Origin of the sequence: Burkholderia sp. Bp9015, from assembly GCF_003853505.1 — a bacterium.
Classification (GTDB): Bacteria; Pseudomonadota; Gammaproteobacteria; order Burkholderiales; family Burkholderiaceae; genus Burkholderia.
Genome location: NZ_QTPZ01000020.1, coordinates 1 through 57,231, shown reverse-complemented (window position 1 = coordinate 57,231; position 57,231 = coordinate 1). Strand labels below are relative to the sequence as shown.

General features: G+C 68.4%; 49 protein-coding genes and 1 other RNA gene (1 of these 50 only partly in view). 33 read left to right on the top strand and 17 right to left on the bottom strand.

What is annotated here, in order from left to right; genetic code table 11:
* Both DIE12_RS21560 and recG read right to left on the bottom strand, forming a co-directional pair.
* Nucleotides 1-875 carry the 5' portion of a hydrogen peroxide-inducible genes activator gene (locus DIE12_RS21560; RefSeq protein WP_044844025.1) on the bottom strand. It extends 85 nt beyond the left edge of the window, so the window shows 875 of its 960 coding nt (coding positions 1-875); it begins with the start codon at nt 873-875; the stop codon falls past the left edge of the window.
* A gap of 137 nt (nt 876-1,012) precedes the next feature.
* Entirely contained in the window at nt 1,013-3,352 is a 2,340-nt protein-coding gene (gene recG, locus DIE12_RS21555; protein ID WP_124551335.1) for an ATP-dependent DNA helicase RecG, read from the bottom strand.
* 167 nt (nt 3,353-3,519) lie between these two features.
* Here recG and queA point away from each other — a divergent pair, with 167 nt between their 5' ends.
* From queA to DIE12_RS21520, 7 genes are all read left to right on the top strand, one after another.
* On the top strand, nt 3,520-4,587 hold the full coding sequence (gene queA, locus DIE12_RS21550) for a tRNA preQ1(34) S-adenosylmethionine ribosyltransferase-isomerase QueA (protein WP_124551334.1): 1,068 nt from the start codon (nt 3,520-3,522) through the stop codon (nt 4,585-4,587).
* A 207-nt stretch (nt 4,588-4,794) separates the two neighbouring features.
* A complete protein-coding gene (tgt, locus tag DIE12_RS21545) occupies nt 4,795-5,994 on the top strand; it encodes a tRNA guanosine(34) transglycosylase Tgt (RefSeq protein WP_124529740.1) in 1,200 nt (399 codons plus the stop codon).
* A 231-nt stretch (nt 5,995-6,225) separates the two neighbouring features.
* Nucleotides 6,226-6,549 carry a preprotein translocase subunit YajC gene (gene yajC / locus DIE12_RS21540; RefSeq protein ID WP_006476868.1) on the top strand — a complete coding sequence of 108 codons (324 nt, stop codon included), beginning with the start codon at nt 6,226-6,228 and terminating at the stop codon, nt 6,547-6,549.
* 106 nt (nt 6,550-6,655) lie between these two features.
* Nucleotides 6,656-8,686, top strand: coding sequence for a protein translocase subunit SecD (gene secD / locus DIE12_RS21535; RefSeq protein ID WP_124529742.1), 2,031 nt, complete (start codon nt 6,656-6,658; stop codon nt 8,684-8,686).
* 18 nt (nt 8,687-8,704) lie between these two features.
* Complete coding sequence (gene secF / locus DIE12_RS21530) at nt 8,705-9,655, top strand: protein translocase subunit SecF (RefSeq protein ID WP_044844020.1); 951 nt, start codon at nt 8,705-8,707, stop codon at nt 9,653-9,655.
* 160 nt (nt 9,656-9,815) lie between these two features.
* A complete protein-coding gene (locus tag DIE12_RS21525; protein ID WP_185641246.1) occupies nt 9,816-11,399 on the top strand; it encodes a S41 family peptidase in 1,584 nt (527 codons plus the stop codon).
* A gap of 70 nt (nt 11,400-11,469) precedes the next feature.
* Nucleotides 11,470-11,958, top strand: coding sequence for a hypothetical protein (locus DIE12_RS21520; RefSeq protein ID WP_124487977.1), 489 nt, complete (start codon nt 11,470-11,472; stop codon nt 11,956-11,958).
* A gap of 20 nt (nt 11,959-11,978) precedes the next feature.
* Here the strand turns inward: DIE12_RS21520 and DIE12_RS21515 are convergent, their stop codons facing one another.
* From DIE12_RS21515 to DIE12_RS21500, 4 genes are all read right to left on the bottom strand, one after another.
* On the bottom strand, nt 11,979-13,256 hold the full coding sequence (locus DIE12_RS21515; protein ID WP_124487978.1) for an MFS transporter: 1,278 nt from the start codon (nt 13,254-13,256) through the stop codon (nt 11,979-11,981).
* 175 nt (nt 13,257-13,431) lie between these two features.
* Nucleotides 13,432-14,013, bottom strand: coding sequence for a YceI family protein (locus DIE12_RS21510; protein WP_044844018.1), 582 nt, complete (start codon nt 14,011-14,013; stop codon nt 13,432-13,434).
* A 66-nt stretch (nt 14,014-14,079) separates the two neighbouring features.
* Nucleotides 14,080-14,640: a YceI family protein gene (locus DIE12_RS21505; protein ID WP_124520275.1), complete on the bottom strand. Its 561-nt coding sequence runs from the start codon at nt 14,638-14,640 to the stop codon at nt 14,080-14,082.
* Between the two features lie 8 nt (nt 14,641-14,648).
* Nucleotides 14,649-15,209, bottom strand: coding sequence for a cytochrome b (locus DIE12_RS21500; RefSeq protein ID WP_044844017.1), 561 nt, complete (start codon nt 15,207-15,209; stop codon nt 14,649-14,651).
* A gap of 258 nt (nt 15,210-15,467) precedes the next feature.
* On the opposite strand from DIE12_RS21500, the gene DIE12_RS21495 reads away from it, so the two are divergent.
* The 8 genes from DIE12_RS21495 (at nt 15,468) to DIE12_RS21455 (ending at nt 24,657) form a co-directional block, all read left to right on the top strand.
* Entirely contained in the window at nt 15,468-16,133 is a 666-nt protein-coding gene (locus DIE12_RS21495; protein WP_124551333.1) for a paraquat-inducible protein A, read from the top strand.
* Nucleotides 16,130-16,759 carry a paraquat-inducible protein A gene (locus DIE12_RS21490; RefSeq protein WP_124487981.1) on the top strand — a complete coding sequence of 210 codons (630 nt, stop codon included), beginning with the start codon at nt 16,130-16,132 and terminating at the stop codon, nt 16,757-16,759. Before DIE12_RS21495 ends, DIE12_RS21490 begins: the two co-directional genes overlap by 4 nt.
* The gene (locus DIE12_RS21485) at nt 16,752-18,368 is read left to right on the top strand and encodes an intermembrane transport protein PqiB (protein ID WP_044844014.1); all 1,617 of its coding nucleotides are present in this window, start codon (nt 16,752-16,754) and stop codon (nt 18,366-18,368) included. Before DIE12_RS21490 ends, DIE12_RS21485 begins: the two co-directional genes overlap by 8 nt.
* Nucleotides 18,368-19,105, top strand: a complete 738-nt coding sequence (locus DIE12_RS21480; RefSeq protein WP_044844013.1) for a membrane integrity-associated transporter subunit PqiC — start codon at nt 18,368-18,370, stop codon at nt 19,103-19,105. Before DIE12_RS21485 ends, DIE12_RS21480 begins: the two co-directional genes overlap by 1 nt.
* A 513-nt stretch (nt 19,106-19,618) precedes the next feature.
* Nucleotides 19,619-21,742, top strand: a complete 2,124-nt coding sequence (locus DIE12_RS21470) for a site-specific recombinase (protein WP_124520274.1) — start codon at nt 19,619-19,621, stop codon at nt 21,740-21,742.
* 166 nt (nt 21,743-21,908) lie between these two features.
* A complete protein-coding gene (locus DIE12_RS21465; protein ID WP_044848269.1) occupies nt 21,909-23,207 on the top strand; it encodes a class I SAM-dependent RNA methyltransferase in 1,299 nt (432 codons plus the stop codon).
* A 279-nt stretch (nt 23,208-23,486) separates the two neighbouring features.
* Nucleotides 23,487-23,897, top strand: coding sequence for a VOC family protein (locus DIE12_RS21460; RefSeq protein ID WP_044848270.1), 411 nt, complete (start codon nt 23,487-23,489; stop codon nt 23,895-23,897).
* A gap of 73 nt (nt 23,898-23,970) precedes the next feature.
* A complete protein-coding gene (locus DIE12_RS21455; RefSeq protein ID WP_044848271.1) occupies nt 23,971-24,657 on the top strand; it encodes a YafY family protein in 687 nt (228 codons plus the stop codon).
* Nucleotides 24,658-24,812: 155 nt separating this feature from the next.
* On the opposite strand, the gene DIE12_RS21450 is transcribed toward DIE12_RS21455, so the two are convergent.
* Entirely contained in the window at nt 24,813-25,736 is a 924-nt protein-coding gene (locus DIE12_RS21450) for a carbon-nitrogen hydrolase family protein (protein ID WP_124520273.1), read from the bottom strand.
* Between the two features lie 80 nt (nt 25,737-25,816).
* On the opposite strand from DIE12_RS21450, the gene DIE12_RS21445 reads away from it, so the two are divergent.
* The 4 genes from DIE12_RS21445 (at nt 25,817) to DIE12_RS21425 (ending at nt 30,542) form a co-directional block, all read left to right on the top strand.
* Nucleotides 25,817-26,737, top strand: coding sequence for a LysR family transcriptional regulator (locus tag DIE12_RS21445; protein ID WP_124520272.1), 921 nt, complete (start codon nt 25,817-25,819; stop codon nt 26,735-26,737).
* Between the two features lie 109 nt (nt 26,738-26,846).
* A complete protein-coding gene (locus DIE12_RS21440; protein ID WP_124487985.1) occupies nt 26,847-27,356 on the top strand; it encodes an NUDIX hydrolase in 510 nt (169 codons plus the stop codon).
* Nucleotides 27,353-28,522, top strand: a complete 1,170-nt coding sequence (mnmA, locus tag DIE12_RS21435; RefSeq protein WP_124487986.1) for a tRNA 2-thiouridine(34) synthase MnmA — start codon at nt 27,353-27,355, stop codon at nt 28,520-28,522. The genes DIE12_RS21440 and mnmA overlap by 4 nt, the downstream gene beginning before the upstream one ends.
* Nucleotides 28,523-28,922: 400 nt before the next feature.
* Nucleotides 28,923-30,542 carry an FMN-binding glutamate synthase family protein gene (locus tag DIE12_RS21425; protein WP_124551332.1) on the top strand — a complete coding sequence of 540 codons (1,620 nt, stop codon included), beginning with the start codon at nt 28,923-28,925 and terminating at the stop codon, nt 30,540-30,542.
* A gap of 94 nt (nt 30,543-30,636) precedes the next feature.
* Here DIE12_RS21425 and DIE12_RS21420 read toward each other — a convergent pair whose 3' ends face one another.
* On the bottom strand, nt 30,637-31,248 hold the full coding sequence (locus DIE12_RS21420; RefSeq protein ID WP_044848297.1) for a glutathione S-transferase family protein: 612 nt from the start codon (nt 31,246-31,248) through the stop codon (nt 30,637-30,639).
* Between the two features lie 187 nt (nt 31,249-31,435).
* On the opposite strand from DIE12_RS21420, the gene DIE12_RS21415 reads away from it, so the two are divergent.
* The 9 genes from DIE12_RS21415 to DIE12_RS21375 all read left to right on the top strand — a co-directional run bounded on the left by DIE12_RS21415 (nt 31,436) and on the right by DIE12_RS21375 (nt 40,785).
* Nucleotides 31,436-32,833, top strand: a complete 1,398-nt coding sequence (locus DIE12_RS21415; protein ID WP_124487987.1) for an aminopeptidase P N-terminal domain-containing protein — start codon at nt 31,436-31,438, stop codon at nt 32,831-32,833.
* Nucleotides 32,834-32,946: 113 nt separating this feature from the next.
* Nucleotides 32,947-34,125: a UbiH/UbiF/VisC/COQ6 family ubiquinone biosynthesis hydroxylase gene (locus DIE12_RS21410; protein WP_124551331.1), complete on the top strand. Its 1,179-nt coding sequence runs from the start codon at nt 32,947-32,949 to the stop codon at nt 34,123-34,125.
* A gap of 136 nt (nt 34,126-34,261) precedes the next feature.
* Complete coding sequence (dusB, locus tag DIE12_RS21405; protein WP_006751898.1) at nt 34,262-35,329, top strand: tRNA dihydrouridine synthase DusB; 1,068 nt, start codon at nt 34,262-34,264, stop codon at nt 35,327-35,329.
* Nucleotides 35,326-35,559: a Fis family transcriptional regulator gene (locus DIE12_RS21400; RefSeq protein WP_006476892.1), complete on the top strand. Its 234-nt coding sequence runs from the start codon at nt 35,326-35,328 to the stop codon at nt 35,557-35,559. The genes dusB and DIE12_RS21400 overlap by 4 nt, the downstream gene beginning before the upstream one ends.
* 44 nt (nt 35,560-35,603) lie before the next feature.
* Nucleotides 35,604-37,169, top strand: a complete 1,566-nt coding sequence (purH, locus tag DIE12_RS21395) for a bifunctional phosphoribosylaminoimidazolecarboxamide formyltransferase/IMP cyclohydrolase (protein ID WP_044848279.1) — start codon at nt 35,604-35,606, stop codon at nt 37,167-37,169.
* 151 nt (nt 37,170-37,320) lie between these two features.
* Complete coding sequence (gene ruvC, locus DIE12_RS21390) at nt 37,321-37,863, top strand: crossover junction endodeoxyribonuclease RuvC (RefSeq protein ID WP_044848280.1); 543 nt, start codon at nt 37,321-37,323, stop codon at nt 37,861-37,863.
* Between the two features lie 186 nt (nt 37,864-38,049).
* On the top strand, nt 38,050-38,631 hold the full coding sequence (ruvA, locus tag DIE12_RS21385; protein ID WP_044848281.1) for a Holliday junction branch migration protein RuvA: 582 nt from the start codon (nt 38,050-38,052) through the stop codon (nt 38,629-38,631).
* Between the two features lie 108 nt (nt 38,632-38,739).
* Nucleotides 38,740-39,786, top strand: coding sequence for a Holliday junction branch migration DNA helicase RuvB (gene ruvB / locus DIE12_RS21380; protein ID WP_124520270.1), 1,047 nt, complete (start codon nt 38,740-38,742; stop codon nt 39,784-39,786).
* 45 nt (nt 39,787-39,831) lie between these two features.
* The gene (locus tag DIE12_RS21375; RefSeq protein WP_044848283.1) at nt 39,832-40,785 is read left to right on the top strand and encodes an oxygenase MpaB family protein; all 954 of its coding nucleotides are present in this window, start codon (nt 39,832-39,834) and stop codon (nt 40,783-40,785) included.
* A 40-nt stretch (nt 40,786-40,825) separates the two neighbouring features.
* On the opposite strand, the gene DIE12_RS21370 is transcribed toward DIE12_RS21375, so the two are convergent.
* The 3 genes from DIE12_RS21370 to tyrS are packed head-to-tail and all read right to left on the bottom strand — an operon-like array spanning nt 40,826 to nt 43,208.
* Nucleotides 40,826-41,488 carry a histidine phosphatase family protein gene (locus DIE12_RS21370; protein ID WP_124487989.1) on the bottom strand — a complete coding sequence of 221 codons (663 nt, stop codon included), beginning with the start codon at nt 41,486-41,488 and terminating at the stop codon, nt 40,826-40,828.
* Between the two features lie 23 nt (nt 41,489-41,511).
* On the bottom strand, nt 41,512-41,970 hold the full coding sequence (dtd, locus tag DIE12_RS21365; RefSeq protein WP_124551330.1) for a D-aminoacyl-tRNA deacylase: 459 nt from the start codon (nt 41,968-41,970) through the stop codon (nt 41,512-41,514).
* On the bottom strand, nt 41,967-43,208 hold the full coding sequence (gene tyrS / locus DIE12_RS21360; RefSeq protein ID WP_044848285.1) for a tyrosine--tRNA ligase: 1,242 nt from the start codon (nt 43,206-43,208) through the stop codon (nt 41,967-41,969). The genes dtd and tyrS overlap by 4 nt, the downstream gene beginning before the upstream one ends.
* A 142-nt stretch (nt 43,209-43,350) precedes the next feature.
* On the opposite strand from tyrS, the gene DIE12_RS21355 reads away from it, so the two are divergent.
* Nucleotides 43,351-44,499: an anhydro-N-acetylmuramic acid kinase gene (locus DIE12_RS21355; protein ID WP_124487991.1), complete on the top strand. Its 1,149-nt coding sequence runs from the start codon at nt 43,351-43,353 to the stop codon at nt 44,497-44,499.
* A 158-nt stretch (nt 44,500-44,657) separates the two neighbouring features.
* Here DIE12_RS21355 and erpA read toward each other — a convergent pair whose 3' ends face one another.
* The 3 genes from erpA to rplM form a co-directional block, all read right to left on the bottom strand.
* A complete protein-coding gene (gene erpA / locus DIE12_RS21350; protein ID WP_006401687.1) occupies nt 44,658-45,029 on the bottom strand; it encodes an iron-sulfur cluster insertion protein ErpA in 372 nt (123 codons plus the stop codon).
* 207 nt (nt 45,030-45,236) lie between these two features.
* On the bottom strand, nt 45,237-45,629 hold the full coding sequence (rpsI, locus tag DIE12_RS21345) for a 30S ribosomal protein S9 (protein WP_011883283.1): 393 nt from the start codon (nt 45,627-45,629) through the stop codon (nt 45,237-45,239).
* A gap of 11 nt (nt 45,630-45,640) precedes the next feature.
* Nucleotides 45,641-46,069 (bottom strand): 50S ribosomal protein L13, encoded by a 429-nt coding sequence (gene rplM / locus DIE12_RS21340; protein WP_009687896.1) that lies wholly within the window; start codon nt 46,067-46,069, stop codon nt 45,641-45,643.
* A gap of 311 nt (nt 46,070-46,380) precedes the next feature.
* Between rplM and DIE12_RS21335 the strand changes: the two genes are divergently transcribed.
* Both DIE12_RS21335 and DIE12_RS21325 read left to right on the top strand, forming a co-directional pair.
* Nucleotides 46,381-46,686, top strand: coding sequence for a DUF1090 family protein (locus tag DIE12_RS21335; protein ID WP_124487992.1), 306 nt, complete (start codon nt 46,381-46,383; stop codon nt 46,684-46,686).
* Between the two features lie 436 nt (nt 46,687-47,122).
* Entirely contained in the window at nt 47,123-47,587 is a 465-nt protein-coding gene (locus tag DIE12_RS21325; protein ID WP_072465471.1) for an OsmC family protein, read from the top strand.
* Between the two features lie 70 nt (nt 47,588-47,657).
* Here the strand turns inward: DIE12_RS21325 and rnpB are convergent.
* The 3 genes from rnpB to pyrC all read right to left on the bottom strand — a co-directional run bounded on the left by rnpB (nt 47,658) and on the right by pyrC (nt 50,021).
* An RNA gene (gene rnpB / locus DIE12_RS21320) (RNase P RNA component class A) lies at nt 47,658-48,069 on the bottom strand.
* 12 nt (nt 48,070-48,081) lie between these two features.
* A complete protein-coding gene (locus DIE12_RS21315) occupies nt 48,082-48,960 on the bottom strand; it encodes a DUF3025 domain-containing protein (RefSeq protein ID WP_124551329.1) in 879 nt (292 codons plus the stop codon).
* Complete coding sequence (gene pyrC, locus DIE12_RS21310) at nt 48,957-50,021, bottom strand: dihydroorotase (RefSeq protein ID WP_044848289.1); 1,065 nt, start codon at nt 50,019-50,021, stop codon at nt 48,957-48,959. The genes DIE12_RS21315 and pyrC overlap by 4 nt, the downstream gene beginning before the upstream one ends.
* A gap of 202 nt (nt 50,022-50,223) precedes the next feature.
* Here pyrC and DIE12_RS21305 point away from each other — a divergent pair, with 202 nt between their 5' ends.
* On the top strand, nt 50,224-51,138 hold the full coding sequence (locus DIE12_RS21305) for a class II glutamine amidotransferase (RefSeq protein ID WP_124551328.1): 915 nt from the start codon (nt 50,224-50,226) through the stop codon (nt 51,136-51,138).
* Nucleotides 51,139-51,783: 645 nt separating this feature from the next.
* Nucleotides 51,784-57,030 carry an autotransporter outer membrane beta-barrel domain-containing protein gene (locus DIE12_RS21300; RefSeq protein ID WP_124551327.1) on the top strand — a complete coding sequence of 1,749 codons (5,247 nt, stop codon included), beginning with the start codon at nt 51,784-51,786 and terminating at the stop codon, nt 57,028-57,030.
* The last annotated feature ends 201 nt before the right edge of the window (nt 57,031-57,231 follow it).

Sequence of the window (57,231 nt, the reverse complement as noted above, 5' to 3'; positions counted from 1 at the left end):
GGCATCCGCGTGAAGCTCTTGCGCCACACCAGCACGACGCGGCGATCCGGCACCGGTTCGTTGAACGGCACGTACGACAGCAACTCGGCGTCGGGGCCGTTCGCGCGCGGACCAACCTCGGCGACCGACATCCGCGGCAGCACCGTGATGCCGACGCCGCTCGCGACCATATGGCGAATCGTTTCGAGCGATGAGCCCTCGAAGGTCTTCTGGATGCCGTCGGCCGTCTGCGAGAAGCGCATCAGCTCCGGGCACACGCCGAGCACGTGATCGCGGAAGCAATGGCCGTTGCCGAGCAGCAGCATGGTTTCCTGCTTCAGGTCCTCGGCGTCGATTTCCTCGCGCTTCTCCCACGGATGGCCAGCCGGCAGCGCGACGACGAACGGCTCGTCGTACAGCGGCCGCACCATCAGGCCGGTTTCGGGGAACGGCAGCGCCATGATCGCGGCGTCGATCTCGCCCTGCTTCAGCAGTTCGAGCAGCTTCAGCGTGTAGTTTTCCTGCAGCATCAGCGGCATCTGCGGCACGCGCTGGATCATCTGCTTGACGAGCGTCGGCAGCAGGTACGGCCCGATCGTGTAGATCACGCCGAGCCGGAACGGGCCGACGAGCGGGTCCTTGCCCTGCTTCGCGATCTCCTTGATCGCGAAGGTCTGCTCGAGCACGCGCTGCGCCTGCGTGACGATCTGGTCGCCGATCGGGGTCACGCTCACCTCGCTCGCGCCGCGCTCGAAAATCTGCACGTTGAGCTCGTCTTCGAGCTTCTTGATCGCCACCGACAGCGTCGGCTGGCTCACGAAGCACGCTTCGGCCGCGCGACCGAAGTGCCGTTCGCGCGCGACCGCGACGATGTATTTCAATTCAGTCAGGGTCATTGTGGGTCAATCAGGGATATACAGGCGATAGGTTTAATTTATACACCCGTTGGCACCGGTTCGCCAAGTTTCTCTGTATCGCAACACGCCGAATCAGCGCTGCATGGCGGTTTTAAATCCGACCCTGAATGCGCGAATCAGGCCTTCAGATATTGCTCGCGCGCGCCGAGCCAGCGGGCGAGATGCTGCGTGACCACGTCGGGATACGCGGCGATCAGCCGCGCCGCCGCGTCGCGGGCCGGATCGATCAGCCAGCCGTCGGTCTCGAGGTTCGCGAAGCGCAGCATCGCCGCGCCGGACTGGCGCGCGCCGAGGAATTCGCCGGGGCCGCGGATCTCGAGGTCGCGCCGCGCGATCTCGAAGCCGTCGGTCGTCTCGCGCATCGTCTTCAGCCGCTCGCGGCCGGTCAGCGACAGCGGGCCCGTGTACAGCAGCACGCACACCGACGCCGCGGTGCCGCGCCCGACGCGGCCGCGCAGCTGGTGCAACTGCGCGAGGCCGAAGCGCTCCGCGTGCTCGATCACCATCAGCGAGGCATTCGGCACGTCGACGCCGACTTCGATCACGGTCGTCGCGACGAGCAGTTGCACGTCGTTGCGCGTGAAGGCCTCCATCACGGCCGCCTTGTCGGCCGGCGACAGCCGCCCGTGCACGAGCCCGACCTTCAGCTCGGGCAGTGCCGCGGCCAGCGTTTCATAGGTTTCGACGGCCGTCTGCAGCTGCAGCGTCTCGCTCTCCTCGATCAGCGGACACACCCAGTACACCTGGCGGCCGGTCAGCGCGGCCTCGCGCACGCGGGCGATCACCTCCTCGCGCCGCGCGTCGCCGACGAGGCGCGTCAACACCGGCGTGCGGCCCGGCGGCAGCTCGTCGATCGTCGACACCTCAAGGTCCGCGTAATACGTCATCGCGAGCGTGCGCGGGATCGGCGTGGCCGACATCATCAGCTGGTGCGGCTGGAAATCGCGCGCGCCGTTGGCCGCGTTCGCGGCCTTCGCGCGCAGCGCGAGACGCTGCTCGACGCCGAAGCGGTGCTGCTCGTCGACGATCACGAGGCCGAGCCGCGCGAATTCGACGGTGTCCTGGATGATCGCGTGCGTGCCGATCACGAGCTGCGCGGTGCCGAGCGCCGCGGCCTCGATCGCCGCGCGCTTCTCCTTCGCCTTCAGGCTGCCCGCGAGCCATGCGACCGTGACGCCGAGCGGTTCGAGCCACGCGCGCAGCTTGCGCGCGTGCTGTTCCGCGAGGATTTCGGTCGGCGCCATCAGCGCGGCCTGGTAGCCGGCGTCGATCGCCTGCGCGGCCGCCAGCGCCGCGACGACCGTCTTGCCGCTGCCGACGTCGCCCTGCAGCAGCCGCTGCATCGGGTGCGCGAGCGTGAGGTCGTGCGCGATCTCGTCGACGACGCGCGACTGCGCGCCCGTCAGCGTGAACGGCAGCGCCGCGTAAAGACGTGTGGTCAGCGCATCGGCATCGGTCGCGGCGCGACGCGGCATCGCGGGCGCCGCGCGCGTGCGGCGCTCCTCGTGCGCGCGCTTGAGCGACAGTTGCTGCGCGAGCAGCTCCTCGAACTTGATGCGGGTCCACGCCGGATGCGAGCCGTCCATCAGCGCGGCTTCGTCGGAATCGACGGCCGGGTGGTGCAGGATGCGCACGGCCTGCGCGAGCGTCGGCACGCCGAGCGGCTTCAGGTAGTCGCGCTCGATCTCGGGCGGCAGCAGCTCGGGCAGCGGCGTGCGCTCGACCGCGTTCTCGATCGCCTTGCGCAGATACGCCTGCGACACGCCGGCCGTGCTCGGATAGACGGGCGTGAGCACCTGCGGCAGCGGCGCATCGGCCTCGACGACGCGCACGGCCGGATGCACCATCTCCATCCCGAAGAAGCCGCCGCGGACGTCGCCGCGCACGCGCAGCCGCTGGCCGACGGCCATCTGCTTGACCTGCGAGCCGTAGAAATTGAGGAAGCGCAGCACGAGCTGCTCGCCGTCGTCGTCCTGGATCTTCACGACGAGCTGCCGACGCGGCCGGTAGGCGACCTCGTTGTCGAACACGACGCCTTCGGTCTGCGCGATGCCGCCCGGCAGCAGTTCGCCGATCGGCGTGAGCGTGGTTTCGTCTTCGTAGCGCATCGGCAGATGCAGCACGAGATCGATCGAGCGCGTGAGGCCGAGCTTCGCGAGCTTGTCGACGGTCTTCACGGGTTTGTCGGCGGCCGGCTTCTTCTTGCGTTTCGCACCGGATGGTCCCGCTGCACCCGCTTCGTCGCCTCCCGCGCCCGGTTCGGCGTCGGGTGCGGCAGCGGCCGGCTGCGCGAGCCGCCCGTCGGCACCGCGCTTCGGGCCCGTGCGCCGCGGCGCGATACCGCGCGGTGACTCGTGCTCCCCCGCGCTGCGCGCGGGTAACGCGGCATCGTCCGCGTCGAACGGATCGGCGGAATCGGCAACGGCGGCGGTGGAACGGCGTGGTGACACAGGCATCGGATCGTCTGGGTGCTTCGCAAGGCAAGTACAATAGCGGCTTTCACGTCGTCCGAACGAACGACGCCGGCCAGGCCGCGCATCCCGCCATCATAGCGGCTCGCGCGCCCCATTCATGCGTTTCCGCCTTGTCGGCGGCGCCCGCCGGCCGTTTCGAACCAGCCCGCATGTTCACGCTTTCCGATTTCGATTTCAATCTGCCTCCCGAGCTGATTGCGCAAACCGCGCTGCCCGACCGTACCGCGAGCCGCCTGCTCGAGGTCGACGGCACCGTCGAGCCCGCGCGCCTCGTCGACCGCCGCTTCGCCGAGCTGCCGTCGTGCATCGCGCCCGGCGACCTGCTCGTGTTCAACGATACCAAGGTCCTGAAGGCACGCTTCTTCGGCCAGAAGGCCAGCGGCGGCAAGATCGAGGTACTGATCGAGCGCGTGACCGGCACGCACACCGCGCTCGCGCAGATCCGCGCGAGCAAGTCGCCGGGCGCCGGCACGACGCTGCGCCTCGCCGACGCGTTCGACGTGACGGTCGGCGAGCGCGTCGAGCCGTTCTTCACGCTGATCTTCCCCGAGCCGTGCCTCGACCTGATCGAGCAGTTCGGCCGCCTGCCGCTGCCGCCCTATATCGAGCACGATCCGGACGCGACCGACGAAACGCGCTACCAGACCGTCTATGCGAGCAATCCGGGCGCGGTCGCCGCGCCCACGGCCGGGCTCCATTTCGACCAGCCGCTGCTCGAGCAGCTCGACGCGATGGGCGTCGAGCGCGCGACGCTGACGCTGCACGTCGGCGCCGGCACGTTCCAGCCGGTGCGCGTCGAGAACCTCGCCGAGCACAAGATGCACAGCGAGTGGTACGACCTGCCGCAGTCGCTCGTCGACAAGATCGCCGCGACCCGCGCGCGCGGCGGCAACGTGATCGCGGTCGGCACGACCTCGATGCGCGCGCTCGAAGCCGCGGCGCGCAGCGCCGACGCAGCCGGCCGCCCGCTCGCGGCGACGCAGGCCGAGACCGACATCTTCATCACGCCCGGCTACGCTTTCCGGATCGTCGACCGGCTCGTCACGAACTTCCACCTGCCGAAGTCGACACTGCTGATGCTGGTGTCGGCGTTCGCGGGCGTCGAGACGATCCGCGCCGCGTACCGGCACGCGATCGACGCACGCTACCGCTTCTTCAGCTACGGCGACGCGATGCTGCTCACGCGGCGCGACACGCCGGAGGCGCCGCGCGCGTAAGCGCGGCAGGTGCGAAGACACGCCGGCCCGCGACCGCGCTGCGGCCGCTGCGCGTCGCGCCGTCGCGCCGTTGCCCCCGCGCCGTCGCCCCCGTTTTGCTGCGGTACGCGCTACGATGGCGCGCACCCGCTTTTCCCCGCCGCCGGTTGTCCGGCGGCGTTTCCAACATGCGCCGGACTGTTCTCCGGTGGCAAGGAGAATGACGCGATGACCGAAGGTTCATCCCACGATACGCACGCTCATCCGCACGCCCCCGTGCAGGACCGCCCCGCGAACGGGCTCGAATTCGAACTGCTGACGACCGACGGCCATGCGCGCCGCGGCCGCGTGAAGCTCAACCACGGCGTGGTCGAGACGCCGATCTTCATGCCGGTCGGCACGTACGGCACCGTGAAGGCGATCCAGCCGCGCGAGCTGCACGAGATCAAGGCCCAGATCATCCTCGGCAACACGTTCCACCTGTGGCTGCGCCCGGGCCTCGACACGATCGACGCGCACGGCGGCCTGCACGGCTTCATGGGCTGGAACAAGCCGATCCTGACGGACTCGGGCGGCTTCCAGGTGTTCTCGCTCGGCGACCTGCGCAAGATCACCGAGGACGGCGTGACGTTCGCATCGCCGATCAACGGCGACAAGCTGTTCCTGTCGCCGGAAGTGTCGATGCAGATCCAGAAGGTGTTGAACTCGGACATCGTGATGCAGTTCGACGAGTGCACGCCGTACGCGACCAACGGCGTGCCGACCACGCACAAGGAAGCGGCCGACTCGATGCGCATGTCGCTGCGCTGGGCGAAGCGCTCGCTCGACGAGTTCGACCGGCTCGGCAACCCGAACGCTCTCTTCGGGATCGTCCAGGGCGGGATGTTCGAGGACCTGCGCGACGAATCGCTCGCGGGCCTCGCGGAGCTCGGCTTCCACGGCCTCGCGATCGGCGGGCTGTCGGTCGGCGAGCCGAAGGAAGACATGATGCGCGTGCTGCGGCACGTCGGCCCGAAGCTGCCGGCGCACAAGCCGCACTACCTGATGGGCGTCGGGACGCCGGAGGACCTGGTCGAGGGCGTCGCGAACGGCATCGACATGTTCGACTGCGTGATGCCGACCCGCAACGCGCGCAACGGCTGGCTGTTCACGCGCTTCGGCGACGTGAAGATCCGCAACGCGACGCACAAGAACTCGCTGAAGCCGCTCGACGCGAGCTGCACGTGCTACACGTGCCAGAATTTCTCGCGCGGCTACCTGCATCACCTGCACCGCGTCGGCGAAATCCTCGGCGCGCAGCTCAACACGATCCACAACCTGCACTACTACCTGCAGCTGATGAGCGAGATCCGCGACGCGATCGAGACCCATACGTTCGACGCATTCCGCCAGCGCTTCGCGGAGGATCGCGCGAGAGGGGTCGACTGACGGGCCGGCGGCCCGCAGCGCGCCCATCACATAGGACGTGTACTAAATAATGCGTTCCGGGTGCCCGTCGCGACCGCCAAACATTACAATCGCCTTTCCAAACGAGTCGCAACGGCGTCGTTTCACGCTTAACAGCTTGATCCGAAAGCGCATTTGCCGAGCCGTTCGCGCATGGGGCCGGTGGTAGAATAACCGGCTTATTTTTCGATCTTCCCCTACGGAGAGACCAACGTGCCGTTCATTTCCAATGCCTTCGCGCAAGGCGCCGGTGGCGCCGAATCGAGCCTGATGAGCTTCCTGCCGCTCATCCTGATGTTCGCGGTGCTGTACTTCATCATGATCCGTCCGCAGATGAAGCGCCAGAAGGAACACCGCAACATGCTCGCGGCCATGGCGAAGGGCGACGAAGTCGTCACGAGCGGCGGCCTCGTCGGCAAGGTGACGAAGGTCACCGAAGGCTACATCGGCGTCGAAATCGCCGAAGGCACCGAAATCACCGTGCAGAAGGCTGCGGTCACGACCATTCTGCCGAAGGGCACGATCAAGTCGCTGTAAGGTTTTCACCGAGCGTCCGGCTCCCCGCGCCGTGCCCGCCTGACAGCGCGGGCCGCCGCGGCGCCGGACGCGACGCTTTCACGCCAACCACCCGTTCGGCCCCCTCATGAATCGTTATCCACTCTGGAAATATGTCGTGATGGTCGTGGCGCTCGCCATCGGCCTTCTGTACACATTGCCCAACTTCTTCGGTGAAGCGCCGGCGGTGCAGGTGTCGAGCGGCAAGGCCACGGTCAAGCTCGACTCGACCACGCTGACCCAGGTCGAATCCGCGCTCGCGTCCGCGCAGATCACGCCGGACGACGTCACCTTCGAGAACACGGCGTCCAACGCGAACATCCGCGTGCGCCTGAAGGACACCGATACGCAGCTGCGCGTCAAGGACCTGCTGCAGAAATCGCTGAACACCGACCCGAACGATCCGCAGTACGTCGTCGCACTGAACCTGCAGAGCGCGTCGCCGCGCTGGCTGACCGCGCTGCACGCCCTGCCGATGTATCTCGGCCTCGACCTGCGCGGCGGTGTGCATTTCCTGCTCCAGGTCGACATGACGGGCGCGCTCACCAAGAAGCTCGACTCCGACGCGTCCGACGCCCGTGCGCTGCTGCGTGACAAGAACATCCGCGACGGCGGCGTGAGCCGCGTCGACCAGTCCGTCGTCGTCAACTTCAGCGACGCGCAAACGGCCGAAGACGCCCGCAAGGTGCTCGCCGCGTCGGTCACCGAACTGCAATGGGCGACCCAGCCCGGCGGCGGCGGCACGCAAGTCGTCGGCACGTTCACGCCGGCCGTGCAGAAGGCCGTCGAGGACGCCGCGCTCAAGCAGAACCTGACCACGCTCCACAACCGCGTGAACGAACTCGGCGTGTCCGAGCCGATCCTGCAGCAGCAGGGCAACGACCGTATCGTCGTCGAACTGCCGGGCGTGCAGGACACCGCGAAGGCGAAGGACATCATCGGCCGCACCGCGACGCTCGAGGCGCGCCTCGCCGATCCGCTCAACACGCACCCGAACCCGAACGACCCCGTGCCGCCGGGCGAGGAGCTGTTCACGCAGGGCAACCAGGCGCCCGTGCTGCTGAAGAAGGAAGTGATCTTCACCGGCGACCGCATCATCGATGCGTCGGCCGGCTTCGACGAACACCAGCGTCCGTCGGTCAACATCCGCCTCGACTCGGCGGGCGGCCGCTCGGTGCGCGCGGTGTCGCGCGAGAACATCGGCAAGCCGATGGCGATGGTGCTGTTCGAGAAGGGCAAGGGCGAGGTGCTGACGGTCGCGACGATCCAGTCCGAACTCGGCGACCGCTTCCAGATCACGGGCCAGCCGACGCCGCAGGCGGCGGCCGACCTCGCGCTGCTGCTGCGCGCCGGTTCGCTCGCCGCACCGATGGACATCATCGAGGAACGCACGATCGGCCCGAGCCTCGGCGCGGACAACATCAAGATGGGCGTCCACTCGGTGATCTGGGGCTTCTGCGCGATCGCCGTGTTCATGATCGCGTACTACATGCTGTTCGGCGTGATCTCGGTGATCGGCCTGTCGGTGAACCTGCTGCTGCTCGTCGCGGTGCTGTCGCTGATGCAGGCGACGCTGACGCTGCCCGGTATCGCCGCTATCGCACTCGCGCTCGGCATGGCGATCGACTCGAACGTGCTGATCAACGAGCGCGTGCGTGAAGAACTGCGCGCCGGCCAGCCGCCGCAGCTCGCGATCCAGGCCGGTTACGCGCATGCGTGGGCGACGATTCTCGACTCGAACGTCACGACGCTGATCGCCGGCCTCGCGCTGCTCGCGTTCGGTTCGGGCCCGGTTCGCGCATTCGCGATCGTGCACTGCCTCGGCATCCTGACGTCGATGTTCTCCGCGGTGTTCTTCTCGCGCGGGATCGTCAACCTCTGGTACGGCGGCCGCAAGAAGCTGAAGTCGCTCGCGATCGGCCAGGTGTGGAAGCCGGAAGGCGCCACGGCCGGTGCCGCAGGCGCAGCGTTCGGCGCGGCCGACGAATCGACCGACACCGCGCGCGCCGCGAAGCTCGCCGCTCCCGCGAAGGGCGACGCACCGCGCGCCGGCAAGCCGCAGCTGCGCAACCGCGCGCAGCAAGGCGTGTCGCCGAAGAAACCGGGCTCGACCCAATAAGGCCCCGGAGACGAAGCCATGGAATTTTTCCGCATCCGTAAAGACATTCCGTTCATGCGGCACGCGCTGGTGTTCAACGTGATCTCGCTGGTCACGTTCCTCGCCGCCGTGTTCTTCCTGTTCCACCGCGGGCTGCACCTGTCCGTCGAATTCACCGGCGGCACGGTGATCGAGGTCCAGTATCAGCAGGCCGCGCAGCTCGAACCCGTGCGCGACACGCTCGGCAAGCTCGGCTATGCCGATGCGCAGGTGCAGAACTTCGGCACCTCGCGCAACGTGCTGATCCGCCTGCAGCTGAAGGAAGGCCTGACGTCCGCGCAGCAGAGCGACCAGGTGATGACCGCGCTGAAGGCGCAAAGCCCCGACGTGACGCTGCAGCGCGTCGAGTTCGTCGGCCCGCAGGTCGGCCGCGAGCTTGCGACCGACGGTCTCCTCGCGCTCGCGTGCGTGGTGATCGGCATCGTGATCTACCTGTCGATCCGCTTCGAATGGAAGTACGCGGTCGCCGGTATCATCGCGAACCTGCACGACGTCGTGATCATTCTCGGCTTCTTCGCGTTCTTCCAGTGGGAGTTCTCGCTGGCGGTGCTCGCGGCGATCCTCGCGGTGCTCGGCTACTCGGTCAACGAGTCGGTCGTCATCTTCGACCGGATCCGCGAAACGTTCCGCCGCGAACGCAAGATGAGCGTGCAGGAAGTGATCAACCACGCGATCACGACCACGATGTCGCGGACGATCATCACGCACACGTCGACGGAAATGATGGTGCTGTCGATGTTCTTCTTCGGCGGCCCGACGCTGCACTACTTCGCGCTCGCGCTGACGGTCGGCATCATGTTCGGCATCTACTCGTCGGTGTTCGTCGCGGGCTCGCTCGCGATGTGGCTCGGCATCAAGCGCGAAGACCTCATCAAGGAAAAGAAGACCGCGCACGATCCGGACGATCCGAACGCGGGCGCGCAGGTTTAAGCGCCGTATCGCTTCGGCTGATACCGGAAGGCCGGTCCCTCGTGGACCGGCCTTTTTTCATGGGCGAGCCGCCGCCCTCCTCGTCCGTCGCGACTGCACGGACCGTCGGCTACAATCGCGTCACCGTCCCGCCCCGCCACCCGCCGAAGCCGCGGTCCTCATGATGCCAGCCACGCGTGTCGTTCATCGCATCGTCGCCTGGAGTACCGGCGCAGCCGCCGCGGCTGCGTTCGTTGCATGCGCATCGGCCGCGCGCGCGCAATCCGCGTCCGCGCCGCCTGCCGTCCCGCCTGCCGTCCCGCCTGCGGCCCCGTCCGCGGCCGCGGCGGCCGCTGCTGCCGCCGCGTCGCAACCGTCACCCTGCCCGCCCGACTGGGAACCGCAGCTCTGCGAACTGAAGGCCGCGGTCGACGTGCTGAAGAAGCAGCACCTGACCGACGTCGACATCGGCGCGCTGCTCGACGCCACCGTGCACGACGGGATCAAGACGCTGCCGCACGCGCGCTTCTTCAACGCGAAGGAGGAGCAGGAACGGCGCGACGACGAGCGCCGCGCGCGCGACGGCACGCCGGGCATCGGCATCGTGTTCGAGACACGGCCCGACGGGCTGCACATCCTCGACGTCATCCCCGACGCGCCCGCCGAACAGGCCGGCGTGCGGCCCGACGATCTCGTCGTCGCGATGAACGACCGGAGCGTCGTCGGCATCGACAGCAGCGAGGTCGTGAAACTCGCGAAGGGCGACGCGGGCGTGCCGCTGAAGCTCACGGTCCGGCGCGGTCCGAACCACGCGACGCTGACCTTCGCGCCGGTCCGCGCGATCGTCCGGCCACACCCGGCGACGACGAAGCGGCTCGCCGGAGACATCCTGTACACGCGGCTGTCGAGCTTTCCGGAGCCCGCGGTCGGCAGCTATATCGACGCGGTGCAGGCCGCGCGCCGCGCGGGGCCGCCGGTGAAAGGCGTGATCCTCGACCTGCGCATCAACGGCGGCGGCGCGCTGAATGCGGCGATCGGCATCACCGCGCTGTTCGCCGGGCGCGACCGTACCGCGATGATCACGCTCGAGCGCGACGGCACGAAGCGCCGCCGCTTCACGACCAACTGGCCCGACTACGAACTGCCGGTCATGCGCGGCCAGGATCCGCTCGCGCCGCTGCAGGCCGACGACTGGTGGCGCACCGTGCCGCTCGTGGTGCTCGTCGACGGACAGAGCGCGTCGGCCGCCGAAGCGACGGCGGCGGCACTGAAGGATCTCGGCCGCGCGCGGCTGCTCGGGATGCCGACCTACGGAAAGGGACTCGCGCAGACCGGCGTCGACCTGATCGACGGCACGCGCCTCGCTTTCACGTTCGCGCGCAACCTGCGGCCGAACGGCTGCCCGATGGACGGCTACGGCGTCGTGCCGGACTGGCTCGTGCCGCCGCGCCGCGACTCGGACGTCGACGGCGTGCTGCTGTGGTACCGCGAAGTCGATCTCGCCCGCGCGCCGTATGCGGACCGGCTCGCACCCGACCCGTTCGCGCAGGTTCGCAAGGCACGGCAGGCACTGCGCGAAGCCCGCGTGCGCGCGAAGATCGATACGGCGAAGAGCGCGGCGCTTCCGCAGCGCGAATTCGGCACGGCAAGTGACTGGCAGCTCCGGCAAGCGCTCGACGCGCTCGCCGGCCGCCCGGTGCAGACCGTCGCTGCACCGGCGCAACTGATGCCGGCGCAGCCGGTATGCGAGCGCGGCGAGCACTGACGTGCCGTCGGACCGACCGCATCGGCCGCGGTGGTAGATTGAACGCTCCGTCACCTCCGGACCGAAGCCGATGACACACGCCAGACCACGCCGCTCCATCCGCGCATTCCTCGAACATCCGCTCGCCGTGGGAATCGCCTGTGCACTGATCGGCAGCGCCAGCACCTGGATCGTCAACCACGAGATGGCGCGCGCCGACGAGCAGCGCAAGGCCTTCGATGAAGCGTGGGGTCGAGCCGAGCTTTTCGCCGAGAAGCAGGCACGGTACGACGATGTCGCGGCACTCGACGCGCTGGCGGCAGAGATGCCGCAAAACCCGGTGTCGGCGCTCCTCCGGAAGCACTATCGCGCGCTCGGTGCCGATGCGCAACGTGCTCGAGACGACGCACGCGATGCACTGGCCACTCGGCGCCTGCTGCTCTCGAAACCACAGTACGACGCCACTCACCGCTTCATCGAAACGGTATCCGCGACGAACCCGGCCGGCCGGCAGAACATCCCGGCCGATCTCGAAACGCTGCGCGCGACGGCAAAGACGCTGCGCGATACCGACGGCTGATCGACGGCCGCCCTTCCCGATCACCGGAACCCGAACCGCCGCCGCAACACCACCAGCGCCGCGAGGCTCAGCACGGCCGCGAACATCAGGTAGAAGCTCGGCGCGGTCTTCATCCCGGTCGCGCGGATCAGCCATGCGATGATGAACGGCCCGAAGCCGCCGAAGATCGTCACCGCGACGTTATACGCAAGCGACATCCCGGTCGTGCGCGTCTGCACCGGAAACACTTCGGACAGTAGCCCCGGCAGCGCCGCGAAATAGCCGGTCATCAGGAACGCGAGCAGTACCTGCAGCGCGATCAGCGTGCCGAAGCCCGGATGCGCGACGAGATACGCGAACGCCGGATAGATCAGCACGAGAATGCCGACGGCCGGCGCGAGCATCACGCGCACGCGGCCGTAACGATCCGACCAGTGGCCGACGAGCGGCGCGAACGCCATCTGGATCACGCCGACGACGAGGATCGCCGCGAACGCGGCCGACGGCGCGAGGCCGAGCTGCTTCACGCCGTAGGTCGGCATGAACAGCACGAGATAGGTCGCGACGGTGCCGAGCACCACCACGCCCATCGCGGCGACGAGCCGCGCCTTGTGCGACGCGAACGTGTCGCGCAGCGGGCTCGCGGTGCTTTCCGCCGCGAGGAATTCGGGCGTCTCGTCGACCTTCGAGCGGATGTAGTACGCGACGGGCCCGAGCAGCAGTCCGAAAAAGAACGGGATGCGCCAGCCCCACGCGGCCATCTGCTCGGCCGTGAGCTGCGCGTTCAGCACGGTGCCGAAACCCGCCGCGAGCAGCGTCGTGAGCCCCTGGCTCGCGACCTGCCAGCTCGCGAAGAAACCGCGCCGCCCGGGCACATGCTCGGCCAGGAACGCGGTCGCGCTGCCGAATTCGCCGCCGGCCGAAAAGCCCTGCATCAATCGCGCGGCGACGAGGATCAGCGGCGCCGCGACGCCGATCGTCCGGTAGGTCGGCAGTACCGCGATGACCAGCGTGCCGGCCATCATCAGCAGGATCGACAGCGTGAGCGCGGCCTTGCGGCCCGCGCGGTCGGCGTACGCGCCGAGCACGATCGCGCCGAGCGGGCGCATGAAGAACGACACGCCGAACGTGCCGAGCGTGAGCAGCAGCGACACGGTGTCGTTGCCGGCCGGAAAGAACAGCTTCGAGATCGTCACCGCGAAGAAGCCGTAGACGACGAGGTCGAACCATTCGAGCGCGTTGCCGATCGACGCGGCGACCACCGCGCGCCATACGCGCGACGACGAAGCAATGGAGCTGGACTGCGTGACGGCGTGCATCGGCGATCTCCTTGTCGTTGTACGTTCTGTCCGACGCGTCCGTTCTCGCGCCGCGAGCTGTGCGCACGATTATAGGCGCGCAAAAAAACCGCCGCGCCCCCGAACAACGGGAGCGCGGCGGCTGGCACGCGACGGGCCGGCGAGCGTGACGCGGCGGCCGGCCCGGCCGGGCGCGTTACTGCTGCTTGACGGCTTCGGCCGTGATCAGCAGCTTCGTCTTCATCTTGAAGCCGTACTGCTTGCCGTAGTCGAGGCCGAAATCGTCGCGGCTGAATTCGCCGACCGCGTCGACGCCGCACACTTCACGCTTGAGCATCGGATGCGGCATGCACTTGAACGAATCGATCTTCAGCGTGAGCGGCTTCGTGACGCCGTGCAGCGTCAGGTTGCCGACCACCGACACCGGCTTGTCGCCGTCGAACTTGATGGTGCCCTTGTAGTTCGCCTGCGGGAACTTGGAGACGTCGAAGAACTCGGCCGTCTGCAGGTGCTCGTCGAGCTTCGCGCTGCCCGTCTGGATCGACGCGACGTCGGTCGTCACGTCGACCGTGCCGGTCTTCGCCGCGCGGTCGAGCGTCACGCTGCCGCTCGACTTGTCGAACTTGCCGCGCCAGACCGACAGGCCGCCGAAGTGGTCGGCCTCGAAGCTCGGGTACGTGTGGCTCGGGTCGAACTGGTACGTCGCGCTGTCGGCGAATGCCGAGAACGACAGCGAGGCGGCCAGCGCGCCCGCGGCGATGATCAGATGCTTTTTCAAATGCTTTCTCCTTGGAACAGCGCCGCGCCCTCGCGCGGCATTCGGGGTGATGCGACAGCCCGCCGCTTACTTCGTGGCGACGAGATGGAACTTGATCTGCACTTCGTCGGCGACGATCGACGTGTCCTTCCACTCGCCGGTGCCGACGTTGAACGCCGAACGCTTGATCGGCAGCACGCCGTCGAAGGTCTGCGTCGCGCCGCTCTGCGTGACCGTGACGGGCACGGTGACGGTCTCGGACTTGCCCTTGATCGTCAGCTTGCCGGTCACGTTGTACTTGTTGCCGCCGGCCGGCGCGATCGCCGACGACGCGAAGGTCGCCTGCGGATACGCCTTCGCGTCGAACCAGTCCTTGCCCGTGACCTGCTCGTTGTACATCTTGTCGCCGAGGTCGAAGCTCGCGATGTCGATCGACATTTGCGCGCTGCCCTGCGCCGCCTTCGCGGGGTCGAACTTCACCTGCGCGGAGAACTTCTTGAACGCGCCTTCGGTCGGCACGTTCATCTGCTTCGACACGGCGGACACCTTGCTCTTCGAGAGATCGACGTCGGCATGCGCCGCGGCCGACGCGACAAGTGACACCGCGGCGAACGCGGTCAGCATGGAGCGGGAGAAAGACACTTTCATGGGATCCTTCATTTGGCGGAGGGAAGCATCCGCGACAGCAGGCCGTCGCGGTCCAACAACTGGTGCTTGAGCGCCGCGAGCACGTGCATGGCGACGAGCGCAAGCAGAATGTAATTCAAGGACACGTGCAGCGTCTTGAAGGTTTCCTTCAGCACCGGATCGGGATCGATCAGGCGCGGCAGCGGCACGATGCCGAGGTAGACGACCGGGATGTTCGACGCCGAGCTGTACAGGTAGCCCGTTACCGGGATCACGATCATCAGCACGTACAGCAGCATGTGCACGCCGTGCGACACCGCGCGCTGCCACGCCGGCGTGTCGCCCGGCAGCGGCGGCGGCACGTGGGTCGCGCGCCACAGCACGCGCACGACGGCCAGTGCGAACACCGTCACGCCGATCCACTTGTGCCACGAGAAGTACTTCAGCTTCGTCGGCGTGAAGCCGGGGATGTCGGTCATGACCCAGCCGAGTGCGAAGCCGCAGACGATCAGCAGCGCGATCAGCCAGTGCAGCGCGATCGCGGTGTGCGCGTAGCGTGCCGGCCCGGCCGGCGGCGATTTCGATGCCATCTTGGATTCCTCAGTTGAGCGAACGGCTGCGCCGGCCCATTCGTCCGACGCTTGTCAAGGCCGCCATGCTACCGCAACCTTTTGCCACGCGCGGACTCTGAGGACACGCGCGCCAGCCGGCTGCCAGGTTTACGCCATGTTACCGACCGGTCACGCGGCAACCGGGCGTTGACACGTCGAAAAAGCCGTTTTGGTAAGATTGGCGCGGGTTCCGGCCCCGTCGACGCGTCTCCCGCCCGTCGCACAACCGCTTTTCCCATGCAACGACACGACCTGATTGCCTGCCACGAATGCGACGCACTGTTGCATAAACCGCACCTCGCGCGCCGCGAAATCGCACGCTGCCCGCGCTGCGACGCGCTGCTCTATCGCGACAGCACCACGCAGATCGAGCGAATCAGCGCGCTGGCGGTCGCGGCGCTCGTCACGTTCATCATCGCGCAGGGGTTCCCGATCCTCGAAATGGACCTGAACGGCACCCGCGTGCAGACGACGCTGATCGGCGCGATCGACGCGCTGTGGCATCAGGACATGGAGATCGTCGGCGTGATGGTGTTCTGTTCGACCGTGCTGTTCCCGCTCGTCGAGATGGCCGCGCTGCTTTACGTGCTGCTGCCGATCCGGCGTGGCGTCGTGCCGCCGGGCCTGAACTTCGTGCTGCGCATGATCCAGTTCGTGCGGCCGTGGGGGATGATCGAGGTGTTCATGCTCGGGATCCTCGTGACGATCGTGAAGATGGTGAGCCTCGCGCGCGTCGTGCCCGACGCGGCGCTGTTCGCGTTCGCCGCACTCACGCTGATGACCGCCGTCGTGCTGATGTTCGATCCGCGCACGCTGTGGGACATGGCCGACGACCTGCGCGCCGGGCGCTCGCCCGTGCGGCCCGACAACACCCCGCCGCGACCGGAAGCCCCCCGCCGATGACGACGCCGACCGCCGCCCGCGAGGGCTATGCCAGCTGCCACGCATGCGGGCTCGTGCAGACGATCGACCATCCGCACGCGCATTGCGCGCGCTGCGGCAGCGCGCTGCACATCCGCAAGCCGAACAGCATCATGCGTACCTGGGCGCTGCTGATCGCGGCCGCGATCCTCTATATCCCGGCGAACCTGCTGCCGATCCTGCACACGTCGTCGATCGTCGGCTCGCAGGAAGACACGATCATGAGCGGCGTCATCTATTTCTGGACGTCCGGCGACTGGCCGCTCGCGGTCGTCGTGTTCGTCGCCAGCATCCTCGTGCCGATGCTCAAGCTCGGCGTGCTGACGATCCTCGTCACCAGCGCGCAGCGGCGCGCCACGTGGCGGCCGCTGCAGCGCACGCGCCTGTTCCGGATCGTCGAGCGGATCGGCCGCTGGTCGATGCTCGACATCTTCGTCGTGACGCTCACCGTCGCGCTCGTCCATTTCCGTTCGCTCGCCGTCATCACGGCCGGCCCCGGCGCGCTCGCGTTCGGCTCGGTCGTGATCCTGACGATGCTCGCGTCGATGCAGTTCGATCCCCGCCTGATCTGGGATCCAGTCGAAACCTCAGGGAAACACCATGAATAGTCCGCAAGGCCCGCAGCACGATGCGTCCCGGCCGCCCGATCCCGCGATCTCGACGAAAAGCGGCTGGCTGCCGTCGCTCGTCTGGCTCGTGCCGCTGATCGCCGCGCTGATCGGCATCGGCCTCGTGATCAAGTCCGTGCGCGAGCGCGGCCCGGAAATCTCGATCAGCTTCCACAGCGCGGAAGGGCTCGAGCCGGGCAAGACGCAGGTCAGGTACAAGGACGTCGAGATCGGCACGGTCAAGACGATCAAGCTGTCGAAAGACCTGTCGCGCGTGCTGGTGCAGGTGCAGCTGAAGAAGGAAGCCGAGGACTTCGCGATCAAGGGCTCGCGCTTCTGGATCGTGCGTCCGCGCATCGGCGCGACCGGCGTGTCGGGGCTCGGCACGCTGCTGTCGGGCGCGTACATCGGCGTCGATGCCGGCCACGGGCAGGACACGCAGACCGACTTCACCGGCCTCGAGACGCCGCCGCCCGTGACCGGCGACCAGAAGGGCACGCAGTACGTGCTGCGCGGCGATTCGCTCGGCTCGGTCGACATCGGCTCGCCCGTCTACTACCGCCGCGTGCAGGTCGGCCAGGTGGTCGGCTTCTCGCTCGACAAGGACGGCACCGGCGTCACGTTCAACGTGTTCGTCAATGCGCCGTACAACCAGTACGTCGGCGTGAACTCGCGCTGGTGGCAGGCGAGCGGCGTCGACCTGCGGCTCGATTCGAGCGGCCTGAAGCTGAATACGCAGTCGCTCGCGACGGTGATCCTCGGCGGCATCGCGTTCCAGACGCCGCCGAACCAGGACAGCGGCGCGACGGCGCCGAACAACACGACCTTCCGCCTCGGCTCCGACGAGGCCGACGCGATGCGCGATCCGGACGGCCAGCCGCTGCAGGTCGTGATGAACTTCAACCAGTCGCTGCGCGGGCTCGCGGTCGGCGCGCCGGTCGACTTCCGCGGCATCGTGCTCGGCGAAGTCACGAACATCGGCATCGACTTCGATCCGAAGACCAAGAACTTCCTGATGCCGGTGACGATGAACGTATATCCGGAGCGGCTCGGACCGCGCTTCCGCGAAACGATCGAGAGCAAGGGCGAACCGGCCCGCCGCGAGATCGTCGAGCGCCTGGTCCAGCACGGCCTGCGCGGCCAGCTGCGCACGGGCAACCTGCTGACGAGCCAGCTGTACGTCGCGCTCGACTTCTTCCCGAAGGCGCCGGCCGTGAAGATCGACACAGCGCGCCAGCCGCTCGAGCTGCCGACCGTGCCGAACACGCTCGACGAACTGCAGCTGCAGGTCGCCGACATCGCGAAGAAGCTCGACAAGGTGCCGTTCGACCAGATCGGCGCGAACCTGAACAGCGCGCTGTCGAATGCCGACAAGCTGTTCAAGCAGCTCGACACGCAGGTCGCGCCGGAAGCGCGCGACACGCTGTCGGCCGCGCGGCAGACCTTCTCGACCGCCGAGGTGACGCTGCAGCAGGATTCGCCGCTGCAGTCCGACGTGCGCGGTGCGCTGAAGGAACTCACGCGCACGCTGCAATCGCTGAACGCGCTCGCCGACTATCTGGAGCGCCATCCCGAATCGCTGCTCAAGGGCAAATCAGGAGATCGATAATGACGACGACACGCGTGAACGTCCTCGCGAGCGGCGCGGCGGCAGTGTTCGCCGCACTCGCGCTCGCCGCGTGCAGCTCGCCGCCCGCGCGGTTCTATACGCTGAGCCCGGCCGACGCCGCGGCGCCCGTGCGCACTGCACCCGCCAACCCGCCGTTCCTGATCGAGGTGCCGTCCGTCGGCGTGCCCGAACAGGTCGCGAAGAACCAGCTCGTCGTGCAGAAGAACGCCGCGCAGGTCGACGTGCTCGAGCAGGAACGCTGGGCCGCGCCGCCCGCCGACGAGATTCGCCGCGCGCTGTCCGACGACCTCGCCGCACAGCTCGGCACGATCGACGTCGCGAATTCCGCGTATCCGGCCGGCGTGCCCGTCTATCGGATCAGCGTGAACGTGCAGCGCTTCGAGTCGTGGCCCGGCAAGCGTGCGGCGATCGATGCGGTGTGGAGCGTGCGCGCGGTCGGCACGCAGGCACTGATGACCTGCCGCACGAGCGTCGCGGAACCGGTCGCCGACGGCTACGACGCGCTCGTCGCCGGTCACCGGCGCGCGCTCGACGTGATTGCATCGCAGGCCGCGTCCGGCGTGCGCGCGCTCGCCGCGCGGCGCGGCTCGACGGCTGCCTCGACCCCGTCGACGACCGCGTCCGGCAAGGCAGCGGCCGCCGCGCCCGTCATACCCTGCCCGGCCAATCCGACGCCCGGCGGCGACGCGAGCGCGAGCGTCAAGTCCGGCGCGTAAGCGCGGCGCGCGGCCGGCGTCCGGTGCCTGCGCGCCCGCGACCGGATTCGGCACGCGCCGCCCGATAGTCCTCGTCGGCATCGATCCGCGTGCGCGCGCCGCCGCGCACGCGAACCCGCCGCCCTCGTCGCCACGGCCGACGCAGCACGGCATCCATCGGCCGGACGGCCGCTTTGCAGTGTTTGTCAAAATCCGCCGGAACCGGCGCCATGCAATGCGGTCGGCTTGCGTTTTCGCGCCCGATTGACGATCCTACGCACTTTCCGGCGCGTGCCGCGTGCCGCCTGTCGCGCGCGCCAGCCGGCGGCGATCCGCCCGTTGTGTCCGGTCCGGCCGCCGCGTCTCCCGGGGCTCGCACGCGTGTTCGCGTGCACCGCATCGGGGCAGCCGCATCGCGGGTCGCCGCGCATCGTCCGGCATCCCGACCAGCTTCACCGTTCTCGCCGGCGCCGCGCCGTCTGTTCCCGGCCGGCATCCCGAACCCGCCCGTCCAGGGCTATCGCTATTCCGTTTATGTTTCATTCCCTGACGACCCTGATCAAGAAGTGGCGCGCGTCGCGCAATGCGGGCCACCAGCTCGATGCGCTGCTCGCGCATGCCGACGCGGACGCGCCGTACGCCGAGCGCAGCGAATGGCTGATCGAGCTCGCGCACTGGCTGCGCCGCAACGGCGCGATGCAGGCCGCGCACGACACGCCGGCCGCACGCGATGCCGACGCACGCGCGTATCCGGCGCACGCGCGGCTGCGCTACCTGTTCCACGTGCTCGACCGCAACCCGGCATGGAAATCGCACGCGGCGCGCATCCTGCGCGGGATCCTGCGCGAATGCGACGGCATCTCGCTGCTGTGCGACGCGGGGATGCCCGTGCATTCCGGTTTCTTCGGCGCGCTGTTCGAGCGCATCGACTCGTCGCTGATCCCGCCGGCGCCGAACCGCCGCGAGCTGACGGCGCTGTTCACGCTGATGTTCCCGACGCCGGAAGACGCGCAATGGATCGACGCACTGCCCGACGACCTGCTCGCCCGCCTCGCCGAGCTGATCTCGTTCGACGTCACCGACGAAGAACGCCACGAGCCCGGCTCGTTCTCGCGCGACCTGCTGGCCGCGCTGCACAACCTGACCTGCCAGATCAGCTCGACCGGCCTGTCGCAGACGGTGCGCAGCCGCCTGTCCGACGACGACGCGCGCAAGCCGCTCGAAACGCAGCCGTTCTACCGCCTCACGCGTGCGATGCTCGCGGTCGAGACCGCCCACGCGGCCGTCGAGGACGGCGGCGACCCGAGCAAGCTGCTGCACGAAGTGAATTACCTGCGCGTGCTGCTCGACGAATGCCGGATCGCGGTCGACGACGTGTTCGCGCACCTGTACCGCAACGGCGTGTCGGTCGACATCGTGTTCCAGGTCGAACGGATGCGCATGCGCATCCTGCGCGCGGAACTGCTGCTCAACGCGTGGATGGCACGCGATGACCTGCGCGGGATGGCACGCCTGACGGCCGAACTCGTCGACGCGAACCAGAACAGCCAGAGCGTGTCGCACCTCGTGCGCAGCAACTTCTCGCTGTTCGCGCGCAAGCTCGTCGAGACCAACGCGGACACCGGCGAGCACTACATCTCGCGCGGCCGCGCCGAGTACCTGAAGATGCTGCGGATGGCCGCGGGCGGCGGGCTCGTCACCGTCGTGACCGTGTGCGTGAAGTTCGCGATCACGGGCGCGCACCTGCAGTCGATGCTCGAAGGGCTGCTCGCGGGCGTCAACTACGCGGCGAGCTTCATGCTGATGCACTTCCTGCACTTCACGCTCGCGACCAAGCAGCCCGCGATGACCGCGCCGACGCTCGCGCGCGAGCTCGACGACACCGGTCACGAGGAAGGCGTGAAGGCGTTCGTCGCGTCGGTGATCGCGCTGATCCGCACACAGGCCGCGGCGATCTCCGGCAACGTGCTCGTCGTGCTGCCCGTCTGTCTGCTCGTGCAGCTGTTCGCGGGCAACCTGCTGCACGCGAACCTGATCTCGCCGGAAAAGGCGCATGCGACGCTGCATTCGTTCTCGCTGCTGGGCCCGACCCCGTTCTATGCGGCGCTCACGGGCGTGCTGCTGTGGGCGTCGAGCCTGCTCGCGGGCTGGGCCGACAACTGGTTCGTGCTGCACCGGGTCGGCGACGCGCTCACGTACAACCGCCGGCTGCGGCTCACGCTCGGCGCGTCGGGCGCCGCGAAACTCGCGCACTTCTGCCGCTCGAACGTCGCGGGCGTGGTCGCCAACGTCGGCCTCGGCCTGATGCTCGGCCTGATCCCCGCGATCGTCACCGTGTTCCTGTTCCCGTTCGAGGTGCGGCACGTGACGCTGTCGGCCGGCTCGATCGGAATCGCGCTCGGCGTGCTCGGCAAGGGCGCGCTGAGCACGCCCGAACTCTGGTGGGCCGGCGCCGGCGTGCTGAGCATGGCGATCCTCAACGTGCTCGTGAGCTTCGCGCTCGCGTTCACGATGGCCGTGCGCTCGCGCAGCCTGCGCCGCACCAAGGTGCGCGCGCTGGTCGGCGCGATCGTCCGCACGGTGCTCGCGAAGCCGTCCGCGCTGTTCTGGCCGGCCGGCGGAACTGCCGCGCGCGCTGGCCAGACGGGCTCGCACTGAGCGTTCGACGGCGGCGCGCCCGCCCGGGCGGGCGCCGCCGCGCGGCCCGGCGGGCCGCCCGTCACGGCCGGCCGACCCGCGCCGGCGTCCCGAATCCGACGCAACGCCGGCCCCGGGCGCCCGCGCCGCGTACAATAGTGGACTTTTGCACGTCCTCACCCGCCTTATGTCCTCGCCCACCCTGTACGAATTCTTCGCTCCCTGCCCGCGCGGCCTCGAAGCGGCGCTTGCCGCCGAGCTGGCCGAAATCGCCGGCCGCCATCTGGACGGCGCGCCGTTCACCGCGGGCGCGCAGGTGCCGGGCGGCGTCCATTTCCGCGGCGGCTGGGCCGCCGGCATGGCCGCGAACCTCCATTCGCGAATCGCGAGCCGGATCCTGCTGAAGATCGCGCATCGCCCGTACCGCAACGAACAGGACGTCTACGCGCTCGCGCTCGAGCAGCCGTGGGAACGCTGGTTCGCGTCGACGCAGACGCTGCGCGTCGACATCACCGCGATCAAGTCGCCGCTGAAGAGCCTCGAGTTCGCGACGCTGCGCGTGAAGGACGCGATCTGCGACCGGATGCGCGACAAGACCGGTTCGCGCCCGAGCATCGACACCGGCGCGCCGGACGTGCGCGTGTTCGCGTTCCTGACGGCCACCGAGTGCACGCTGTACCTCGATACGTCGGGCGAGCCGCTGTTCAAGCGCGGCTGGCGCCTCGACAAGGGCGCGGCGCCGCTGCGCGAGAACCTCGCGGCCGGCATCCTGCGCCTGACGGGCTGGACGCCCGGCACCGCGCTGTACGACCCGATGTGCGGCAGCGGCACGTTCCTCGCGGAAGCCGCGCAGATCGCACTCGGCGTCGCGCCGGGCGTCGAGCGCCGGTTCGGCTTCGAGAAGCTCAAGCAGTACGACATCACCGCATGGCAGGGCCTGAAGGTCGCGGCGCTCGACGCGAAACGCGCGGCGCGCGGCAAGCGCGATTCGCTCGGCGTGTACGGCAGCGACATCTCGGGCGATATGCTCGAGAAGGCGCGCGCGAACCTCGAGCGCGCGGGCGTGCCGTCGGTGTGGCTCAAGCAGGTCGACGCGCGCGGCATGACGCCGCCGTGCGACGGCCCGGGCATCATCCTCGCGAACCCGCCGTACGGCGAGCGGATCGAGGTGCGCGGCCGCAGCGCGCGCGGCGAGGTGCGCGAGACGGGCCGCAACCGCGGCAACGACGACGCATTCCGCCGCACGCACACCGACGCGCCGGACAGCGAGTTCTTCAACGCGCTCGGCGATGCGCTCAAGCAGCGCTTCACCGGCTGGCAGGCGTTCCTGCTGACGTCGGACCGCTCGCTGCCGGGCCAGCTGCGCCTGCGCGAATCGGCGAAGACGCCGCTGTTCAACGGCGCGCTCGAATGCCGGCTGTTCCGCTTCGACCTGATCGCCGGCAGCGTGAAGGCACGCCCGGCCACGCCGGAAGGCGACGCCTGATACGCGACGCGGCGGCTGCGGCCGCCTGCTGACACCCTGACGATGCCCGGCCAATCGGCCGGGCATTTTTCTTTCCGCCGCACCCAGGCGAGCGGCGCCACGCGCGCCGCCGAGGTTCCGCGCGGTCGTTGCGGGAGCGAAGCCGCCGTTTGTCAGCGTCATTTGTCAGCGTCGCCACGACTACTGACAGCACGCTGTCAGCAGCCCCCGGTCACACTGCAATCCCGGCGCAATGCAAGGCTGGTTTCCATCAAGAACCCGAACAACACGGAGCTCGTCATGACGTCCGCAACTGCAACCGACACCGCAACCCTGGAACGCGCGATCGCGTGGTTCGACATCCCGTCCCTCGATTTCGACCGGGCGATCCGTTTCTACGAAACCGTGCTGCAGACGACGCTGCAGCGCGAAGTCATCGGCGGCGTGCCGATGGCCATGTTCGATCACGAAGCGTCGAGCACGGGCGGCAGCATCGTGTTCGATCCGCAGCAGATGAAGCCGAGCGCGAACGGCGTGCTCGTCTACCTGAACGCCGGCGAGTCGGTCGTCGCGGCACTCGAACGCGCGAAGCGCGCGGGCGGCGTCGTGCAGGGCTCGGTCGTCGAGTTGCCGAACAACTACGGCTACATCGGCTACCTGATCGACACCGAAGGCAACCGCGTCGGCCTGCACGCGCCGAAATGCCACTGAGTGCGTCCACCCTCCGGCCGGCGCGGCGCTATCATCGCGAAGTCCCCGTAGCCGTTGGAGTCGAGGTGCAGCCATGACGCGCCGTGCCGACCGCCTGTTCCAGATCGCCGAGCTGCTGCGCGGGCGGCGTCTCACGACCGCGCAGCAACTCGCCGACTGGCTGTCGGTGTCGCCGCGCACGGTCTATCGCGACGTGCGCGACCTGCAGCTGTCGGGTGTGCCGATCGAAGGCGAAGCCGGCATCGGCTACCGGCTGAACCGCAACGCCAGCCTGCCGCCGCTCACGTTCACGGCCGAGGAGCTCGCGGCGCTCGCGGCCGGCGCGCGCATGCTCGAGACCTGGGGCGGCGCGCGCTTCGCGGGCGGCGCGCGTTCGGCGCTCGCGAAGATCGCGTCGGCGATGCCGGCCGACAAGCGCACCGCGCTCGATCGCCTGCCGGTGTTCGCGCCGTCGTTCCACATCGACGAGACGTTCTGCGCGAAGGTCGACGCGATCCACCAGGCGGTCGACACGCATCACGTCGTCAGCTTCGACTACCGCGACCGGCTCGGCGCGCACACGAAGCGCCGCGTGTGGCCGCTCGGGCTCGTCTACTGGGGCGGACGCTGGACGATCGGCGCATGGTGCGAGCTCCGCGACGACTTCCGCACCTTCGACATCGCGCGGATGGGTGATATCTCCGTGCACGAGCAGTTTCCGGACATGGAAGGCCGGCGGATCGCCGACTACATGCGGATCGCGGAAGCGCCGATGCGCTGAGGCGGGGAGAGCCGCCGCCCGCTGAATGCCGCGCCGCGGTTCGGCGGTTTGGCTACCTGGTTGTCCGGCGGTCTGTCTGGCTGTCCGGCCGCCCGACTGTCAGGCCACCTCGCCGCCATTCGCACGCCGGGGCGTCCGCGCCCCGGTCGCACCCGTCACTCGCCGAACACCACCGACCGCTTCGGCCGCTCGTCGACGTGCAGCGAAAACACGTCCGGGCGCGCATAGTGCCCGACCACATCGAAGTCGTAACGCGCGCGCACGAGTTCGTCGGTATCGATACGCGCGGTCACGAGCCCGGTCTCGCCGATCAGCGGCTCGGTCAGCAGGTCGCCGAGCGGCCCGACGATCACGCTGCCGCCGCGGATCAGCGGCCGCTCCGGATCCCAGCCCGGCACGTCGATGCCGAGCGCGCGCGGCGACGGCTGCACCTGGCAGGCGCTCACGACGAAGCAGCGTCCCTCGTGCGCGATGTGCCGCATCGAGCTTTGCCACAGGTCGCGCTCGTCGACGGTCGGCGCGCACCAGATCTGCAAGCCTTTCGCATACATCGCGCAGCGCAGCAGCGGCATGTGGTTCTCCCAGCAGATCACGGCGCCCGCGCGGCCCGCGGCCGTGTCGACCACCGGCAGCGTCGAGCCGTCGCCCTGCCCCCAGATCAGCCGTTCGGTGCCGGTCGGCATCAGCTTGCGGTGCTTCGCGACGAGCCCGTCGCGCGGATCGAAGAACAGCGCCGTGCAGTACAGCGTGCTGCCGCCGCGCTCGATCACACCGACCACGAGGCTCGCGCCCGTGCGCTGCGAGAGCGCGGCCAGTTCGTCGGTTTCGGGGCCCGGCACGTCGATCGCCTGCGCGGCGTAGCGCGCATACGCGTCGCGGCCCTCGGGCAGCCGGTAGCCGAGCCGCGTGCCGAAGATCTCGCCTTTCGGATAGCCGCCGAGCACGGCTTCGGGCAGCACGACGAGCGACGCGCCGCTGTCGCGGATCGCGGTTTCGTAGCCGAGGATCGTGTCGAGCGTGGCGCGCGTGCCGGCGGGCGATGCGCCGATCTGCAGCGCGGCGATGACTGAGGTGGACATGACGACGTCTCCGGTGAATGGGGTGACGCCATCTTTATCGATATCATTTCATCGATCAAATCGATACAACGATAACTGACATGAATACGGATGATATCGCCGGGCTCGACCTGAACCTGCTGAAGGTGTTCGAGGCGCTGTACGAGGAAGGCGGCGCGAGCCGCGCGGCGCTGCGGCTCGGCCTCACGCAGTCGGCCGTCAGCGCGGCGCTCGCGCGGCTGCGCGTAATCTACGCCGACCCGCTGTTCGTGCGCACTGGCCGCGGGCTCGCGCCGACGCCGCGCGCGGACGAGCTCAAGCCGATCCTGTCCGACGCGCTCGACCGCTGCCGCGCGAGCCTCGCGATCGCGGCCGACGGCGGCGAGCGGGTCGGTCGCACGATCTCGATCGGGCTGTCGGACGACTTCGAGATCGCGCTCGGCCGCGCGCTGATCGACGCGGTCGCGCGGGAAGCCGCGGGCATCCGGCTGATCTTCCGGCAGACCCACAGCGGCATCGCGGGCGACGCGCTGCTGCGGCACGGCGTCGATCTCGCGATCGCGTCGGGCGGGTTCTCGGCGAACGGGCTCAGCCGGCGCGCGGTCGCGACGGGCGGCTACGCATGCCTGATCGATCCGGCCGGCCGGGCGCGCGCGCCGCGCACGCTCGCGCTCGCCGATTTCCTGCGGCGCGATCACCTGCTCGTGTCGTCGGGCGGCGTGATCGGGATCGTCGACGAGGCGCTGGCCGCGCTCGGCCACAAGCGGCGCGTGGCGGCGTCGACCACGCATTTCGCGGCGCTGCCGTACCTGCTCGCCGGCTCCGACGCGGTGGCGACGATACCGGCGCACGCGGCCCGCGCGATCGCGCAGTCGACGTCGCTGCGTGCGCTCGCGTGCCCGGTCGAGCTGCCGCGCTACCCGGTGGAAATCGGCTGGCGCACGAGCACGCAGCGCGACCCGGCAATCGTGCGCGTGCGGGACACGATCGCCGCCTGCGTCGCGACGATCGTCGCGCCATAAAAGGGCGCGATGCAGCGTGCACCGCCGAGGCGAGGGCGAGAGCACGGGGTCGGATTCGTCTAACGTAATGGCCGGCAGCGTCCGGGCGCAACCGGTAAAATGCCGATCCATGAAACCCGAAATCTGGACCCCGCATGTGACCGTCGCGGCGCTCGTCGAGCGCGCCGGTCGCTTTCTCGTGATCGAGGAAGAAACCTCGACGGGCCTGCGCATCAACCAGCCGGCCGGCCATCTCGAGGCCGGCGAGACGCTCGCCGACGCCGTGATCCGCGAGACGCTCGAGGAAACCGCGCATCCGTTCGTCCCCGATGCGCTCGTCGGCGTCTATCTCGCGCACTACGACCGCCCCGGCAGCGCCGGCGCGACCTACCTGCGCTTCACGTTCTGCGGCACGGCCGGCGAGCCGCTGCCGGGCCACGTGCTCGACGACGGCATCGTCCGCACGCTGTGGATGAGCGCCGACGAGCTGCGCGCGTGCAGCGAACGTCACCGCTCGCCCGCGGTGATGCGCTGCGTCGACGACTATCTGGCCGGGCGGCGCATTCCGCTCGATTTCGTGCACACGCATTCGGTCGCGCCGCGCCCGGACGCATTCGACCGTCAGGCGGTAAACAAATGAGCAAGCGCCGTGTAGTAGTGGGCATGTCGGGCGGCGTCGATTCGTCGGTGACCGCGTGGCTGCTGAAGGAACAGGGATACGACGTGGTCGGCCTGTTCATGAAGAACTGGGAAGACGACGACGACGGCGAATACTGCTCGACGCGCCAGGACTGGATCGACGTGGTGTCGGTGGCCGACCTGATCGGCATCGACGTGGAAGCCGTGAACTTCGCGGCCGAATACAAGGACCGCGTGTTCGCCGAATTCCTGCGCGAATATTCGGCCGGCCGCACGCCGAACCCGGACGTGCTGTGCAACGCCGAGATCAAGTTCAAGGCGTTCCTCGACCACGCGATGTCGCTCGACGCGGAAATGATCGCGACCGGCCACTACGCGCGCGTGCGCGAGCGCGACGGCCGCTTCGAACTACTGAAGGCATTCGATCATACGAAAGACCAGTCGTACTTCCTGCACCGGCTGAACCAGGCGCAACTGTCGAAGACGATGTTCCCGCTCGGCGAGATCCCGAAGACGAAGGTGCGCGAGATCGCCGCGCAGATCGGCCTGCCGAACGCGAAGAAGAAGGACTCGACCGGCATCTGCTTCATCGGCGAACGGCCGTTCCGCGACTTCCTGAACCGCTATCTTCCGACGAAACCCGGCCCGATGAAGACGCCGGACGGCAAGGTGGTCGGCGAGCACATCGGCCTCGCGTTCTACACGTTCGGCCAGCGCAAGGGCATCGGCCTCGGCGGCAGCAAGAGCGGCAGCGGCGAGCCGTGGTTCGTCGCGGCGAAGGACATCGCGTCGAACACGCTGTACGTCGTGCAGGGCCACGACCATCCGTGGCTGCTGTCGCGCGAGCTCGTCGCCGGCAACGTGAGCTGGGTCGCGGGCGAACCGCCGGCCGACGGCTTCGCGTGCGGCGCGAAGACGCGCTACCGGCAGGCCGATGCGGCATGCGCGTTCGGCGCCGCCGCACCCGGCCCGGCCGGCGAAGCCCGCTTCTCGCTCGCCTTCGACGACGCGCAATGGGCGGTCACGCCCGGCCAGTCGGCCGTGCTGTACGACGGCGAGATCTGCCTCGGCGGCGGCATCATCGAGTTCGCGGCCACCGGCCAGCCCGGCCAGACGGCGCCGGCACCGGCGGCAGCCCGCGCGGGGGCGCTCGCCGAAGCACGCTGACATCCATTCGGTTTAGACTTGCGGCACGCCGCGCCCGGCGGAACACGATTCCTCCGCGGCCGGTGCGCCGCCGCGCAGCGTACGCATGGCGGCATTTCAAGATGCAGGGTCTATTCATGTATGGAACGCACATGCGTTGCCACGAGAACGGCCGCTCGCGAGGCGCGCGACGCCGCGAATACTGACGTATTCGCAAGGAGCGCAACGCGGCGAGCGGCCGTTCTCGTGGCAACCCCAAATTAAGAAATTCATGTCACGGGAATGCCCGAAATCGCCCGCATGGCGGCGTCGCTCGTCACTTGTTTGGCTCGGCCAAACGGCGCTCCTCGCTCCTTGCCCTGCGCGCGCTTTCGGGCATTCGCATGCGCGTTCCATACATGAATAGACCCTAGGAGTCCCCATGCTTTCCAGACGCTACCTCGCGATGTGGTGTGCCGTCCTGCTGCTCGTTGCCGCGGCCGCGCTCGCGTCGATCCACGTGCTTTCCTGGCTGTGGATCATCATCCCCGTCGCCCTCGTCGCCGTCGGCCTGTACGACCTGAACCAGGACCGTCACGCGATCCTGCGCAACTACCCGCTCTGGGGCCATTTCCGCTTCCTGTTCGAGTTCATCCGGCCTGAAATCCGCCAGTACTTCGTCGAGGACGACACCGACGAGAAACCGTTCTCGCGCGCGCAGCGCAGCCTCGTCTACCAGCGCGCGAAGAACGTCGCCGACAACCGCCCGTACGGCACCGAACTGAACGTGAAGTCCGTCGCGCACGAATGGATCAGCCACTCGCTCGCGCCGGCGAAGCTGCCGAACCACGACTTCCGCATCCGGGTCGGCGCGAACCGTGCGCAGCCGTACGACATCTCGATCTTCAACATCTCGGCGATGAGCTTCGGCTCGTTGTCCGCGAACGCGATCCGCTCGCTGAACCTCGGCGCGAAGAAAGGCGGGTTCGCGCACGACACCGGCGAAGGCTCGCTGTCGAAGTACCATCGCGAAAACGGCGGCGACATCATCTGGGAAATCGCGTCCGGCTACTTCGGCTGCCGCAATGAGGACGGCACGTTCAACCCGGACAAGTTCGCGAAGCAGGCCGCCGATCCGCAGGTCAAGATGATCGAGATCAAGCTGTCGCAAGGCGCGAAGCCGGGCCACGGCGGCGTGCTGCCGGCCGCGAAGATCACGCCCGAGATCGCCGAGACGCGCGGCGTGCCGATGGGCAAGGACTGCATCTCGCCCGCGACGCACTCGCAATTCTCGACGCCGCGCGGGCTGCTCGAATTCGTCGAACGGCTGCGCACGCTGTCGGGCGGCAAGCCGACCGGCTTCAAGCTGTGCATCGGCCATCCGTGGGAGTTCTTCGGGATCGCGAAGGCGATGCTAGAGACGGGCATCGTGCCCGACTTCATCGTCGTCGACGGCGCGGAAGGCGGCACCGGCGCGGCGCCGCTCGAATTCACCGACCATGTCGGCGTGCCGCTGCAGGAGGGCCTGCTGCTGGTGCACAACACGCTCGTCGGGATCGGCGTGCGCGATCGCGTGAAGATCGGCGCGAGCGGCAAGATCATCAGCGCGTTCGACATCGCACGCACGCTCGCGATCGGCGCGGACTGGGTGAACTCGGCACGCGGCTTCATGTTCGCGGTCGGCTGCATCCAGGCGCAGCACTGCCACACCGACCGCTGCCCGACCGGCGTCGCCACGCAGGACCCGGTGCGCCAGCGCGCGCTCGTCGTGCCCGACAAGGCCGAGCGCGTGTTCAACTTCCACCGCAATACGCTGCACGCACTGCAGGAACTCGTGCAGGCGGCCGGCCTCGGCCATCCGTCCGAGCTGCGCGCGCATCACATCGTGCAGCGCGTCGCGCCGCACGAGGTGCGGCTGATGTCGCAGCTGCTGAAGTACCTGAAGCCCGGCGCGCTGCTCGACGGCCAGACCTGCGGCTATACGCTGTACGACAAGTGGTGGCCGATCGCGCGCAGCGATTCGTTCGTGCTCGGCGAAACCGTTTACACGTCGATCGAGTAACGCGCGAGCGCCCGCCGCCGGGCGGCTCGCCAAAGAGAAAAGCGCCCGGCGGGGCGCTTTTCTCTTGTCTGCCCGATCCGCCGGCGGCGGCCGGTCAGCCTTGCGGCAGCGTGTCGACGAACGTTTGCCGCTGCGACAGCTTCACGAAATGCTTGTCGAGATTCGGATGGCGGTCGCGCCAGTTGAGTTCGGACATCCGGAAGTCGAGGTAGCCGAGCGCGCAGCCGAGTGCGATGTCGGCGAGCGTGTAATGATTACCGACGCACCACGTCTTGCCGCCGAGGCCCTGCGACATCGCGACGAGCGCGTCGTCGATCTTGCGCTGCTGGCGCGCGATCCAGCTCGCGCTGCGCTGCGCTTCGTCGCGCAGCGTGTGTTCGAGACGGATCGCCACGGCCGCGTCGAGCACGCCGTCGCCCAGCGCTTCCCAGCACCGCACTTCGAGCCGCTCGCGTCCCGACGGCGGAATCAGCTTGCCGACCGGCGACAGCGTGTCGACGTATTCGCAGATCACGCGGGAATCGAACACCGCGGCACCATCCTCCATCACGAGACACGGGACCTTGCCGAGCGGATTCGATGCATGAATGTCCGTCTCCGGCGCCCATACGTTCTCGAGCTCCAGCTTGTAGTCGATCTTCTTTTCAGCAAGCACGATCCGCGCCTTGCGGACGTACGGGCTGCTGAGCGAACCGATTAATTTCATCATCTGCCTTTTCAAGGGAACTGCCGAGAGTATACGTTGTCGCCGATCATAACCGGCCGGCGCGGCCCGATAGAAAATCGCCCGTCCGGCCTGTGGATGGTTTGCAACAGCCGCCGCCGAGCCCCGTCCGGCGCGGCTTGCGGCCGTGTCTCTCACGCGCCGCGTCCGGCGGCGCTACAATCGCACGATGAATGCGCCCCTCGATACCGCCATCGCCGTCGACGTCTACCGCCAGCGCCGTGAACGCGTGCTTGCCACACTGCGCGCCGCCGGCGGCGGCGTCGCCATCGTTCCCACCGCGCCGGAAATGCTGCGCAACCGCGATACGGCCTTTCCGTACCGGCATGACAGCTACTTCCACTACCTGACGGGCTTCACCGAGCCGGACGCCGTGCTCGTGCTGAACGCGGCCGGGTCGCACGGCGCGCCGGAATCGATCCTGTTCTGCCGCGCGAAGAATGCCGACCGCGAGATCTGGGAAGGTTTCCATTACGGGCCCGAGGCCGCGCGCGATGCGTTCGGCTTCGACGCGGCCTACGCGGTCGACGTGATCGACACCGAAATGCCGCGCCTGCTCGCCGATGCGGGCACCGTGCACTACCGGTTCGGCGCGTCGGCCGAGTTCGACCGCCAGCTCGCCGGCTGGATCGATGCGGTGCGCGCGCAGGCGCGCAGCGGCGTCGCCGCACCGGACGCGCTGCTCGACCTCACGCCCCTGCTCGACGACATGCGGCTCGTGAAGGACGAACACGAACTCGCGATCATGATGCGCGCCGCACACATCTCCGCGCTCGCGCACCGTCGCGCGATGCAGGTGTGCCGCCCGGGGATCCGCGAGTACGAACTCGAGGCCGAGCTGCTGTACACGTTCCGCAAGCATGGCGCGCAGGCGCCCGCGTACGGCTCGATCGTCGCGGCCGGCGCGAACGCGTGCGTGCTGCACTACCCGGCCGGCAACGCGGCCGCGCGGGACGGCGACCTGATCCTGATCGATGCCGCGTGCGAACTCGACGGCTACGCGTCGGACATCACGCGCACGTTCCCGGCCAACGGGCGCTTCTCGCCCGCGCAGCGCACGCTGTACGACATCGTGCTCGCCGCGCAGCAGGCCGCGATTGACGCGACGCGCGCGGGCGTGCCGTTCGAGGCGCCGCACGACGCGGCCGTGCGGGTGCTGGCGCAAGGGCTGCTCGATACGGGCATCATCCCGAAGACGCGCTTCTCGAGCGTCGACGACGTGCTCGCCGAGCGCGCGTACGCACGCTTCTACATGCACCGCACCGGCCACTGGATCGGCATGGACGTGCACGATTGCGGCGACTACCGCGAGCGGCTCGCCGCGCGCGACGCCAACGGCGCGCTGCCGTGGCGCACGCTGAAAGCCGGCATGACGCTCACCGTCGAGCCGGGCCTGTACGTGCGCGCCGCCGACGACGTGCCGTCCGAATACTGGAACATCGGCATCCGCATCGAGGACGACGCGATCGTGCGCGAGCACGGTTGCGAGCTGATCACGCGCGACGTGCCGGTGGCGGCCGACGAGATCGAGGCGCTGATGCGTGCGGGCGCGGCGCACGGCGCGTGAGCGTGCCGCAGGTTGCCAACGCGCCGATGCCGGGCCGCCGTTGGCCCGGTGTTGATCTGCCGTTGACCTGCCGTTGACCCGCAGTTGACCGTTACCCCGTTTCACGAACACTGATGACGACCGCTTCCTCCCCGGCCACGCCGGACCATGACCTCGCCATCGTCGGCGCGGGCCCCGTCGGGCTCGCGCTCGCCGGCTGGCTCGCCCGACGCAGCGCGACGCAGCACGCGTCGATCGCGCTGATCGACGCGCGCGAGCCGGCCGCGAGCGCGAACGACCCGCGCGCGATCGCCGTGTCGCACGGCAGCCGCGTGCTGCTCGACACGCTCGGATGGCCGGCCGACGCAACGCCGATCGAACACATCCACGTGTCGCAGCGCGGCCATTTCGGCCGCACGCTGATCGACCGCGACGAGCACGACCTCGCCGCGCTCGGCTACGTCGTGCGCTACGGCTCGATCGTGCAGGCGCTCGCGCAGGCCGTGCGCGGCACGCGCGTCGACTGGCTCACGTCGACCACCGCACGCACGCCGCAACAGGACGCCGACGGCGTCACGCTGACGCTCGACGGCCCGCAAGGCGAGCGCACGCTGCGCGCGCGCATCGTCATCAACGCCGAAGGCGGGCTGTTCCACGAACAGCAGGCCGATACCGGCAAGCATCGCCGCGACTATGGCCAGACCGCGATCGTCGGCTCGGTCACCGTCTCGGCGCCGCGCCCGAACGTCGCCTGGGAGCGCTTCACGCACGAAGGCCCGCTCGCGCTGCTGCCGCTTGGCGGTGCCGATTATTCGCTCGTGTGGTGCTGCACGCCCGACGAGGCGGCCCGCCGCGCCGCCCTTCCCGACGACGCGTTCCTGCGCGAACTCGGCGCTGCATTCGGCGAGCGGATGGGCCGATTCGTCGCGATCGCGGGGCGCGCATCGTTCCCGCTCGGATTGAACGCGGCACAGACGCTCGTCAACGGGCGCATCGCGATCGTCGGCAACGCCGCGCAAACGCTGCATCCGGTCGCCGGCCAGGGGCTGAACCTCGGGCTGCGCGATGCGCACACGCTCGTCGACGCGCTGTCCACGCAGGGCTTCGAAGCGACCGCGCTCGCCACCTTCAACGCACGGCGCGCGCTCGACCGGCGCTTCACGATCGGCGCGACGGACACGCTCGCGCGCCTGTTTACCGTCGACGCCGGCCCTCTTCCGCTGCTGCGCGGCGCGGCGCTCACCGCGCTCGAATTCGTGCCGCCGCTCAAGAAGGCGATCGCACGCCAGATGATGTTCGGCCAGCGCAACTGACACGCCGCGCGTTGCGCGCGGTCAGGCCGCGCAAACCGGGTCAAATCGGCGGGGCATGGGAATACGGTAAAATAGCTGTTTTCCCTCTGCCCTTTTTTGCCCGCGACGCCCGGCGCTCGCGGGCGGTGCCATTGCGATGCCCGTTATCGGCTCTCACGTATTGCGTAACAACCTGTTCGTCGCCCCGATGGCCGGCGTGACGGATCGTCCGTTCCGCCAGCTGTGCAAGCGGCTGGGGGCCGGGTACGCCGTGTCCGAGATGGTCGCGTCCAATGCGCAGCTGTGGAAGAGCGCGAAGACGATGCGACGGGCAAACCACGAAGGCGAGGTCGAGCCGATCGCGGTGCAGATCGCCGGCGCCGATCCGGCGATGATGGCCGAAGCGGCCCGCTACAACGTCGACAACGGCGCGCAGATCATCGACATCAACATGGGTTGCCCGGCGAAGAAGGTCTGCAACGTCGCGGCCGGCTCCGCGCTGCTGCAGAACGAGCCGCTCGTGCAGCGGATCGTCGAGGCCGTCGTCGCGGCGGTCGGCACGGGGCCGGATGCGGTGCCCGTCACGCTGAAGATCCGCACCGGCTGGGATCGCGAGCACAAGAACGCGATCACGGTCGCGCGCCTCGCCGAGGCGGCCGGCATCTCGATGCTGACCGTACACGGCCGCACGCGCGCCGACCTCTACCGCGGCGACGCGGAATACGACACCATCGCGGCTGTGAAGGCGGCCGTGCGCATCCCGGTCGTCGCGAACGGCGACATCACGTCGCCGGCAAAAGCAAAGGCCGTGCTCGACGCCACCGGCGCCGACGCACTGATGATCGGTCGCGCCGCGCAAGGCCGGCCGTGGCTGTTCCGTGAAATCGATCATTTCCTGCAAACCGGCGAGCTGCTGCCCCCGCCGCGGATCGACGAGATCCAGCACGTGATGAACGAACACCTGGAAGACCACTACGCGTTCTATGGTGAATTCACGGGCGTCCGTACTGCGCGCAAGCACATCGGCTGGTACACTCGCGGCCTTTCCGGTGCCAACGGGTTCCGGCACAGGATGAACACGCTCGATTCCACCCGCGAGCAACTCGCCGCCGTCAATGCATTCTTCGAGGCGCAAAAGGCGCTGTCGGACCACCTCGTCTACGTCGATGACGAAGAGGAAAACGGCCAGGGCGAGTCGGACGACCATAACCAGTTAGCAGCATGAGCAAGCACAACATCGAACAATGTGTCCGCGAGAGCCTGGACGTGTATTTCCGGGATCTAGACGGCTCCAATCCGCACGACGTCTATGAAATGGTGATGTCCTGCGTCGAAAAGCCGATGCTCGAGGTCGTGCTCGTACAGGCCGGCGGCAACCAGTCGCTCGCCGCGGAGTACCTCGGCATCAATCGCAATACGCTGCGCAAGAAGCTGCAGCAGCACGGCCTGCTGTAGGCGGCCGTCCCGTCCCCGTTTCCCTGGCTATTGGTGGTTCCATCATGATCAAGCAAGCGCTCATTTCCGTTTCCGACAAGACCGGCATCGTCGACTTCGCGAAGTCGCTGTCCGACCTCGGCGTCAAACTCCTGTCGACCGGCGGCACCGCGAAACTCCTCGCCGACGCGGGCCTGCCCGTGACCGAAGTCGCTGACTACACGGGCTTCCCGGAAATGCTCGATGGGCGCGTGAAGACGCTCCACCCGAAGGTGCACGGCGGCATCCTCGCCCGCCGCGACCTGCCCGAGCACATGCAGGCGCTGGAGCAGCACGGCATCCCGACGATCGACCTGCTGGTCGTGAACCTGTACCCGTTCGTCGCGACGATCGCGAAGGACGACTGCACGCTCGCCGACGCGATCGAGAACATCGACATCGGCGGCCCGACGATGCTGCGCTCGGCCGCGAAGAACCACCGCGACGTGACGGTCGTCGTCGACCCGGCCGATTACGCGGTCGTGCTCGATGAAATGAAGGCGAACGGCAACGCGATCGGCTATGCGACCAACTTCCGCCTCGCGACCAAGGTGTTCGCGCACACCGCGCAATACGACGGCGCGATCACGAACTACCTGACGAGCCTGACCGACGAGCTGCAGCACGCATCGCGCAGCGCATACCCGGCCACGCTGAACATGGCGTTCGACAAGGTGCAGGACCTGCGCTACGGCGAGAACCCGCACCAGAGCGCGGCGTTCTACCGCGACCTCGCGGCGCCGGCCGGCGCACTGGCGAACTACCGCCAGCTGCAGGGCAAGGAACTGTCGTACAACAACATCGCGGATTCGGACGCGGCGTGGGAATGCGTGAAGACGTTCGACGCGCCGGCCTGCGTGATCATCAAGCACGCGAACCCGTGCGGCGTCGCGGTCGGCAACGATTCGGCCGACGCGTACGCGAAGGCATTCCAGACCGACCCGACGTCGGCGTTCGGCGGCATCATCGCGTTCAACCGCGAAGTCGACGAGACGGCCGCGCAGGCGGTGGCCAAGCAGTTCGTCGAAGTGCTGATCGCGCCGTCGTTTACGGACGCCGCGAAGCAGGTGTTCGCCGCGAAGCAGAACGTGCGCCTGCTCGAAATCGCGCTCGGCGACGGCCATAACGCGTTCGACCTGAAGCGCGTGGGCGGCGGCCTGCTCGTGCAGTCGCTCGATTCGAAGAACGTGCAGCCGAGCGAGCTGCGCGTCGTCACGAAGCGTCAACCGACCGCGAAGGAAATGGACGACCTGCTGTTCGCATGGCGCGTCGCGAAGTACGTGAAGTCGAACGCGATCGTGTTCTGCGGCAACGGCATGACGCTCGGCGTCGGCGCAGGCCAGATGAGCCGCGTCGATTCGGCACGCATCGCGAGCATCAAGGCGCAGAACGCGGGCCTCACGCTGGCCGGTTCGGCCGTCGCGTCGGATGCGTTCTTCCCGTTCCGCGACGGTCTCGACGTCGTCGTGGCGGCAGGCGCGACCTGCGTGATCCAGCCGGGCGGCTCGATGCGCGACGACGAAGTGATCGCGGCGGCCGACGAGCACGGCATCGCAATGATCCTGACGGGCGTGCGCCACTTCCGTCACTGATCGCACGCGGCCCGCGCGGCCGCCGCACGAAAACCCGGCGGCATCATACCCGCCGGGTTTTTTATTGCGCGGCGCCGGCGCACGCAGCCACGCGGCCGGCCCCGCGCACCATTCGTTGTAGTATCGCGGCATCAGGTTTTTCTCCTCACTCATGCGAATTCTCGGCATCGACCCCGGCCTGCGCGTCACCGGCTTCGGCGTCATCGACGTCAGCGGCCACCGGCTCGCCTATGTCGCAAGCGGCGTGATCCGCACGCCTACGGCTGACCTGGCTACCCGGCTCGGCACGATCTTCCAGGGCGTATCGACGCTCGTGCGCGAACACGCGCCCGACCAGGCCGCGATCGAACAGGTGTTCGTGAACGTGAACCCGCAGTCGACGCTGCTGCTCGGCCAGGCGCGCGGTGCCGCGATCTGCGGGCTCGTCTCCGGCGGCCTGCCGGTGGCGGAATACACCGCGCTGCAACTGAAGCAGGCGGTCGTCGGTTACGGCCGCGCGACCAAGTCGCAGATGCAGGAGATGGTCACGAGACTGCTCAACCTGACCGGCCAGCCCGGCAGCGACGCGGCCGACGCGCTCGGGATGGCGATCTGCCACGCGCACAGCGGCAATACGCTCGGCACGATCGGCGGCCTCGCGCCGGCGCTCGCGAAAAGGGGGCTGCGCGTGCGGCGCGGACGGCTCGTCGGCTGACGCGACGGCACGCATCCCCTCGGCGCGGCGCGCGGCTACCCGAGTCGCGCGCATTGCGCCTGCCACCGTCCTGCCTGCCTGCCTGATCGCCCCGCGTCGCGCGGCGCCCCGACCTGACGGCCAACCCATCGGCATCGCGCCGCACCTGCGCTACACTCGCGCTTTCTTCCTCGCATCCCGCCATCCATGATCGGTCGCATCGCCGGCATCCTGCTCGAAAAGAATCCGCCTCACCTGCTCGTCGACTGCAACGGCGTCGGTTACGAAATCGACGTGCCGATGAGCACCTTCTACAACCTGCCGCAAACGGGCGAGCGCGTCGTGCTGCTCACGCAGCAGATCGTGCGCGAGGACGCGCACCTGCTGTACGGCTTCCTGACGCCGCAGGAGCGCACGACCTTCCGCGAACTGCTGAAGATCACCGGCATCGGCGCGCGCATGGCGCTGGCCGTGCTGTCCGGCATGAGCGTGCAGGAGCTCGCGCAGGCGGTGACGATGCAGGACGCCGCGCGCCTCACGCGCCTGCCCGGCATCGGCAAGAAGACCGCCGAGCGCCTGCTGCTCGAGCTGAAGGGCAAGCTCGGCGCGGACCTCGGCGCACTCGCCGGCGCCGCGTCCCAGTCCGACCACGCGACCGACATCCTCAACGCGCTGCTCGCGCTCGGCTATTCGGAAAAGGAAGGCCTCGCCGCGATCAAGAACGTGCCGGCCGGCACCGGCGTGTCCGAAGGCATCAAACTCGCGCTCAAGGCACTGTCGAAGGTGTAACGGCCGCCCGAGCCGGCTGTCGGAGCCAGTGTCGCGCCGTCGCGCGGCACGCGCCAGTCGGCCGTTCGGCCAGTTCGGCCGCGCGACGGCGCGCGGTACAATGGCCGCATGATTGAAACCGACAAACTCGCCGCCGAGCGGATCATCGCCGCCACGCCCGCCTCGTCGCACGAGGAGGTGTTCGAACGCGCGCTGCGGCCGCGCCAGCTCGACGACTACGTCGGCCAGGAAAAGGTGCGCGGCCAGCTCGAGATCTTCATCGAGGCCGCGAAGCGCCGCGCCGAGCCGCTCGACCACGTGCTGCTGTTCGGGCCGCCCGGCCTCGGCAAGACCACCCTCGCGCACATCATCGCGCGCGAGATGGGCGTGAACCTGCGCCAGACGTCGGGCCCCGTGCTCGAACGCGCGGGCGATCTCGCCGCGCTGCTGACCAACCTCGAAGCGAACGACGTGCTGTTCATCGACGAGATCCACCGGCTGTCGCCGGTCGTCGAGGAAATCCTGTATCCGGCGCTCGAGGATTACCAGATCGACATCATGATCGGCGAAGGGCCGGCCGCGCGCAGCGTGAAGCTCGACCTGCAGCCGTTCACGCTGGTCGGCGCGACCACGCGCGCGGGGATGCTGACCAACCCGCTGCGCGATCGCTTCGGGATCGTCGCGCGCCTCGAGTTCTACGATGCCGAGCAATTGTCGCGCATCGTGCGGCGCTCGGCGTCGCTGCTGAACGCGCAGATCGATCCGAACGGCGCGCTGGAGATCGCGAAGCGCTCGCGCGGCACGCCGCGGATCGCGAACCGGCTGCTGCGCCGCGTGCGCGACTATGCGGAAGTGAAGGCCGACGGCCAGATCACCGCGGCCGTCGCCGACGCCGCGCTCGCGATGCTCGACGTCGACCCGGTCGGCTTCGACCTGATGGACCGCAAGCTGCTCGAGGCGATCCTGCACAAGTTCGACGGCGGCCCGGTCGGCATCGACAACCTCGCGGCTGCGATCGGCGAGGAGCGCGACACGATCGAGGACGTACTCGAACCGTACCTGATCCAGCAGGGCTTCCTGCAGCGCACGCCGCGCGGGCGCGTCGCGACGCTGCTCACGTACCGCCACTTCGGGCTCTCCGCGCCCGACGCCGGCAACCCCGAACGCGGGATGTGAGATACCGCCGACGGGAAGTAACCCGCTGCCCGCGCCAAGCTCGCCATGACCACGCCGCCCAGCCCGCACCCCGCCCCGCCCACACCGGGCCCGCGCTGGGTCGAACCGATCCGCAAGCGGCTCGTGGCCGGCATCACGCACCTGACGACGGGCGGCGGCGGTCCGTCGATCGATCTCTCGTCGCCGCCCGGAGACCCGGGGCTGTTCGGCCCCGACGCGATCTGCTGGCGCGTGCATGCCGATTTCACGTCGATGATGACGGGCGGCATTGCCGCGCTACTGCTGCAGGCGCTCCATCCGCTCGCGCTCGCGGGCGTCTGGGATCACTCGTCGTTTCGCACCGACATCCTCGGCCGCTTGCGGCGCACCGCCACGTTCATCACGGGCACGACGTTCGGCAGCCGCGCGGACGCACTCGCGCTCATCGAGCGCGTGAAAACGATCCACGCGCGCATATCGGGCACTGCGCCCGACGGCCGGCCGTATCGAGCCGACGATCCGGCGTTGCTGACGTGGGTGCATGTCGCGGAAGTTTCGAGCTTCCTCGCCGCGCATTTGCGCTATGTGAATCCGTCGCTGTCGGGCGAGCTGCAGGACGGCTACTACGCGGAAACGGCATTGATCGCGGAGTTGCTCGGCGCCCGGGATGTGCCCCGTTCACGCGCCGAGGTAGCGGCCTATTTCGCGCGCATGCAGCCCGAACTCGAAGCCGGGCCGCACACCTTCGAGGTCATGGACATCCTGTTGAACGTGCCGGTCGCAACGCCCGCGCTGCGGCCAGCCGCGTCGCTGATCATGCATGCGGGAATCGACCTGCTGCCGCCCTGGGCGCAGCGCATGCTCGACGTGTCGACGTTCGCGCCGCTGCGACGCGCGGTGGTCCGGCCCGGTGTGCGGGCAGTCGCGCCCGTGCTGCGCTGGGCGCTCGTCAACGGCGCGTCGAAGCGCGCACGCCGCCGCGCAACCGCGACACCGCCCGACGGCACCCCGCCCGCCTGACGATCTGATTCTTCCGCCGGGCGGAGCCGGTACGACCGGATCAGAGTACCTTGCGATACCCGTCGTCGTCGCTCGCGGCGTCGAGGTGCGACACGTCGGCCCATTGCACGACCTGTGCGCGACCATCGACGTAATCGACGACGTTGATGCTCGTGTTGAGCAGCTGATAGCTGCGCGGCGCCGACAGGTCGATACCGTTGGCGAAGCGGTACACGCAGTCGAGCACGCCGCCGTGTGCGACACACGCGATCCGGCCGCCCGGATGCGCGGCGACGATCGGCTCGAGCGCATGCAGCACGCGATGATAGAACTCGCGCTGCGACTCGCCGCCGTCGGGCGCGAAGCCCGGGTCGCGCGTCTGCCACGCGGCGTAGGCGTCCGGAAACAGCGTCTCGATCTCGGTGCTGTCATGCCCCTGGAACACGCCGTACGCGCGTTCGCGCAGCCCTTCGCGCAACTGCAGCGGCAGCCCGAGCGCATCGGCAAAGGGTTGCGCGGTTTGTTGCGCGCGCATCAGGTCGCTCGAATAGATCGCGTCGATCCGCTGTCCTTCGCGCGCGTCCCGCGCGAGCCGGACGGCCAGCCGCTGCGCCTGCGCGAGCCCCGTGTCGGCCAGTGGAATGTCGATATGGCCCTGGATGCGCTTGATGCGGTTCCAGGCCGTCTCGCCATGGCGAATGAAGAGAATCTGCGTGGTGGCCATCGCGGCGCGTCTCCGGGAATGAATCAGGGCCGCACTTGCAGCCAGAACGTCACGGGGCCGTCGTTGACGAGCGACACCTGCATGTCGGCGCCGAACTCGCCCGTCTCGACGACCGGATGACGCTCGCGCGCGGCCGCGACGAAATAGTCGAACAGGCGCGCGCCTTCGTCGGGCGGCGCGGCCGGCGTGAAGCTCGGCCGCAGCCCGCTGTTGGTATCGGCCGCGAGCGTGAACTGCGACACGAGCAGCAGGCCGCCGGCGCCGCCCGCGCCGTCGATGTTCGACACCGGCAGGTTCATCTTGCCCGCCTCATCGCTGAACACGCGATAGCCGAGCAGCTTCGCGAGCAGCTTGTCGGCCGCGGCCTCGGTGTCGCCACGCTCCGCGCAGACGAGCGCGAGCAGCCCTGCGCCGATCTCGCCCGTCGTACGGTCGCCGACGCGCACGTCGGCGCGCTTCACGCGCTGGATCAGCGCGATCATGCGGTCAGCGTGACGCGCGCGAAGCGGCGCTTGCCGACCTGGACGACGAACTCGCCGGCCTCGACCTTCAGTCCCTTGTCGGAGACGGTCGCGCCGTCGATCTTCACGCCGCCCTGCTCGATGTTGCGCAGCGCTTCGCTCGTCGACGGCACGAGGCCCGCCTGCTTCAGCAGCTGGCCGATCGCGAGCGGCGCGCCCGCGAGCGTGACCGACGGGATGTCGTCCGGCACGCCGCCCTTCGCGCGGTGGTTGAAGTCCTCCAGCGCACGCTCGGCATCGGCCTGCGAGTGGAAGCGCGCGACGATTTCCTGCGCGAGCAGCACCTTGAAGTCGCGCGGGTTGCGGCCGCCTTCGGCGTCGCGCTTGAAGCCCGCGATTTCTTCGATGCTGCGGAACGACAGCAGCTCGAAGTAACGCCACATCAGCGTGTCCGAGATGCTCATCAGCTTGCCGAACATGTCGGTCGGCTTCTCGCTGATGCCGACGTAGTTGCCCTTCGACTTCGACATCTTCTCGACGCCGTCGAGGCCTTCGAGCAGCGGCATCGTGAGAATGCACTGCTGTTCCTGGCCGTACTGCTTCTGCAGTTCGCGGCCGACCAGCAGGTTGAACTTCTGGTCGGTGCCACCGAGCTCGAGGTCGGCGTTCAGCGCGACCGAGTCGTAGCCCTGCATCAGCGGGTACAGGAATTCGTGGATCGAGATCGGCACGCCGCCCTGGAAGCGCTTCGTGAAATCCTCGCGCTCGAGGATCCGCGCGACCGTGTAGCGCGACGCGAGCTTGATCATCCCGTCCGCGCCGAGCGGCATCGACCATTCGCTGTTGTAGCGGATCTCGGTCTTGGCGCGGTCGAGCACGAGCGCAGCCTGCTCGAAGTAGGTCTTCGCGTTCGATTCGATCTGCTCGCGCGTGAGCGGCGGGCGCGTCGCGTTGCGGCCCGACGGGTCGCCGATCAGCGACGTGAAATCGCCGATCAGGAAGATCACCGTGTGGCCGAGGTCCTGCAGCTGACGCATCTTGTTCAGCACGACCGTATGGCCGATGTGGATGTCGGGTGCGGTCGGGTCGAGGCCGAGCTTGATGCGCAACGGCGTGCCGGTGGCCGCGCTGCGCGCGAGCTTCTGCGCGAACTCTTCCTCGATCAGCAGTTCGTCGACGCCGCGCTTCGTGACGGCGAGCGCATGGCGGACTTCGTCGGTGATCGGGAAAACAGGCTTGGAACTGGGTTCGGTGCTCATCGGGGCCAGGAAGAATGTCGCAAAGACAGGGATTTTCCCATAACTTGCGCGTGCATCGCTTAACGACGCGTCAGGTTGCGCGGATAATCGGGCGCAAGGCGCGTGGCACCGGCCCGCGCCGCTCGATCCAGGAGGACCCAACGTGCCGCAACGACATCCGCAACCCGCCCATCCGGCCGACGGCATCTACTTCGGGCTGATGTCGGGAACCAGCATGGACGGCGTCGACGGCGTCGCCGTGCGTTTCGAGACCGGCCGCGCGCCGGTCGTGCTCGCGGAAGCGTTCGTCGGCTTCGCCCAATCGCTGCGCGACGCGCTGTTCGCGCTGCAGCAGCCCGGCGACAACGAGATCGACCGCGAATCGGTCGCGGCGAATGCGCTCGTCGCGCGCTATGCGGTGTGCTGTCACGAGCTGCAGCGCACGGCCGGCCTGTCGCGCGAGGAGATCCGCGCGATCGGCGTGCACGGCCAGACGGTCCGGCACCGTCCCGAGCGCGGCTACACGCGCCAGCTCAACAATCCGGCGCTGCTCGCCGAACTCACCCATCTCGACGTGATCGCCGATTTCCGCAGCCGCGACGTCGCGGCCGGCGGCCACGGCGCGCCGCTCGCGCCGGCGTTCCACGCGACGGTGTTCGGCGCGCCGGGCGAGACGCGGGTCGTCTGCAACCTCGGCGGCATCAGCAACATCACGATCCTGCCCGGCGAAGGCGGCGACGTGCGCGGCTTCGACTGCGGGCCCGCGAACGCGTTGCTCGACGAATGGGCGACGCGCCATCTCGGCAAGCCCTACGACGACGGCGGCAAGTTCGCCGCGCGCGGTACCGTGCACGCGGCGCTGCTCGACGCGCTGCTCGACGAACCCTACTTCGTCGCGCCGCCGCCGAAAAGCACCGGCCGCGACCTGTTCAATCCCGCGTGGCTCGACGCGAAGCTCGCCGCGTTCACGCAGGTCGCGCCGGAAGACGTGCAGGCGACGCTGACGGCACTCACCGCCGTCTCGGTCGCGCGCGAGATCGCCCGGCACGCGGCCGGCTGCAAGGCCGTGTTCGTCTGCGGCGGCGGCGCCCGCAACCCGGTGCTGCTCGATGCGCTCCGGCATGCACTGCACGAGGCCGGCGTGCCGGCGACGGTGGAGACGACGGCCGCGCTCGGCGTGCCGCCGCAGCAGGTCGAGGCGCTCGCGTTCGCGTGGCTCGCGTACCGCTTCACCGCGCGCCAGCCCGGCAATCTCGCGAGCGTGACGGGGGCCGCGGGCGAGCGCGTGCTCGGCGCACTTTATCCGCGCTGATACGAGAAAACGACGAAACGAGCGGGAGCCCCGATGCGGCGCGTCCGGGACGCGCCGAGAGGCCGCCCGCGCGGTTCGTCGCGTACAACGGACGCAAAAAAACGGGGCATCAAGCCCCGTTTTTCATTCCGGCGAACCGGACAGGATCCGTCGTGCGTTCAGACCGAGAACGACGAGCCGCACCCACAGGTGGTCGTGGCGTTCGGGTTCTTGATCACGAACTGGGCACCGTTGAGGTCGTCCTTGTAGTCGATCTCGGCGCCGACCAGGTACTGGTAGCTCATCGAGTCGATCAGAAGCTGGACGCCGTTCTTGTTCATCACGGTGTCGTCCTCGTTGACTTCCTCGTCGAACGTGAAGCCATACTGGAAGCCCGAGCAGCCGCCACCCTGCACGAACACGCGCAGCTTCAGGTCGGGATTGCCCTCTTCGTCGATCAGTTGCTTGACCTTGTCGGCCGCGGCGTCGGTGAAGACGAACGGTGCCGGCATTTCGGTGGTCGTTGCTGCGGATTCGGTAACAGCGTTCATGCGAACTCTCCAAAAAGCTTTAGCCGCTATTGTAGGGCCGATCAGAAGATCGTGCTGATGTCCATGAAATCAATAGGTTCTTGTTGATTTCAGTAAAGGAAACTGCCCGCGGGGCGCCGCCGCGCGGGCATAAAAAAACCGCCAGCGCGAAAACTGGCGGTTTTTCCGGCGGACGCCGCCCGGAAGCGGCGCGGCCATGAAGCGGAATTAACGCTTCGAGAACTGCTTTGCGCGACGTGCCTTGCGCAGACCAACCTTCTTACGCTCGACTTCACGTGCATCGCGCGTGACGAAGCCTGCGTTCGACAGCGACGGCTTCAGCGTTGCATCGTAGTCGATCAGCGCGCGGGTGATGCCGTGACGCACTGCGCCTGCCTGACCCGTTTCGCCGCCGCCGTTGACGTTGACCTTGATGTCGAACGTCTGGCCGTGGTTCGTGAGTTCCAGCGGTTGACGCACGATCATCAGCGACGTTTCACGCGAGAAGTAGTCGGCGATGGGCTTGCCGTTGACGATGATGTCGCCCTTGCCAGCCTTGATGAAGACACGTGCGACTGCGCTCTTGCGGCGGCCCGTACCGTAGTTCCAGTTACCGATCATGTGGGCTCCCCTTAGATCTCGAGCGCCTTCGGCTGTTGAGCCGAATGCGGATGCGTAGCTTCAGCGTAGACCTTCAGCTTCTTGATCATCGCGTAGCCGAGCGGGCCCTTCGGCAGCATGCCCTTGACCGCCTTCTCGAGCGCACGGCCCGGGAAGCGTTCTTGCATCTTGCCGAACGTCGTTTCATAGATACCGCCCGGGTAGCCCGAGTGACGGTAGTACTTCTTGTCCAGAGTCTTGTTGCCCGTGACCTTCAACTTGCTCGCGTTGATGATGATGATGAAATCACCAGTGTCGACGTGCGGGGTGAACTCAGGCTTGTGCTTGCCGCGCAGACGGCGTGCCACTTCGCTGGCAACACGGCCGAGAACCTTATCCGTCGCGTCAATCACGTACCATTCGCGCGTCACCTCATGGGCTTTTGCGGAAAACGTCTTCATGATCGATCCAAAAAAAATGCTTTGCCCGATGTGTTCTTCCTGCTTGTCTGTGTGCGCTTCGAGGCGCGGTGCAGGCTCTCCCTGTTCTTTTTCCGTGGGCATGAATGCGGAAAAGCCCTGAATTATAAAGGAAATACCGCAGCGCGGTCAAAGAGAATCCACGCCCCGTGCCGGCGGCGCCCGAAATGGGCCAAAATTCGGTCGTGCCCCGATACACCAGGCGAACCGAGCGCCTGGGGCGGCACCCATCGACGCGCGGCACCTGACCTTGCCGCGCCAGACCGGCCGATCACGGAAAACAACAAACAAGCATGATGAAACAACGACTTACGCCCTTTCTCGCGGCCGCGCTGCTGGCCGCCGCGGCGCCCGCCGTCGCCGCCCGGGCCGGCTGCGAGGCCAAGCTCGACGCTCTCGACGCCCGCATCGCCGACGCCCGCCACGCCCATGCCGAAGATCGCATCGCCCGCCTGCGCGCGGTGCGCGAACGCGTGCGCCACTTCTGCGCGCGTGGTCATGGCCATGCATCGGCCGCACACGTTCCGGCCCCTGCCGCCCGTTCGACGGACACGCCGCCCGGCGCGGCATCGCAGCCAGCCGCGCGGCGGCCGGCGTAAACGGGAGTCAATGACGGATATCGACGCGCGCAAACTGCGCACCGATGCTTGCATGGGACGAAAAAAAGCCCGAACGGCTGGTTCGGGCTTAATCCACCTTAGGAGGAGGGTGGAGGAGACATGCGGAGGTTGCCGCAGCGCGACAACCAATGAGGCTCATTATACGAATGCGTCGCCGACTTCACAAGAAAATTTGCATTACGAAATCCAACACCATAATGCGGAATCCGGTAAGCCTCACGCGATGATTGGATTTTCCCTTTTAAAATCAATCAACTGGCAAGAAAGCGCGCAGCCGGAAGCCCGCCACGCCTAGAGTAAAACCCCTAAAGACAGCAGGGAAATCGCCGTTCGGCGCCCCGCCGCGCGCCGCACGCGGCGGCATGGTGTGGCGCGTCGTGCAGCGCATCAGCCGAGCGAAGCGCTGCGGGCTACAATGCCGGATCGAATCCGAATCAGGCAACGCTGGAGTGCAAGCATGGAATGCAAAGTAAGCTGGATGGGTCAGGACGGCATGGCGTTTTCCGCCCAGACCGGGAGCGGGCACCTCGTCGCGATGGACGGCGCGCCGGAAGGCGGCGGCCACAACCTCGCGCCGCGCCCGATGGAAATGGTGCTGGTCGGTACCGGCGGCTGCACCGCGTACGACGTCGTGCTGATCCTGAAGAAGAGCCGCCAGGAAGTCACCGGCTGCTCGGTCACGCTGAAGGCCGAACGCGCGAGCGAAGATCCGAAAGTGTTCACGAAGGTCCACTTCCACTTCACCGTCACCGGCCGCAACCTGAACCCGGCCACGGTCGAGCGCGCGATCAACCTGTCGCACGACAAGTACTGCTCCGCGTCGATCATGATCGCGAAGACCGCCGAACTCACGCATTCGTTCGACATCGTCGCCGACTGAACGCACGGCGGCCACGCATGAAAAAAAGGGCCGGCGCTCCTGACGGAGCGCCGGCCCTTTCGCATTCGAACGGCAAAGCAGGCCGATAAGCCGGATTCTGTGCACGCTGCACGCCGAAGCGCGCGGCGCGTGGCAGCCATTCCTCTAGGCGCGCCATTGCTGACGCGCTCAAGCTTCCTACCCGCAGACGAGACGGGGGCCCCGTCCTGCATCCGAAAATGCGCGCCTGCCTACTTGGAATTGCTCCGGGTGGAGGTTACCGTGCCGGCGAACGTCGCCGTCGCCGCGGTGCGCTCTTACCGCACCGTTTCACCCTTACCTGATCCCGGCTTGCGCCGGGCCATCGGCGGTTTGCTTTCTGTTGCCCTGTTCCGCGTGTCGCCACGGATGGCCGTTAGCCATCACCCTGCCCTGTGGAGTCCGGACTTTCCTCGCCCCCGCCTGCCCGAAGGCGGCGAGGCCGCGACTGCCTGGCCTGCTTTGCGACGCGCATTCTAGCACTGTGCGCCGCCGCCGGCAGCGCGCGAGCGGCGGCCGCTGCGGAAAACCGCCGGATCGTCGTAGAACGCGGGCGCGGCATTCGCTTCGCACCAGCCAGGCACGCCGAGCACCGGCAGCGGCGCGAAATCGCGGCTCGTCAGGTCGCGGGTCGCGAGCTCGCCGGCGATCCGCGCATCGACATGCGCGGCACGCTGCGCGTCAGGCCACGAAAAATAGTCGTCGCCCACTTCGACGATCCATGCGTGCGCGGTGCACGACTTGTAGGGCGCGACGAGCTTCTCGAGCAGCGCATGGCCGACGAGCCGCGCCTCGCAGCGCGTGCCCCACGCGTCGCGCGCCGCCACCAGCAGCTGCTGCCAGCTGAAGCCGCGCAGCGCATCGGCGAGCGTGCGGTCGGCCGTCACGAACAGCGCGGCATTTTCGTCGAACAGCGTCAGCGCATCGCGCAGCGTGCCGCGCACCGGCCCGACGCCGCCCGCGACATCGATCGCCGCGGCCTGGCGTGCGTTCAGCGCAGCCTTGGTGCGCGGATACGCGAACCAGACGAGCGCATTGAAGAAGTCGTGAAGATTGTGGCGGGTCGGGACGCCGCCGGTGTCGGCGATATGGGTTTCGTATGCGATGCCGGGCGGCAGCTCGGCCTGCGGCACGAAGCGCAGCGGCTTGCCGCGGCCGCTGACACGGGCATCACCGCGCAGCGCGCCGTTCAGTGCGTCGAGCAGCGCGGCCTCGCCGGCGAGCGCGGCCGCCTGAAGCGTGCGGCCCGGTTCCGCGTAACGCGCGAGCCACGGCGCGGACCAGTCGATCCGCGCGAACGCCGCCGCGCCGCCGCCGGCCGCGTGGCCGGCCGCGCGCGGCGGCGTGCCGGTCACGCGAACTTCCAGCCGATCGATTCGCCGGCGCGCAGCGGCACGACCGGCGTATCGCCCGCGAACACCTCGCGCGGCAGTTCCCAGGTCTCGCGGCGCAGCGTGATCGTCTCGGTGCTGTGCGGCAGCCCGTAGAAATCGGCGCCGAAGCGGCTCGCGAAATTTTCCAGCTTGTCGAGCGCGCCCGCCTTGTCGAACGCTTCCGCATACAGCTCGAGCGCGTGCAGCGCCGTGTAGCAGCCCGCGCAGCCGCACGCGGTTTCCTTCGCGTCGCGTGCGTGCGGCGCGCTGTCGGTGCCGAGGAAGAAGCGCGGGTTGCCCGACGTCGCGGCTTCGACGAGCGCGACGCGGTGCGTTTCACGCTTCAGCACCGGCAGGCAGTAGTAATGCGGGCGGATCCCGCCGACGAACAGCGCGTTGCGGCTGTACAGCATGTGCTGCGGCGTGATCGTCGCGCCGAGCAGGCCCGGCGCCGCATCGGCGTCGCGCACGTAGTCGGCCGCGTCCTTCGTGGTGATGTGCTCGAACACCACCTTCAGGCCGGGGAAATCGCGGCGCAGCGGCGTCATCACGCGGTCGATGAACACCTTCTCGCGATCGAACATGTCGATCGCCGGGTCGGTCACCTCGCCGTGCACGAGCAGCGGCATGCCAGTTTCCTGCATGACCTCGAGCGTCTTCGCGCACTTCGCGAGATCGCTGACGCCGTGGTCGGAGTTCGTCGTCGCGCCGGCCGGATACAGCTTCACGCCGTGCACGAAGCCGCTGTCGCGCGCACGGCGGATTTCGTCGGGCGACGTGTTGTCGGTCAGGTACAGCGTCATCAGCGGCTCGAACGCCATGCCCGCCGGCAGCGCGGCCAGGATTCGCTCGCGATAGGCCTGCGCTTGCGCGGTGGTCGTGACGGGCGGCTTCAGGTTCGGCATGACGATCGCGCGGGCGAACTGGCGCGCCGTGTGCGGCAGCACCGCGGCCAGCATGTCGCCGTCGCGCAGGTGCAGGTGCAGGTCGTCGGGACGGGCGAGCGTGAGCGTCGCCGGAGAGGAAGCGTTCGAGGCAGTCATAGGAGGCGTCGTGAGGAACGGGCTGGCCATCTGCGGGGCCGGAACGCGCGTGCGCGGGCCGACTGACGGCAAACCGCAACACGGGGCCTTCGGCCGGCGGAATCCGCTTTTTACCGCTCAAGGCTCGGTGATATGCTAGAAGCCACATTGTACCGGGGTTCACCCGGTTGGTTACCCTGCTTCCGCCCCCGCCCCAAGTAAAATGTGCCAACTCCTAGGAATGAACTGCGCCGCGCCGACGGACGTCACATTCTCCTTCACAGGTTTCGCGGCCCGGGGCGGCCTCACCGATCACCATGCCGACGGCTGGGGGATCGCGTTCTTCGAGGACAAGGCCTGCCGCCTCTTCGTCGACCACCAGGCATCGGCCACGTCGCCGCTCGCCGAAATGGTCAAGCGCTACCCGATCAAGTCCAAGAACACGATCGCGCACATCCGCAAGGCCACGCAAGGCCACATCCTGCTCGAGAACAGCCACCCGTTCATGCGCGAGCTGTGGGGGCGGCACTGGATCTTCGCGCATAACGGCGATCTGCAGGAGTACGAACCCGATCTCGACGGCAGCGTCTACCACCCGGTCGGCACCACCGACAGCGAGAAGGCGTTCTGCGTGCTGATGCAGGGGCTGCGCGAAGCGTTCCCCGGCGCGCAGCCGCCGTTGCCGGAGCTGTTCGAGCGCGTCGGCGAGCTGACGCGCGACATCACCGATCACGGCGTGTTCAACTTCCTGATGTCGAACGGCCAGGCTCTCTTCGCGCACTGCTCGACGCGGCTGCACTACCTCGTGCGGCGCTGGCCGTTCTCGACCGCGCATCTGGTCGACGAAGACCTGTCGATCGACTTCGCGAAATACACGACGCCCGAGGATCGCGTCGCGGTGATCGCCACGCAGCCGCTGACCGACAACGAAATCTGGACCTCGTTCGAACCGGGCGAGCTGATCATGTTCCAGTGCGGCGACGTCGCCGCGCGGATGCAGATTCCGGTGCCCGAGTGCGTGCTCGAGAAACTGCGCAACCCGGCGCTCGACGCGTCGGCGTCCGCGCCGTGCGGTACGCAGCACGCCGCACTCGCGGCCGGCGCCGACGACGATTCCGACGACTCGATCGATTTCTGAGCGCGCCGCGCCGCCGCCGGGCGCGCGCTTCATGCGTTGCGCTGTTCCGCCAGCGTCGCGGCCCGGCGATCCCGCGTCATGCCCGGATCGTCGAACCACGCATCCGGCGCCCGGCATCCGCCGATGATTGCCCGCATTGAAAATCTCCCCCCGACAACTCCATTCAGGCTGCCATTTCAAGCACGCGTGCGTCGCCACACGACATTCACTTTTATTTAATTAATTTTCAAGTAAAAATAGTTAACCGTCGAAACAAATAAAACAAGATATTCGAAACCGGATAATCCGGAAGCCTCAGCTTAAAGCAAAATCCCCACGCCTATCGTGCGCCAGCCTACCGAACCGGCGCTTCCGCCTGTTCTATAAAAAATCCACCAAGCCCTTACCCACAAAGGCTTTCAGTTCGGTTACCCACACAACTCAGAAATACCACTCAATACCGTTACCATCCCCACATTTTCTGATTTTTTGAAAATCGCCCGCCCCGCCAATTAGTAGACTCGCTCCATCTTCGGTGTAACGAAACCCGACCGGCGCGTCATGCAGCCACGGCTGCCGCATGTCCATTCGCGTCACGCGTCACCGTGGAATGCGCATTCGCCGCATGCGGCGAATACCACTTCAAAACAAGAAAGAGGGCATGTCGTGAATCACTCATTTCGATCGATCTGGAGCGACGCCGCCGGCTGCTGGGTCGCGGTCGCGGAAACGACACGGGCGCGCGGCAAGCGTTCACGCCGCGAATCGGGCGCAAGCACCCGCGCCGGCCGCACGGCGATGCGCCGCTCGCCGCTGCGCGTCGCCGCGCTCGGTGCCGCGCTGGCCGCGCTGTCGGCCGGCTCCGCGTACGGGTCGAGCTGCGGCGACGGTTCGGCGGTCGCGAGCGGCGGCAGCTGCGCGCTCGGCAGCGTCAGCCCGACCGTGAACGACAACCTGGCCGGCGCCACGACCGTGTCCGGCGGCGACGCGGTCGGCGTGACGGGCGCATGGACGGCGCAGAACAGCGGCGACGCCGGCTACACGCGCATCCCGTTCGGCACGACGACGATCGTGTCGGGAAATCCGGATCAGCCGCTGGTGTCGCTCGGCGGCAAGACGCAAAACATCGGCACGCCCGACACGATCACGGGCACCCATACGTCGGTCGCCACCTACGACTCGTCCGCGTTCTCCGCGTCGACGGTCGGCACGACCGACGTGCCCGTCTACCGCGACGTCAACGGCGACCAGTACGTGAACACGCGGATCGGCACCGTCGACCGCTCCGGCGGCACGCTGAACGTGTCGATCGGCAATCCCGCCAACGCGCCCGGCTCGGCCGGCAACGCAATCACGATGGCCGCGAAGCAGACGGACCTCACCGTCGCGGACGGGACGGGCGCCACCCCGAGCGTCGTCAACTGGAATTCGCGCAACCAGGTCTGGTTCACCACCGGCGACTACCTCGCGAGCGGCGGCTCCGTCGGCAACCTCCAGCTCGACGTGCCGGCCTATGCGGGCACTTTCACCGCGTTCGACGGCAGCACGTGGACCGTCAGCGACGCCGCGTCGCTCGCAGCCTACAACGACTTCCTCGTGCGTTCGGTCCGGAGCGGCGCGCTCGGCTCGCAGGCCGCGTACGACACCGCGTTCGGCCAGGCCGTCACGTTCTCGAAGGAGACCTTCCAGTACGCGAACAACGTGTCCGCCGGCGACAAGAACACGCTGCCGATCAATCACCTGTCGGCAATGCACGGCACCGGCGCGAACGCGACGCTGCAGATCGGCAAGGACGGCCAGATCGACTTCCGCGGCACCAACACGATCGCATCGAGTTCGGCCGTCCTCGCGGAAAACGGCGCGCACTTCGTCAACGACGGCCGCCTGTCGGGCGATTTCACGCTGGTGCGCCTGCTGAGCGGCGCGAGCGGCGTCAACAATGGCGTGATCTCGTCCGGCTACGCGTCCGGCGACAATTTCGACACGAGCAGCGGCACGCCGCCCGACAACTTCGGGTTCCATGCGTACACCGAGGGCAACGGCGTGTACGCGAACGGCTCGGGCACCTCGTTCGTCAACCACGGCGTGATGAACGTCGGCGCGTGGACGCTCGCCGGCGACCGCCCCGACCTGCAGAACTACGCGGTGGCCGTGACGGGCGGCGCGAACGCGTCGAACGCCGGCACGATCAACGTCGGCGTCAACGCGACGACGCTCGACAGCCAGGTGATCGGCGGCTTCGCGGCGGGCGGCACCTTCACGAACGCGGCCGGCGGCACGATCTATCTCGGCCGCGCGGCCCAGTACGGGCCGGGGGCGGCGGCCAACGATGTCGCGCTGTCCGCGCATGCGTACGGGATCCTGCTCGGCGCGTCGGGCACCGCCAGCAACCTCGGCTCGATCGTGATCGGCTCGCAGACGCAGAACGGCGCCGGGATGGCGAGCATCGGTTCGTCGTCCGGCACGCTGCGCAACGCGGGCACGATCGTCGTGAACGGCGCGGCGCCCGGCACGCCGTTCGCCAACGTCGGCATGCTCGCGGCCAACACGGCCGCGACCGTGACCAACACCGGCACGATCACGCTGAACGGCGTGAACGGCATCGGCATCATGGTGGTCGGCACCGGCTCGACCGCGACGGCCGCAACGTCGACCGGCACGATCAACGTGGCCGGCGGGCTCGATCCGGCATCGGACACGCGCAACTACGGCGTGTGGGCCGAAGGGCCGCGCGCGAAGGCCACGGTCGACGGCGCGCTCAACCTGACGGGCACCGGTGCGATCGGCGTCCATGCGCGCTCGGGCGCGACGATCAACGTCGACGCGAACGCGGTGCCCCACTTCATGTCGGGCACGAACCAGATCGGCTTCTATGCGTATGGCGCAGGCTCGAAGATCAACGTCGCCGCGCAGCACCTGAGCGTCGATACCGACGATTCGACGCTGTTCCGCATGGCGGGCGGCGCGGCCTATACGGGGGCATCGGCCGCCGGCACGCTGACGACGGACGTCAACGGCCAGCGCGCGCGCGGCGTGCTCGCGACCGGTGCCGGCACGACGCTGTCCACCGGCCACGCCACCTACAACGTCAACGGCGCGAACGGCATCGCGGTTGCAGTCGAAGGCGGCGCGAAGGGCACGATCGACTCGGGCGCGACCATCAACCTGAATGCGGCCGGCGCGATCGCGGGCGTCGTCGACGGCCAGGCGCACGACCTCGCCGGCGCGAATGCCGGCGCACCGGTCGCGACGACGCTGACCAACGATGCCGCGGTCACCTCGTCGACCGCGGGCGTGACGGGTTTCGTCGCGCAGAACCTCGGCACGCTCGACAACCGCGACACGGTGCTGCTGAGCGGCGCAGGCTCGACGGGCGTCGTGGTCGGCACGCTCGGCACCGTGAACAACGCGTCGGCGATCCGCGTGGCCAACGGCACCGGCGCGCTCGTGCAGGGCGCGTCGGCGACGCTTGCCAACGCGGGCACGATCGAGGCCGACGACGGCGTCGCGGGCGTGCACCTGACCGGCGCGGGTGCGTCGGTCGCGCTGTCGGGCGCGGGCACCGTCGTCGCGAACGGCAGTGCCGACGGCGTGCTGATCGACTCGACCGTCTCGAACGGCGGGATCGCGGCCGGCGCGACGTCGATCGCGGCGGGCGGCGCCGGCAAGGGCATCGACAACCTCGGCACGAACACGACGATCGCGCTGTCGGGCACGCAGATCGGCACGACCGGCAATGGCGCCGACGGGCTGTCGTCGACGGGCACGGGCGCACGCATCGCGACCGACGCGGCGACCGTCGTACGCACCGCCGGCGACAACGCACGCGGCCTCTTTGTGACGGGCGCGGATTCGACGCTGGCGGCCGACGGCACGACCGTCGCGACGACCGGCGCCGGCGCGCATGCGATCGTCGCGGGCAGCGGCGCGACCGTGTGGCTGTCGGGCACGAAGGTCTCTGCGGCGGGCGTGGCAGCCGACGGTCTCGTCGCGCGCAACGGCGGCCGTATCGGCGACACGGGTTCGTCGCTCGCGAGCGCGGCCGGCAACGGCGCGACCGTCGACGGCGGCGGCGTGCTCGCGCTGACGGGCACGACGCTCAAGGGCGCGACGGCCGGCGTCATGAGCACGGACACGCTCGCGACCGGCGCGACGAGCTCGGTGCGCGTCGACGGCGGCAGCGTCGCGTCCGTCACCGGGCCGGCGTTCGCCGCACGCGGCGGCACCGTCGACATCGCGGTGCGCAACGGCACCGTCGTGACGGCCGGCAACGGCACGCTGCTGGACCTCGCGAACGGCAGCACCGCGACCTTCAACGCATCGGCCGTGAATCTCGCGGGCGACATCGTGTCGGACGCGTCGAGCACCGGCAACGTGTTCCTGACGAACGGCACGACCCTGACCGGCACGATCGACCCGGTCGCGCTGAGCGTCGACGGCTCGAGCACGTGGCACATGACCGGCAGCTCCGTGCTGAGCAGCCTGAACAACGCGGGCCTGGTCGCGTTCGCCGCGCCGTCCGGTTCACCGACGGCGGCCGCCAGCTACCGGACGCTGACGACCGGCAATTACGTCGGCAACGGCGGCACGATCGCGCTGAACACGTACCTCGGCGCCGACGCATCGCCGACCGACCGGCTGATCGTGAACGGCGGCACCGCGAGCGGCACGACCGGGCTGAAAATCGCGAACACGGCCGGCACCGGCGCGCAGACGACGGGCGACGGGATTCCGGTGGTCGTCACGGCCAATGGCGGCACGACTACCGCGTCGGCGTTCCATCTCGCGGGCCCCGTACAGGCCGGCGCGTACGAATACCGTCTCTACCGCGGCGGACAGGGCGATGCGAACGGCTGGTACCTGCGCTCGCAACTGGACCCGACGGACCCCGGCGATCCGGTCGGCCCGTCCGTCATCGAGGGCGGCGACAACGGCGGCAATCTCGCGTACCGTCCTGGCGTCGCGGGTTATGCGATGACGCCGCTGCTGAACGCCGACTACGGCTTCTCGACGCTTGGCAAGCTGCACGAGCGCGTCGGCGACATCTACAACCTCGAGAAGCAGGCGCCGGGCAACCGCGACGGCGTGTGGGGCCGCATCGGCGGACAGAGCCTCGACGCGAACGCGGGCCGCTTCGCGGCCGACGAGCGCACGTTCTTCGCGCAGTTCGGCAAGGACTGGACGCTCGACCAGGCGCCCGCCGGCGGCAGCACGCATGCGGGCGTGACGGCGAGCATCGGCGTCGCGAACGCGAGCTTCAGCGACACGGCACGCGCCGACACGGCCGGGCTGTCGACGTCGACGGGCTCGGTCGAGATGCACGCGCAGAGCGTCGGCGGCTACTGGACACGCTACCTGTCCGACGGCACCTACTTCGACAGCGTCGGCCAGGTCACGCACTACGGCAACCGCTATCGCGACAGCTACGGCAACGAGGCCTCGCAGAACGGCTTCGGCATCGCGCTGTCGCAGGAGGTCGGCAAGCCGTTCGGGATCGGCGGCACGCCGATCGCGGTCGAACCGCAGGCGCAGCTGATGTACCAGTACCTGAAGCTGAACGGGTTCAACGACAACGTATCGGCCGTGTCGGGCACGACGACCCACGCGCTGCGCGGACGCGTCGGCGTGCGCGTCTTCCGGCCGAACCTCGACGCGAACGCGGGCGGCGGCGCCGCGACACCGTACTTCACGGCCGACGTGCTGCACGACTTCCTGTCGCCGGGCCAGACCGTCGTCGGCGGCACGCCGTTCGCGACGCACCTGGGCCGCACGTGGTACGAGCTCGGCCTTGGCGTGACCGCGGGCTTCGGCAAGTCGGGCGCGTTGTACGCGAACGTGAAATATGCGCGCAACATCGGCGGCGATTACCGGCGCGGCGTGACCGGGCAGGTCGGCTACCGCTACAGCTGGTAACGCCCGACGCGGCGCCCCGTCCGCTGCCATCGGCGGGCGACGGGCAGCCCGCGAAAAAAAACCGCCCGGTGTTCAGCCGGGCGGTTTTTTCATCGGCGTGCATGCGGCGCACGCGCTGCACGAACGCTCAGTGCAGGATTTTCGCGAGGAAGTCCTTCGCGCGGTCCGACTTCGGATTCGAGAAGAAATCGTCCTTGCGGT

What these genes read in the sequence shown, in the direction of transcription:
- recG (WP_124551335.1), bottom strand. Translation starts at nt 3,352, where the DNA reads ATGCCTGTGTCACCACGCCGTTCCACCGCCGCCGTTGCCGATTCCGCC.
- queA (WP_124551334.1), top strand. Translation starts at nt 3,520, where the DNA reads ATGTTCACGCTTTCCGATTTCGATTTCAATCTGCCTCCCGAGCTGATT.
- tgt (WP_124529740.1), top strand. Translation starts at nt 4,795, where the DNA reads ATGACCGAAGGTTCATCCCACGATACGCACGCTCATCCGCACGCCCCC.
- secD (WP_124529742.1), top strand. Translation starts at nt 6,656, where the DNA reads ATGAATCGTTATCCACTCTGGAAATATGTCGTGATGGTCGTGGCGCTC.
- secF (WP_044844020.1), top strand. Translation starts at nt 8,705, where the DNA reads ATGGAATTTTTCCGCATCCGTAAAGACATTCCGTTCATGCGGCACGCG.
- DIE12_RS21525 (WP_185641246.1), top strand. Translation starts at nt 9,816, where the DNA reads ATGATGCCAGCCACGCGTGTCGTTCATCGCATCGTCGCCTGGAGTACC.
- DIE12_RS21520 (WP_124487977.1), top strand. Translation starts at nt 11,470, where the DNA reads ATGACACACGCCAGACCACGCCGCTCCATCCGCGCATTCCTCGAACAT.
- DIE12_RS21515 (WP_124487978.1), bottom strand. Translation starts at nt 13,256, where the DNA reads ATGCACGCCGTCACGCAGTCCAGCTCCATTGCTTCGTCGTCGCGCGTA.
- DIE12_RS21505 (WP_124520275.1), bottom strand. Translation starts at nt 14,640, where the DNA reads ATGAAAGTGTCTTTCTCCCGCTCCATGCTGACCGCGTTCGCCGCGGTG.
- DIE12_RS21500 (WP_044844017.1), bottom strand. Translation starts at nt 15,209, where the DNA reads ATGGCATCGAAATCGCCGCCGGCCGGGCCGGCACGCTACGCGCACACC.
- DIE12_RS21495 (WP_124551333.1), top strand. Translation starts at nt 15,468, where the DNA reads ATGCAACGACACGACCTGATTGCCTGCCACGAATGCGACGCACTGTTG.
- DIE12_RS21490 (WP_124487981.1), top strand. Translation starts at nt 16,130, where the DNA reads ATGACGACGCCGACCGCCGCCCGCGAGGGCTATGCCAGCTGCCACGCA.
- DIE12_RS21485 (WP_044844014.1), top strand. Translation starts at nt 16,752, where the DNA reads ATGAATAGTCCGCAAGGCCCGCAGCACGATGCGTCCCGGCCGCCCGAT.
- DIE12_RS21480 (WP_044844013.1), top strand. Translation starts at nt 18,368, where the DNA reads ATGACGACGACACGCGTGAACGTCCTCGCGAGCGGCGCGGCGGCAGTG.
- DIE12_RS21470 (WP_124520274.1), top strand. Translation starts at nt 19,619, where the DNA reads ATGTTTCATTCCCTGACGACCCTGATCAAGAAGTGGCGCGCGTCGCGC.
- DIE12_RS21465 (WP_044848269.1), top strand. Translation starts at nt 21,909, where the DNA reads ATGTCCTCGCCCACCCTGTACGAATTCTTCGCTCCCTGCCCGCGCGGC.
- DIE12_RS21460 (WP_044848270.1), top strand. Translation starts at nt 23,487, where the DNA reads ATGACGTCCGCAACTGCAACCGACACCGCAACCCTGGAACGCGCGATC.
- DIE12_RS21455 (WP_044848271.1), top strand. Translation starts at nt 23,971, where the DNA reads ATGACGCGCCGTGCCGACCGCCTGTTCCAGATCGCCGAGCTGCTGCGC.
- DIE12_RS21450 (WP_124520273.1), bottom strand. Translation starts at nt 25,736, where the DNA reads ATGTCCACCTCAGTCATCGCCGCGCTGCAGATCGGCGCATCGCCCGCC.
- DIE12_RS21445 (WP_124520272.1), top strand. Translation starts at nt 25,817, where the DNA reads ATGAATACGGATGATATCGCCGGGCTCGACCTGAACCTGCTGAAGGTG.
- DIE12_RS21440 (WP_124487985.1), top strand. Translation starts at nt 26,847, where the DNA reads ATGAAACCCGAAATCTGGACCCCGCATGTGACCGTCGCGGCGCTCGTC.
- mnmA (WP_124487986.1), top strand. Translation starts at nt 27,353, where the DNA reads ATGAGCAAGCGCCGTGTAGTAGTGGGCATGTCGGGCGGCGTCGATTCG.
- DIE12_RS21425 (WP_124551332.1), top strand. Translation starts at nt 28,923, where the DNA reads ATGCTTTCCAGACGCTACCTCGCGATGTGGTGTGCCGTCCTGCTGCTC.
- DIE12_RS21420 (WP_044848297.1), bottom strand. Translation starts at nt 31,248, where the DNA reads ATGAAATTAATCGGTTCGCTCAGCAGCCCGTACGTCCGCAAGGCGCGG.
- DIE12_RS21415 (WP_124487987.1), top strand. Translation starts at nt 31,436, where the DNA reads ATGAATGCGCCCCTCGATACCGCCATCGCCGTCGACGTCTACCGCCAG.
- DIE12_RS21410 (WP_124551331.1), top strand. Translation starts at nt 32,947, where the DNA reads ATGACGACCGCTTCCTCCCCGGCCACGCCGGACCATGACCTCGCCATC.
- dusB (WP_006751898.1), top strand. Translation starts at nt 34,262, where the DNA reads ATGCCCGTTATCGGCTCTCACGTATTGCGTAACAACCTGTTCGTCGCC.
- DIE12_RS21400 (WP_006476892.1), top strand. Translation starts at nt 35,326, where the DNA reads ATGAGCAAGCACAACATCGAACAATGTGTCCGCGAGAGCCTGGACGTG.
- purH (WP_044848279.1), top strand. Translation starts at nt 35,604, where the DNA reads ATGATCAAGCAAGCGCTCATTTCCGTTTCCGACAAGACCGGCATCGTC.
- ruvC (WP_044848280.1), top strand. Translation starts at nt 37,321, where the DNA reads ATGCGAATTCTCGGCATCGACCCCGGCCTGCGCGTCACCGGCTTCGGC.
- ruvA (WP_044848281.1), top strand. Translation starts at nt 38,050, where the DNA reads ATGATCGGTCGCATCGCCGGCATCCTGCTCGAAAAGAATCCGCCTCAC.
- ruvB (WP_124520270.1), top strand. Translation starts at nt 38,740, where the DNA reads ATGATTGAAACCGACAAACTCGCCGCCGAGCGGATCATCGCCGCCACG.
- DIE12_RS21375 (WP_044848283.1), top strand. Translation starts at nt 39,832, where the DNA reads ATGACCACGCCGCCCAGCCCGCACCCCGCCCCGCCCACACCGGGCCCG.
- DIE12_RS21370 (WP_124487989.1), bottom strand. Translation starts at nt 41,488, where the DNA reads ATGGCCACCACGCAGATTCTCTTCATTCGCCATGGCGAGACGGCCTGG.
- dtd (WP_124551330.1), bottom strand. Translation starts at nt 41,970, where the DNA reads ATGATCGCGCTGATCCAGCGCGTGAAGCGCGCCGACGTGCGCGTCGGC.
- tyrS (WP_044848285.1), bottom strand. Translation starts at nt 43,208, where the DNA reads ATGAGCACCGAACCCAGTTCCAAGCCTGTTTTCCCGATCACCGACGAA.
- erpA (WP_006401687.1), bottom strand. Translation starts at nt 45,029, where the DNA reads ATGAACGCTGTTACCGAATCCGCAGCAACGACCACCGAAATGCCGGCA.
- rpsI (WP_011883283.1), bottom strand. Translation starts at nt 45,629, where the DNA reads ATGATCGGTAACTGGAACTACGGTACGGGCCGCCGCAAGAGCGCAGTC.
- rplM (WP_009687896.1), bottom strand. Translation starts at nt 46,069, where the DNA reads ATGAAGACGTTTTCCGCAAAAGCCCATGAGGTGACGCGCGAATGGTAC.
- DIE12_RS21335 (WP_124487992.1), top strand. Translation starts at nt 46,381, where the DNA reads ATGATGAAACAACGACTTACGCCCTTTCTCGCGGCCGCGCTGCTGGCC.
- DIE12_RS21325 (WP_072465471.1), top strand. Translation starts at nt 47,123, where the DNA reads ATGCCGGATCGAATCCGAATCAGGCAACGCTGGAGTGCAAGCATGGAA.
- pyrC (WP_044848289.1), bottom strand. Translation starts at nt 50,021, where the DNA reads ATGACTGCCTCGAACGCTTCCTCTCCGGCGACGCTCACGCTCGCCCGT.
- DIE12_RS21305 (WP_124551328.1), top strand. Translation starts at nt 50,224, where the DNA reads ATGTGCCAACTCCTAGGAATGAACTGCGCCGCGCCGACGGACGTCACA.